We start from the raw sequence: 55,551 nt of genomic DNA, 5'->3' as shown, positions 1-55,551 counted from the left end.
CAGAGGGCGCCGGGGGCGGGCCGCACACGGCGGCCCGTTCGGCCCGGCGCCCTCTCCGAGGCTGCGGCTCGCCCGCGCCTCGCAAGAGGGATGACGTCATGGCGACCCAAGACAGCACCGCGCGCGGACAGGCCGAGACCCGCGCGGCGCGGGCCCAGATGCAGGCCGAGATGGCGGCGCAGGCCTGGTCCGACCTCGCCAGCGCGGAGCGCAGCCGTGACGACAACATGGCCCGCCTCAAGGCCCTGCGCCTCGCCCGCGAGGCCGAGGCGGCGGAGACGGCGGCGGCCGTGAAGGCTGCCAAGGCCGCCCCCAAGACGCGGGCGAAGAAGAAGGCTTGATTTCCGTCCGCGCCGACAGGCGCGGGCAGGGAAGAGTTGTCAGTCCGCGCCCGGGGCGCGGGACGGATGAGCTGAGCTCTCCGAGGCGGGGCCCGAGGTGCCCCGCCCGCCTTTGAGAGGCCATGCCCGGCAGGCGCGCTTCGACCGCGGCATGGGATGGCCGGGTGATCCGGGGACGTTCTCTGGCGCGATGAGGCGGCCGCTTCCCACTGTACTCGCTAGGCTGCGCGAACGATCCCAGCGCCGGTCCCACCCCGGCCGCCAGTTTTCGGCGGCACCGGCAGGCCTATGACGCCCGTCTCGTCTCGGCGCCGAACTCACGACACTTAGGAAAATTTTCTGAGACCTGCGACTGGGCCGTGGCGGATCAGCCTTCGTCCATGATCCATCATTCTGCGATGGTTTCAAATATTATATGCAATCTTATATTGTCTTACGCTGTATCAGCCCGCTTCTTGCGATACACAACGATACAAAACGTCAATATCTTTCGGATAACCGTTACCTGAACCAGAGGAACGGGATATGAAAAACCGCGTCGGAATGACGGCGAAGTTGGTCATGATCGTCGCCTGTGCGATCGTCATGACGACGGCGGCGATGTGGATGACGGCATCGCGGCAGGTCTGGCTCGACCTGCAGCGGCAGGACCACGAACGGGCGCAGCAGAACGGCCGCACGCTCGCCCTGATCTTCGCCGGCCGGGTGCCTGGGGCGAAGGCGACCGTCGAGGACGGACAGGTGAGGGCGGTGACCGCGCCGGCCCTGACCGACTTCGCCGACGCCTCGGTGGTCGACGAGGCCGTCGCCTATGTCGGCGGCAGCGCCACGGTGTTCGCCTACGATCCGGCCAAGGACGCCTTCATCCGCCGGGTGACGACGGTGCGCCGGGAGAACGGCGAGCGCGCGATCGGCACGGCGCTCGCCGCGGACAGCCCGGCGCAGGGCGCCTTGCGCCGCGGCGAGGCGTTTCGCGGCGAGGTGACGCTGTTCGGCCGCCCCTTCCAGACGATCTACCAGCCGATCCGCGACGCCGGGGGCCGCGTCAACGGCGTGCTCTATGTCGGGGTGCCGGTCGAGGATTCCTACGCGACCCATGCGGCGGCGATGCGCGCCGTCACCCTCGCGGCGGGGATGATCGCGCTGCTGGCCTGCCTGGTCGCGGCCCTGGTGGCCCGCCGCCTCGTGCGGCCCCTCGTCGACATCGCCGCGCGGGTCTCCGGCCTCGCCGCCGGCGACCTCGAGACCCCGATCCGCCATGCCGGGCGGGGCGACGAGATCGGCGCCGTCGCCAAGGCCATCGAGACCCTGCGGGAGACGAGCCGGCGCGCGCTCGCCCTCGAGGAGGAGGGCCGGCTCGGGAGCGAGGCCGCGGAACGCCGGCGCAATGCGCGCGACGCGGCGGTGGCGGCCTTCCGGGGCGAGGTGGCCTCCCTGGTCGCGGCCCTCGGCCAGCGCGTCGCGGGCTTGAGCGAGCGGGCCGGCGCGATGACGGCGCAGGCCGAGGCGTCCGAGGGCGCGATCGCGGCGGCCTCCGCCCGGTCGGAGGCGGCGGCCGGCAACGTCGCCACGGTGGCGGGCGCCGCCGAGGAACTGTCGGCCTCGGTCGGCGACATCACCGGCCAGGTCGCCCGGGCGCGGGAGAGCACCGCCTCGACCCTCGTCGAGGCGCAGGCCGCGGACAGCCGGGTCGGCGAGCTGGTGCGGGCCTCGGCCCAGATCGGCGACGTCGTGGCGCTGATCGACGCCATCGCCGCGCAGACCAACCTGCTCGCCCTCAACGCGACGATCGAGGCGGCCCGGGCAGGGACGGCGGGCCGCGGCTTCGCGGTGGTCGCCGCCGAGGTCAAGGCGCTCGCCGGGCAGACCGCCCAGGCGACGGAGGAGATCACCCGCCAGGTCGCCGGCCTGCGCGGCGCCACCGAAGAGACCGCCGCCACCCTGGCGCGGATCCGCACCCGGATGCACCACATCGACGAGACCACCGCCGGCATCGCCGCATCGGTGACCCAGCAGGGCGCGGCGACGCAGGAGATCTCCCGCAGCGCCGGCGGGGCGGCGGAAGCCTCCCGCGCCATGGCGCGGGACTTCGCCACGGTGATCGGCGCGGCCCGCGACACGGCCGGCGCCGCCGGCACGGTCGACGCCGCCGCCCGCGAGGTCGACGGGCTGACCGCCCGGCTCGACGCCGAGGTCGAGCGCTTCCTGCGGCAGGTCGCGGCGTGAGTGGTTTCCGCGTGGACTACTCTGAACAAATGGAGCGCGGGATCCCCTCTCCCGTGTGGGAGAGGGGTAGGGGTGAGGGTGGCTCGGCTGCCGTATAAATCACCAAGCGTCGAGCTGCGCAGCTCAACGGTTCAGGGTCATTGCGGCAGCCGAGCCACCCTCACCCCCGGCCCCCCTCCCACACGGGAGAGGGGAGACGCGCCCTATTCTGAAGAGTTTTCAGGCGTCACACCCCGATCGCCGCCTTCACCAGCTCCGGCCGCATCGGCAATTCGCGCAGGCGCACGCCCGCGGCGGTCCGGATCGCGTTGGCGAGCGCCGCGGCGGTCGGCCCCTGCGCGACCTCGCCAGCGCCGAGGAACGGCTGGCCAGGGCGGTCGATCAGGTGGACGTCGAGGCGCTCGGGAATGTCGGGGAAGCGGGCGATCGGGTAGGTGCTCCAGTCGCGGCTCGTCGGTCCCTCGGCATCGTGCGCCACCGCCTCGAACAGGCTCCAGCTCATCGCCTGGATGACCCCGCCCTCGATCTGGTCGCGGATGCCGTGCGGGTTGACGACTTGACCCGCATCGACCGCGGCCTGCGCCCGCACCAGCCGGACCCGGCCGCTCTCATGCGCCACCTCGACCTCGACGGCGAGCGCGCAGAAGGCCGCGAGGTTCTTGTAGCGGGCGAAGGCGAAGCCGGCGCCGCGGCCCTTCGGAAGGGTTTTCCCCCAGCCGAAGCGCGTGGCGGCCTCCTCGATCACGGCCCGCGCCCGCGCGTCGTCGAGATGCGCCAGACGGAAGGCGACCGGGTCGGCGCCGGCGGCCTCGGCCAGCTCGTCGACGAAGCTCTCGATCGAGAACACGTTCATGTAGGCGCCGAGGCTGCGCAGGGCCGAGACGCGCAGCGGCATGTCGGCGACGAAGTCGTGCGCCACCCGGGCCTTGGGAAAGCGGTAGAGCGGGATGGCGTTCCGGTCGCCGCCGCCCTCCGGCTGCGGCAGCGCCTTCGGAGGCGGGGCCGGGAAGGGCTTGTCCAGCATCCGGGCCGAGAGCAGCTGGCCGGCGCCGGGCGGGCGGGTGAGGTGGGTCGGGCTGCGCACCGCGTAGTCCCAGTCAATGACGCGCCCGTCGGGTCCCAGCACCGCCGAGGCCTCGGTCAGCATCGCGCCGCCATAGGGCTCCCACAGGTGCTCCTGCTCGCGGGTATACTGCACCCGCACCGGCCGGCCGGGGAGGGCGCGGGCGAGGAGCGCCGCGTCGCCCGCCGCGTCGTCGGCGCCGTTATGGCCGTAGCAGCCCGAGCCCTCGACATGGATGCAGCGCACCTGTTCCTCGGGCAGGGACAGCATCTCGGCGAGCGCCTTGCGCAGGGGGAACATGCCCTGCGCGTGCGACCACACGGTGAGCCGGTCGCCGTCGAACTCGGCCACCGCGCAGGACGGGCCGATCGAGCCGTGCATCTGGTAGCGTCGCCGGTACTGCGCGGTGATCCGGCGGCCCGCCGGCGCGAGCGCCTCGGCCCCAGCCTCGTGGATGATCGTCCGCGTCGCCGACCGGCCCGCGAGGTCGGAGAAGAGCGCGTCGGGCTCCGGCACGCTCGCGCCGCCCTGCCAGACCGCGACCCGCGCGAGCGCCCGCATCGCCGTCACGGCGGCGTATTCCCGCTCAGCGAGCACCGCCAGGAAGTCGCCGTCGCGATGCACCCGGATCACCCCGGGACGGGCGGCAACCTCCTCGGCGTCGAGGCCGACGAGGCGGGCGCCGGGGCGGGGCGGGCGCAGGATCCGGGCATGCACCAGACCGGGCGCGCGGATGTCCTGCACGTAGGCCGCGCCGCCCGCGACCTTGGCGGGAATGTCGACCCGCGGCAGCGGCCGGCCCACCACCGCGTAGGTCGCGGGATCGCGCAGCGCGACCGTCTCCGGCGTCCTTGCGTCGAGCGCGACGTCCCGGGCGATCTCGCCGAGCGCGAGGCGCCGCCCGTCCGGAGCCGCGACGCCGCCGCCCTCGATCCGCAGAGCGGCGGGCGGCAGGCCGAGCCGGCGCCCCGCGGCCTCGACGACCAGCGCCCGCGCCGCCGCGGCGGCGTGGCGGATCGCCGTGGCCGAATCCTGCATCGAGTGGCTGCCGGCGGTGTAGCCCTCGTTCGGGGTCAGCTCGGTATCGGCAGTGTGGAGGCGCAAGGCGGCGGGCTCCAGCCCCAGCTCCTCGGCCGCGACCTGGATCAGCGCCGTCTTGATCCCCTGGCCGAGCTCGGCCTTGCCGGTGAGAACCGTGACGGCGCCGTCCTCGCCGATCCGAATCCAGGCATCGATCCGCGGCGCCTGCCCCAGGCTGCCTGGCAGGGCGGCGGCCTCGACGCGTCGCGGCAGTCCGATCCCGACGAGGAGCGCGCCGCCGACGAGCAGGGTCCGGCGGGTGAGGGCGGTCACGGCGTCGCCCCCGTGGTGGCGGGCTCGCCGACCGCGCGCCGCACGGCGGCGAGGATCCGCATATGGGTGCCGCAGCGGCAGAGATTGAAGCGCAGGGCGTCGCGGATCTCGGCCTCGCTCGGATGCGGGACGGTACGCAGCAGGGCGTGGGCCCGCATCACCATGCCGGCGATGCAGTAGCCGCACTGGGCCGCGCTCTCGGCGATGAAGGCGGCCTGGAGCGGGCCCGGATTCTCCGGGCTCCCCAGCCCCTCGACGGTGGTGACGGACCGGCCCTCCAGCACGCCGATCGGGGTGAGGCAGGACAGGACCGCGCGGCCCTCGACCGCGACGGTGCAGGCGCCGCACTGGCCCAAGCCACAGCCGAACTTGGCGCCGTTGAGCCCGAGCTCGTCGCGCAGCACGTAGAGGAGCGGGGTCTCTGGCGCGGCCTCGATGGCCTGGATGCGGCCGTTCACCGTCAGGGTCGGCATCGGCGTCTCCTCCTTAATGCCCCGCCTCGGCCCGCGCGCCGGGGCGGGGGGCGTCGCGCATCAGGTCCCGCACCGTCGCGTCGAGGTTCGGCCACGGCCCGTCGGGGCTGAACCGGGCGCGCAGGTAGGCGGCGAGGTCTGTGACCTGAGCGGGGGTCAGCATCGCCCCGTAGGCCGGCATGATCGGCCCCGGCGCGTAGTCCCGCGGGGCGATGCCGTCGCGCAGGACGAGGATCAGGTTGCGCGGATCGGGCGCCCGCACGGTGGTGCGGTGGCCGAGGGAGGGCGTGGTGTAGGGCACGCCGCCGGAGGCCCCGCCGCCGCTCTCGTGGCACGTCGCGCAGGCGCCCGCATAAGTCGCCGCGCCGCGGGCCAGCGCCGGATCGTCGTTCGCGACCGCCCGGTCGACCGGGCCGGTGCGGCTGCCGGCGGGACCGGGGCCGTAGAGCGTCGCGACGTAGGAGGCGAGCGCCCGGATCTCGCCGTCCGGCACGGTCCTGTGGGCGTCGACCACCGGGCGCATCGGCCCGGCGGCCCCGCCATGCTGCGGATCCCACTCGGCGAGGTAGCGGGCGAGGCTGTCGCGGTCCCAGGCGAGCGGCGCGGGCGAGGAGCGGTCGAGGGGCGGGACCCACCAGCCGTCGGCCTCGCCCCCGGAATACGCCTTCGATCGTACCTCGGCGCCCAGGAGGTTGCGCGGACTGTGGCAGGCGCCGCAATGGCTCAGGGCTTCGGCGAGGTAGGCGCCGCGATGCCATTCCGCGTCGCGCTGCGGATTCGCCGGAATTGTGGGAGCCTGCGCGAAGAGCAGCTTCCAGCCGGCGAGGAGCGGGCGCCAGGAGAGCGGGAAGGGGAGGGCGTTGGCCGTCGCCACCTGCCGCACCGGCTCCCGGGTCATCGCGAAGGCGTAGAGGGCGGCGACGTCCGGATCGGTCAGGCCGGCATAGTGGGTGTAGGGGAAGGCCGGGTAGAGGTGGCGTCCCCCGGCATCGACGCCCTCGCGCATCGCCCGGGTGAAGGCCGCGAGGGAGTAGCGGCCGATGCCCGTATCCGGATCCGGCGTGATGTTGGTGGCGTAGATCGTGCCGAACGGCGTGCCGATGCCGCGGCCGCCCGCGTAGGGCCGGCCGCCTTCCGCGGTGTGGCAGGAGGCGCAGTAGCCGAGCGACGCGAGCATCGCGCCCTTGCGGACCAGCTCCGGCGCGGTCTCGGCCGGCGTCGCGCCGCCCGGCGCGAGGGCGGGGCGCCAGGCCATGGCCGCGAACCCTGCGGCGGCGAGGACAAACGCTCCTCCGAGCCAGGCGGCGATCCGGCGACGTCCCACCAACCGGCTCCTCCCGCCGCGCGTTTCCGACCGTGCGCAGGCTCGCACCCCCGGCGGCGAGACAACCGGTGCCCCCAGCCACGGTTCCGGTGGACCCGACCGTGCATGCGGACCGGTCTGCCGCACAGTCTTGCCGCAATCCCGCGAAACAGTGATATCGTCCGACCGGCGGAGCGACGCCGGTTTGGCTTAGCCGTACCGGTCGAGCGGCGGAGCTTCCGCATGGTTCGACCCCGAGCGGACGGTCGCCCGCCCGCTTCCGCCGTTTAGCCCGGTCCCGTTCTTGCTGATCCCGCGGGGCCGACGGGCGATCCGTCCCGGGATCGTTTCGGATGCGGCTCACCCGCACGAGACCGACGCCGCATGGCCCAGCAGAGTTTCCACGCCCGCCTCGGGCCCCCGTCGATGAGCGCCGACGACGCGGCCTGCCGGGCCTGCTGCGGCCAGATGCGCGCCCACTGGCAGGAGCGCCCCCATGCCCGCCTGATGGTGGTGGCCTCGACCCCGGTGGTCGAGGCGTTCGGCGGCGGCGTCGAGACCCGCTACCTCTGCCTCGAATGCGGGCACACCCTGATGCACTCGACCGGCCGGTTCGGCCAAGGATGGCATTGAGGCACGCTTGGCATTGACGGGTTCGACCCGGGCAGGCGAAGGACGGCCCGTCCCGGGGAGCCGTGTCCGATGCCTCACGCGATCGTCACCAACACCGAGCGGCCCGACCTCGTCCCCGTCACCGCGCGCTGGCGCTGGGAGGCCTTCCAGCAGGGCCAGGGCCGCAGCCTCGCCGAGGTGATCGCGGCCGAATCCGTCGGCGCTGCGGCCGCCTCGCTGCCCCGCACCTTCGTGCTCCTGGTCGACGACGAGCCGGTCGGCATGGCGAGCCTCGCCGCCCACGATCTCGACACGCGGCCCGACCTGACGCCCTGGCTCGCCGGCGTCTTCGTGGCGCCCCACGCCCGGGGCCGCGGGCACGCCGTCCGGCTGGTCGCTGCGGTGGAGGCGGAGGCGGCTGCCCGCGGGATCCCGACCCTGTGGCTCTACACGCGCAGCGCCGAGGGGCTCTACGCTGGAATCGGCTGGCGGACGGTCGAGACTCTCTCGTATCGGGAGAAGATGTACGCGCTGATGCGGCGGGATTTATCGGACTCCGTTTGATTTCCCGCGATCTTCTTGAAACCCTCAGGGTCATTCCGGGGCCGCACAGCGGAGTTCGGGATCCAGAACCGCAGGTCGTTCAAGAAGAAGCGAAGCGGGCACAGCCGTTTTCTGCACCATCCGAGTGTCTGGATTCCGGGCTCCGCTGCGCGGCCCCGGAATGACCCTGTGGATGTCAACTCCGCCGCGGGAAACAGCGCAGGACGACCGATGGCTGACCCGTCCCTCAGAGCCTGCTTGAGCGGTTGCGCCGATTGATCTGCACACAGGCCGACATCTCTCAACGTCATCCCGGGGCTCGACGAAGTCGAGAACCCGGGATCCATAACCGCTGACGACGCTGGGCAAGGCGGCCAGCGTTCCGCTTCATCCTGCGCCGTCAGCGGTTATGGATCCCGGGTTCCGCTCCGCAGCCCCGGGATGACATCGAGGGTTTCAAGGTGGTCGGTCAACTCAAACAAGCTCTCAGAACCGCCCCGCCAGCGTCAACCGCACGGCCGTCGGCTCGACCGGGTGGAAGTGCCGGTCGGCGACGCCCGCCGCCTCCCCGGGAAGGCGCGATTCATAATAGTAGGTGATCTGGTCGGCCCGGGCGTTCGTCAGGTTGAGCACGTCGAGGGCGAGGCTCACGCCGTTGTCGAAGGCGTAGCCGATCCGGCCGTTGAGCAGGGCGGTCGGCTTCGAGCGCACCGAATTGTCCTCGATCAGGGGGCGCGGCCCGAAATAGCGGAAGCGCAGGGTCCCGAACCAGCCCTGGCCCTCGCCGAAGGTGACGCCCGCCGAGGCGATGGTGGTCGGTGCCTCCGGCACCCGCCGCCCGACCGGGTCGCGGTCGGCGAAGCGGGCATTGGTGAGGGTCAGGTCGCCCTCCAGCCGCAGCCAGGGCGTGACGGCGTAGTGGTTGCTCCACTCGATGCCGAAGCGGCGGGTCGGCCGGCTCGGCTCGGTGGTGCCGGTGTCGCCCTGGAACAGGTTCTCGGAGGCGAAATCGAGCCGGAACAGGGCGAGGCTCGTCTCCAGCCCGGCGATGGAGCGGTTGCGGATCCCGACCTCGTAGCCCGTCGAGGGGACCAGGAAGGGCGAGCGGGCAATATTGAACAGAGGGCTCGCCGGATCGACCGTCGCGGTGACGCCGCGGGCGTCGTTCGAGTGAAAGCCGCCACCGTAATTCAGGTAGATCTCGGTGTCGGCGAACGGGCCGAACACCGCGCCGAGCTTCGGGTTGACGATGCCGTCGCGGGCTTTCCCCGAATTCGCGGCTGTGTCGGAGCGGACGTCGGCATAGTAGCCGTCGGCCCGGAAGCCGACGCTGGTGCGCAGCCAGTCGGTCCAGCGCACCCGGTTCTCGTAGTAGACAGCGGCGCTCGCCTCCAGCACCCGGTCGTCGAGCACCGTCGAGCGGTACTGCCGGGCGGTGGTGTTAAAAAGGCCGACCCGGATGTCGTCGGTGCGGGTCTGCACGCCGATCTCGTTCTCCATCGCCAGACCGAACAGGTCGCCCTGGAAGACGCGGCTGACCTCGCCGCCGCCGAGCACCCGGGCGTCGCGCTGGCGGAACTGGTCGCCGTTGACCGGATCGTTGAGAAAATAGGTGAAGTTGTTCCAGAGGTTCATCTGGTAGCGGATCACGTAGGCCGAGGCCCGCGTGATGCCGCCGGCATCCGACTGGCTCCAGCGCCCGGAGAGCGAGAAGCGTCCGGTGTCTCCGCCATCGGTCGGATCGAGGCTGCCGTAGCGGCCGATGATCCCCTCCGCCACCGCGCGCTCGGGGATCTGGTTGGTGGCGTTCCACTTCGCCCAGTAGGCCATGCCGGTGACGGCAAAGCCGTCCGTGGCGGTGCCCTGGCTGTAGCGGGCGACGCCGTTGAGCTTGCGCAGGGCATCGGGCACGACCCACGGCCCGTCATAGGCCTGCGCCTCTCCCGCGACGAGCAGGTTGCCGGCGCCGAGCGGCACCGAGGCCGCCGAGAGCCCGCGCCTGAAGCCGAAGCTGCCCAGCGTCGTCAGCGCGATGTTCCTGTCCAGTTTGTCGAGATAGTCGATCCGCACCGAGCCGGCGGAGGCGAAGTCGCCGTCGCGGACGAAGTAGGGCCCTTTGTGGAACTCCACCGCGCCGACGAGTTCGGGGATCAGGAAGTTGAGGTCGGCGTAGCCCTGGCCGTGGGCGTGAGTGCGCATGTTCACCGGCATGCCGTCGACGTGGAGGGCGATGTCGGTGCCGTGGTCGAGGTTGAAGCCGCGCAGGAAGAACTGGTTGGCTTTGCCCTCGCCGGAATGCTGGGTGACGATCAGGCCCGGCACCGCCTCCAGCACCTCGCCCGGGCGGGTAACAGGCAGGCTGTTGATGACGGCTCCGCCGATGATCCCGGCGCTCGCCGCCTCGACCGGGCGCAAGGACCCGCCGATGCCGGTGATTCCGCCGGGATAGCCGGCGCTGGCCGCCCCCGGCGCGGCGGTCACTGGTGCTTTCACCTCGATCTGGTCGAGGGGGATATCGTCCTGGGCGAGAGCGGGACCAGGCAGGCATGCGGCGGCGAGGGCCGCGAGGAACCGGGAACGGGAGACGGGCACGGGCGAGCCTTCACGGGCTGTGGCACGTCACCGTGGAGGCACCGGCACACCCCGGCCGGCGCGGCCCACATGTGACCACGGCTGACGGCAGGTCTTCTTCCCACCAAGTCTCCTGGCTCACGGGTCGTTGCCTCCCATCGTCTTCCCGGGCTCCGGCACCCAGTGACGTCGGTGATGGAGGGCTCGCCGCTCACAGTTGCGGGGGCAGCCGCGGCTTCTCGCACCGCGTTCCCTTTTGATCCCCGGGGGGAACCGTCCCGTCGAGGTGTAGGCGGGAACGGGGCGGGCGCCAACGAGGCGCGCGCCGATTTGTCGGGCGTGTTGCCGGTTGTCGACGGGACACCGCGCGGGGTTCCGTGTCGGCGCGGCGCCGTCGCCTCAATCCGCCAGCGGCCGCGCTTCCTCCGGCAGCATGATCGGGATGCCGTCGCGAATCGGGTAGGCGAGCTTGGCCGAGCGGCTGATCAGCTCCTGGCGCGCGGAATCGTAGTCCAGCCGCTCCTTGGTCAGGGGGCAGACCAGCAGCTCGAGCAGCTTCGGGTCGATGCGGGTGGCCTCGAAGGAGGCGGGGGAATCGCTCACGGGACGTCCTTCCGAATGGTCCGGTGGGACCTTGCGCCTGGGTCTCTAGCCCAAAGCGCCGCTTATTGCAGCGTCGGCTCGGCTCCGGAGGCGCGCACCAGCTCCATCTCGGTCACGGCGATCAGGACCTCGGCCCGGGTCTTGAGGTCGGGCGCTTCCAGCATCGCCTGCTTCTCGCGCGGGCCGAACGGGCTCATCATGCAGAGCGCATTCACCAGGGCCTCGTTCGGCGCCTCCTCGATCCCGGCCCAGTCGACCTTGAGGTCGTTGGCCTCGACGAAATCGCGAAGCGCCTTCAGCACCCCGGCGCGGTCCACCGCCTCCTCGCCGGCGCGGGCGTGGAAGTCGCTCTCGAACGGCGCGAAGGTCACCTTGCAGCGGCGGAAGCCCGTGGCGTTGGGCAGCTCTTCCTCGATCCGGAACCGGGCGATGCCGGTGAGCGAGATCAGGTAGCGGCCGTCGCCGGTCTCGGCGAACTGGGTGACGCGGCCGGCGCAGCCGACCCGGAAGAGTTTTGGCGAGAGCGGGGTCTCGCCGGACTCGGAATCCGGCTGGATCATGCCGATCACCCGGTCGGTGCGCAGGGCCTCGTCGATCATCGCGAGGTAGCGCGGCTCGAAGATGTTGAGCGGCATCTGGCCCCGCGGCAGCAGCAGAGCCCCGGGGAGGGGAAAGACCGGGATCTCGGTCGGGCAGTCGGCCGGCCCCTTGTAGGCGACGTTCATGCTCATCGGCGTCGCTCCCGCGCGGATCGGAGGGGTGTCCCCGGGCCGCGTCGTCTCGGGCCCGGGATCACAGCCTGCTACCTAGGGCGCGCTCCGCCGGCGTGGATACCTGTCCGGCGTAATGCCGCGCCCGAGATGCACTTGAGCCGGCCTTACGAGAACATCAGGGTCGACAGCTTGCGCCGGCCGCGGATGGTCATCGGATCCATCGGTCCCCAGGCCTCGAACAGCTGGAGCAGCTGCTTGCGGGCGCCGTCATCGTTCCAGGTCCGGTCGCGGCGGACGATCTCGATCAGCTGGTCGACCGCCTCCTGCTGCTGGCCCTTGGCGTTGAGGCCGAGCGCGAGGTCGAACCGGGCCTGGTAGTCGGCGGGGTCGGTCTCGATCCGGCGCTGGAAGCCGGCGAGGTCGCCGAGCGACGCCGCCTGCTCGGCGAGCTCGATCGCGGCCTTCACGGCGGCGATGGCCGGGTCCTTGGCGGCCTCGGGCGGCGCTTCGTCGATGAAGCGGCGGGCACCCTCGAGGTCGTCGGCGTCGAGGTGGAGGCGGGCGAGGGCCGCGATGGCGCCGGTGTGTCCCGGCTCCTGGCCGAGCACCGCGGCGTAGATCTCGGCGGCGGCCTGGGTGTCGCCGGCCTCGGCGGCGGCTTGCGCCTCCGCCATCGCGTCCTCGATCGCCGTCGGGCCGACGGGGCCGACCAGGCGCTCGATGAACGCCTTGATCTGCGCCTCGGGGAGCGCGCCCATGAAGCCGTCCACCGGCTGGCCGCGCTGGAACGCGATCACCGCCGGGATCGACTGGATGCCGAGCTGGCCGGCGATCTGGGGATGCTCGTCGATGTTCATCTTGACGAGCTTCACCTTGCCGCCGGCATCCTTGACGGCCTTCTCGATGATCGGCGTGAGCTGCTTGCACGGCCCGCACCACGGCGCCCAGAAGTCGACCAGCACCGGCTGCTGCAGGGATTCCTGCATCACGTCCTGGCGGAAGGTCGCGGTGGTGGTGTCCTTGATCAGGGCGCCCGCGGGGGGCTGGCCGGCCGCGGGAGTGTCGGTGAGCATCGATGACCTCGGGAGAACGGCCTTCACGTTGCGGGCCTGCACGGCCCGCCGATCAGATGGGGTAGACCGGCCGCCCCGGCCAGGGCAAGGCGCGCAAAGCCCGAAACAGCACGGGAAAACAGCAATGCCGGACGCGGCCGCAGCGGCGCGCCCGGCTCGATCGTCACGCCGCCGCCGGCGCCGCCCGGCCCATCCGGCCGATCATCAGCGACATCAGCGCGGCCATCAGGGCGGTCAGCCCGGCGGCCAGGAACGCCTCGAGGTAGCGGCCTTCCGAAGCACGCACCAGGCCGGCGCCGAAGGCGGCGGTGGCGGCCCCGAGCTGGTGGCCGGCGGCGATCCAGCCGAACACGATCGGGGCGTCGCGCTCGCCGAAGGCCTCGTTGGCGAGCCTGACCGTCGGCGGCACCGTGGCGATCCAGTCGAGGCCGTAGAACACCGCGAAGATCGACAGGCTGTAGAACGAGAAGTCGGTGAAGGGCAGGGCCATCAGCGACAGGCCGCGCAGGCCGTAATAGACGAACAGCAGCTTGCGCGGGTCGTAGCGGTCGGTGAGCCAGCCCGAGCCCGTGGTGCCGATGAGATCGAACACGCCCATCAGCGCGAGCAGCCCCGCGGCCCGCACCTCCGGGATGCCCTGGTCGGCGCAGAACGAGATCAGGTGGGTGCCGACCAGCCCGTTGGTGGTGAGCCCGCAGATGAAGAAGGTGCCGAACAGGAGCCAGAAATCGCCCTTGGCGCTCGCCCGCACCAGCCCGTCGATCGCCGCCTTGAACGGGTTGGCGCGCCGGGGCGGCTCGGAGACGGTGCCGGGCGCCGACCCGTAGGGGGTAAGGCCGATATCGGAGGGCCGCTCCGGCAGGAGCCAGGCGACGATCGGGATCAGCGCCGCGATGGCGCAGGCGACGGTGAGCACCACCGGTTGCCAGCCGCCGGCCTGCGCGATCGCCGCGAGGCCGGGCAGGAAGACCAGTGTGCCGGTGGCGGTGCTGGCGGTGAGAAGCCCCATGAACAGGCCGCGGCGCACGGCGAACCAGCGGTTCACCACGGTGGCGCCGAGCACGATGGCGACGCAGCCGCTGCCGAGGCCAGACAGCACGCCCCAGGTGGCGATGAGGTGCCAGGGCTCGCTCATCAGCGCGCTCAGCGCCGTCGAGGCCGCCATCAGGGCGAGCGCGCAGAGCAGGGTGCGGCGGATGCCGAAGCTCTGCATCAGGGCCGCCGCGAAGGGCCCGACGAGGCCGTAGAGGAAGATGCCGAGCCCGGCGGCGAAGGAGGTGGTGCCGCGGCTCCAGCCGAAGGCCTGTTCCAGCGGCAGGATCAGCACGCCGGGCGAGGCCCGCAGGCCCGCCGCCGCGAGCAGGCACAGGAAGATCACGCCCACCACCACGAAGGCGTAGTTCTGGCCGAAGGGCCGCGGTCTCGGAGCGGCGGGGGAGGCGAGGCCCCGCGGCGACACGGTCGAACTCATGCTGGGACATCCTCCCCGAATCGTGCTAGGACGTTACGTACCAGTCAGTAACATCGTCAAGGGTGAAAGCATGGCGGAGGCGCATGACGGCAGCGCACCCGTCCGGGCCGGCGACCGGATCCGGGCGGCCGCCCGCGAGCTGTTCTACGACCGCGGCTTTCGCGGCGTCGGCGTCGACGAGATCGTGGCCCGGGCCGGGGTGACGAAGCCGAGCCTCTACCGCGGCTTCGCCTCGAAGGACGCGCTCGTCGTCGCCTGCCTGGAGGATTACGACCTGCGCCTGCGCTCCCGCCTCGACGAGGCGCTGGCGGCCCATCCGGACGATCCGCAGGCCGGCCTCGTCGCCTTCGTCGACGGCATCGCGACGCGCAGCGCCAGGCCGGGCTTTCGCGGCTGCGGCCTCTCCAACGCGGTAGTCGAGTATCCGGAGGCGGATCATCCCGTCCGCGAGGCGGCGCGCGAGGGCCGGCGCGCGCTCCATGCCCGCCTCGCCGAGGTCGCCGGTACGATCGGCGCCGAGGCGCCCGAGCGTCTCGCCGACGCCATCCTGCTCCTCGTCGAGGGCGCCTTCGCCTGCGGGCAGATCTTCGGCCCCGACGGGCCCAACCGTTCGCTGTCCGGCGCCGCCGAGGTCCTGATCGCCGCGAGCCGGACCGGAGCGTCAGCATCGCGCGCCGCACCATAGAATTCCGTCAATAAATCGGGGGGCGGCGGCAGCATGGCCTTGATTCTGTCGCCATGATCGGTCGATACGCGAGAGTTGACGCCGATCGCGGCCCATCGCCTCTTAGGCAGTGTCCGGGCCGCGACCCCCGTGGAGTAGAGCGTATGACCCTCGTACGACGTTTCCAGGTCGCGCCGGCGCTGGTCCGCCTGATCCGCAAGGAGCGCGGCTCCTCCCGCATCACCGAGGGGTACTTCCCGCCCCAATCCGGCCGGACCTCGTTCGTGCGCGTCGATGGCGGCCAGTGCCACCTCGTTCTCGTCACCTCCGACGGCGGCGCCTCCAGCGAGGAGCGCACGGAGGTGCCGCGCGCCCATGGCGACGCGCTCCTCGACGTCTGCGCCGGCCGCGCCGCCTACGACCGCACCCAGGTGGCGCTCGGCAACGGCCGCGACGCCCTGATCGACCGCTACGTCGCCCCGGGCCAGGTCGACGTGGTGACGGTGGTGTTCGACAATCCCGACGAGGCGAACGGCTTCCCGGCGCCGCCGTGGTTCGGCCCCGAGGTGACGGCGGACGCGGCCTACGAGGGCCGCAGCATCGCGCTCCAGGGCGTGCCGCAGCCGGGCGAGATCGGCCTGTCCAACGCCGCCCTCGACGCCGTGCTCGACCTGATCGAGCCGCGCTACGGCTTCGGCCGCTACGCCGCGCCGAGCCGCAACGGCGAGGAGACCGGGGTGGTCAACGCGCTCCGCCGCATCGCCACGCCGCCGCAGCCCGAGCCGACGCCGCCGCCCCCACCGCCGGAGCCCGAGCCCGTCCACGAGGCGCCGCCCCCGCCGCCCCAGGCCGAGGCCGCCCCCGAGCCGACGCCGCCGCCGGAGCCGCACCCGGATACCCGCATCGACGACGTGATCGAGAGCCTGTCCCAGGCGCTCGGCGCCGCGGTGCCGGGCGGGGATGCCGCCCGCGACGACGGCACCCCGGCCTTCGAGCGCTGGACCGTGCGCCCGCGCCGGACCCAGCCGACGCCCTGAGGGCGGCCAACCGCCCCGACCGTGACGCGACGTCGATCGATCCCGGGTTCCGCCACGGCGGAGCCCGGGATTTTTCGTGTCCGGTGTGCGCGACAGGTCGTGCGGAAGCGCGGCCGTACGGTTGAGCGGCCTCCTTAATCCCTCGGCCGCTTGACGCCGGCGCGTCGGCGCGGCACGCCACGTCCGGCCCCGCCCGCGCCCGATCAATGACCGGCCGCGTGCGGGCGGCCGCGAGGGGCGGTGGCGACTGGACGGCGTCGGCTCCCGCTGTCGCAGAGGCAACGGGCCGGAGCAGGGACAACCGACGGGTTTTTTCTGATTTTTGACTTGGAACGGCGGGCACGGACTTTCTACACTGTCCGGGCCGCGGCCTGTTCCCCACGACAGACACGCGGCGGAGGCCGCACCGCGACGGCCGATCCCAAGGCGGCGGCCGGCACCTCGGGGAGAGAACGCACATGCAGCACGCCACGCCGTCCGCGACGGCCACGGGCTCGTCGCAGCCCTGGTACAAGGTCCTCTACATCCAGGTTCTGATCGCCATCGCGCTCGGCGTCCTGCTCGGCTACGTCGCGCCCGACACCGCCAAGGCGATGAAGTGGCTCGGCGACGCCTTCATCGCGCTCATCAAGATGATGATCGCCCCGATCATCTTCTGCACCATCGTGCACGGCATCGCGTCGATCGGCGACCTGAAGAAGGTCGGCCGCGTCGGCCTGAAGGCCCTGATCTACTTCGAGGTGGTGTCCTCGCTGGCCCTCCTCATCGGCGTCATCGTCGGCGAGATCGTGCAGCCGGGCGCCGGCTTCGGCGTCGATCCCTCGAAGCTCGATGCCAAGGCGGTCGCCGGCTACGCGGCCAAGGCGCAGGCCGATTCGACGGTCGCCCACATCATGGCGATCATCCCCAAGAGCTACTTCGACGCCTTCGCGGGCGGCGACCTCCTGCAGATCCTGCTGATCTCGGTGCTCACCGGCGTCGTCATCACGAGCCTGGGCGAGCGCGGCAAGCCGGCGATCCACGCCATCGAGGCGGCGGGCGAGATCTTCTTCCGCATCATCGGCATGATCGTGAAGCTCGCGCCGATCGGCGCCTTCGGCGCCATGGCCTACACGATCGGCGAGTACGGCATCGGCAAGCTCGGCAACCTGATCGGCCTGGTCGCCACCTTCTACCTGACGAGCCTGCTCTTCGTGCTCGTGGTGCTCGGCCTGATCGCCCGCTTCTCCGGCTTCTCGATCCTCAAGTTCCTGGCCTACATCAAGGACGAGCTCCTGATCGTGCTCGGCACCTCCTCCTCGGAGACGGTGCTGCCGCACATGATGCAGAAGATGAAGCGGCTCGGCGCCTCGGATTCGGTCGTCGGCCTCGTCATCCCGACCGGCTACTCGTTCAACCTCGACGGCACCAACATCTACATGACGCTGGCGACGTTGTTCCTGGCGCAGGCCGTCGGCGCCGATCTGAGCTTCGGGCAATACGCCACCATCATCGCGGTCGCGATGCTGACCTCGAAGGGGGCGTCCGGCGTCACCGGCGCCGGCTTCGTCACGCTCGCCGCGACGCTGGGGGCGATTCCCGGCAACCCGGTGCCCGTCGCCGCGATGGCGCTCATCCTCGGCATCGACAAGTTCATGTCGGAGTGCCGCGCGCTCACCAACCTCGTCGGCAACGGCGTCGCCTGCGTGGTGGTCAGCCGCTGGGAGGGCGAGCTCGATCCGGTCAAGCTGCGCGAGGTGATGGCCAACCCGCTGGCGATCGGCACCGAGATCGCCGACGACAAGCCGGTCCCGGTCGCCCCCTGACCGCACGATGACCGCCTTGCGCATCGGCATCGATCTCGGCGGCACCAAGATCGCCGGGATCGCCCTCGATCCCGACGGCCTCGTCCGGGCCGAGCGGCGGATCGCGACCCCGCGGGGCGATTACGACGCCTCCCTGCGGGCCATCGCGGCCCTCGTCGCGAGCCTGGAAGTGCAGGGCGGCGGCACCGGGAGCGTCGGGATCGGCATCCCCGGCGCGCTGGTGCCGGCGACCGGCCGGGTCAAGAACGCCAACTCGACCTGGCTCAACGGCCGGCCGCTGGCCGAGGACCTCGAAAGGGTCCTCGGCCGTCCTGTGCGGCTGGAGAACGACGCCAACTGCCTGGCGGTGTCCGAGGCCGTCGACGGGGCGGGGCAGGGCCGAGCCCTCGTCTGGGCGGTGATCCTTGGCACCGGCGTCGGCTCCGGCATCGCGCTCTCGGGCCGGGCCCTGTCCGGGCGCCAGCGCATCGCGGGGGAATGGGGCCACAACCCGCTCCCCGCCCCCCGCGACGACGAGCGCCCGGGCCCGGCCTGCTATTGCGGCCGTACCGGCTGCCTCGAGACCTGGCTCTCCGGCCCGGGTCTCGCCGCCGACCACGCCCGCCGCACCGACCGGGCGATGACCGGCGAGGCGATCGTCGCGGCGATGCGCCGGGGCGATGCTGCGGCACAGGCGACCTTCGCGGCTTGGCTCGACCGGCTCGGGCGCGGCATCGCCGCGACCGTCAACCTGCTCGACCCGGACGTGATCGTGCTCGGCGGCGGCCTCTCGACCATCCCGGAGATCTACGACGCCCTGCCGTCGCGCGTCGCCCCGCACGTCTTCGGCGGCGGCTTCGACACGCCGATCCTCCAGAGCCGGCACGGCGACGCCTCGGGCGTGCGCGGGGCGGCGTGGCTGTGGAACGATCCGGATAACTCTGCCGCCTAAGGCATGGTAGGCGACAGGTTCGACCGCCCTTCCGCCTCCGGGAGACAAAGCGTGCCGGCCAGACCCGTCGACCTCGACCCGGCCTCGATCCGCATCCTCGAGCACCTGCAGCAGGACAGCGAGATCGGCATCGGCGACCTCGCCGAGGCGGTCGGCCTCTCAACCTCGCCGTGCTGGCGCCGGGTCGCCGACCTCAAGGCGCGCGGCATCATCCGGCGCTGCGTGGCGGTGGCCGACCCGCAGGCGCTCGGCCTGCACGTCAACGTCTTCGTCCACGTCTCGCTGGAGAAGCAGAACCAGGCCGCCCTCCAGGCCTTCTCCGACGCCATCCGCCACCGGCCGGAGGTGATGGAGTGCTACCTGATGAGCGGCGAGGCCGACTACATGCTGCGCGTCGTGGTCGAGGACCTGGCCCAGTACCAGCGGCTGATCGTCGATCACCTGACCCGGATCCCGGGCGTGGCGAAGATCCGGTCGAGCTTCGCGCTCGATCAGGTGAAGTACACGACGGCGTTGCCGCTGGACCATCTGAAAGAGTGACGACGTTTTATCGGGTCGTCGAACGGGAAATCCCGAATCGAAAATTCTCGACGTCATCCCGGGTTCTCGCCTATCGCGAGCACCGGGATGACGGGGAAGGTCCTAAGACCGCGCCGCTCACGCGCTCCGTATCGCCTTCGCTCCGCGTGAAAAATACGCCTGCCGTTCCCCCTCCGCCCGGCTGAACGCCGCCCGCACCTGCAGCAGGTCCTTGCGGGTGAGGAGCCCGACGAGCCGGCCGCTCGCCGGATCGGTGACCGGCAGGCGGCCCTGGCCGGTCGCCAGCATCAGGTCGATGGCGTGCGCCGTGACGTCGTCGGGATGGACCAGGGCCAGGGCGGCATCCGAGACCCGCTCGTCGAGGCGCTCGCCCGCGTGCCCGCCCTCTGTCGTCCACAGCAGGACATCGGCCCGCGAGACGAGGCCGACCGGGCGCCCGGCCTCGTCCAGGACCGGGTAGATCCGGTGCCGGCCGGCCTCCAGGACCGCGACCGCCTCCGGCACCGGCAGGGCGCCCGGCAGGGTGTCGACGCTGCGCACCATCACGTCGGCGACGCGGGTGAATTCGTGCGGATCGATGCCGTATTCGCGGGTGACGTGCTGGCCGCGCCGGGCGATCTTCTCGGTGAGGATCGAGCGCTTGAGCAGCAGCACCGTCACCGCGTAGGCCGCCGCCGAGGCCGCGAGCAGGGCCGGCAGCGCGGGCAGGTTCCCGGTCAGTTCGACGGCGAACAGCGCGCCGGTGAGCGGCGCCCGCATCGTGCCCCCCAGCATCGCCGCCATGCCGAGCAGCGCCCAGAAGCCCGGCTGGCCCGGCAGCATCGTGCCGACGAGCCAGCCCATCGCCCCGCCGAGGATCAGCAGAGGCGCGAGCACGCCGCCCGAGGTGCCCGACGACAGGGCGACGAGCCAGATCGCCGCCTTGACGCCGAGGATCAGCAGCACGGCCTTGAGCGCGGGATGGCCGCCGAGCAGGTCGGCGATGACGTCGTAGCCGACACCGAGGGCCCGGGGCTCGATCAGCCCGCCGAGGCCGACCGCGAGGCCGCCCAGGACCGGCCACCACATCCAGTGGAGCGGCAGGCGCTCGAACGCGTCCTCGCAGGCGTAGAGCAGCCGCGTGAGCAATCCCGACAGGAGCCCCGCCGCGATCCCGAGGCCGGCGCAGGCGAGAAGGCCCCACCACGGCAGCGCCGGGTCGGCCGTGACGGGAAACAGCGGTCCCTCGCCGAACAGGGCCGGGCGCAGCATGGTCGCGGTCATGGCAGCGGCCGCGACCGGGATGAAGCTGCGCGGGCGCCACTCGAACAGCAGGAGTTCGACCGCGAGCAGCACGGCGGCGACCGGCGTGCCGAAGATCGCCGTCATGCCGGCGGCCGCGCCGGCGACGAGCAGCGTCTTCCGCTCGGCGGCGCTCAGCTGGAAGAACTGCGCGAACAGCGAGCCGAGGGCGCCGCCGGTCATGATGATCGGCCCCTCGGCGCCGAACGGCCCGCCGGTGCCGATCGAGATCGCCGAGGAGACGGGCTTCAGCACCGCGACCTTCGGCGACATCCGGCTGCCGCCGATCAGGATCGCCTCGATCGCCTCCGGGATGCCGTGGCCGCGGATCTTCTCCGAGCCGAACCGCGCCATCAGGCCGATGCCGAGGCCGCCGAGCGGCGGCAGGCAGATCATCCACAAGGAGGGCTTCGCCGTCGCCAGGGAGGCGGGGCCGGCATCGAACCGGCCGAACCAGGCGAGGTTGGTCACGAGCCCGATCAGGGCGAGAAGTCCCCAGGCCGCGACGGTGCCGGCGAGCCCGATCACCAGCGCCATGGCGATGAGGACGAGGAGGCGCCGGTCGGCGCGGAAATCGGCGAGGGCGCGGCGCTTGATGGGTGCGGGTGTGCGGAAATCGGACATGCGGCGAGAATCGAGAGAGGCTGCGATGCCGACCGATATATATCGTATTACGATATTTTCAAACGGGAAGGGGACGCGATGAGCGAGGAGTCGGACGAGAGGCTGTCGCGGGAGGAATACGCGGCGATCGCGGCGTTCCGGCTGGAACTGCGGCGGTTCCTCGCCTTCAGCGAGGCGGCCGCCGCGAAGGTCGGCCTGCCGGCCCAGCAGCATCAGGCGCTCCTGGCGATCGCCGGCCATGACGGCCCGCCGACGGTCGGGTTCGTGGCCGAGCAACTCCTGGTGGCACCGCAGACCGCGGCCGAGCTGGTCTCGCGCATGGTCGAGGCAGGGCTCCTGACGAAGGCCGCCTCGCCCCGGGACCGCCGGCGCGTGGCCCTGACCCCGACGCCGAAGGCAGAGGCGCTGCTGGCCCGGCTGACCGCGGCGCATCTGGAGGAGTTGCGCACGCTGGAGCCGGCGCTGACCCGGGCGCTCGGCCGCATGCGCCGTCGCAGCGTCGAGGAGTAGCGGTCACGGATGCAGCACCGCCCCCTTAGTGGCCTTGTCGACGTCCTTCTTCGGACCGTGCAGGGCGAGGCCGACGAGGTCCGGCGCGTCGGCGGGCTCGGCAGCGAAGACCGCGCGGTTGGCCGCGTCGTGCCCGGTCTCGAACATCGCCCGGACATAGGCGCTGCGGGTGAGGTCGCGCTGGATCGCCTGCTGCCAGGCCCGCTGCAGCACCTCCGCGGAGGCGGCGAAGACGAGAATCGGCTGCCCCAGCAACCGGGCGTGGGGGCGGCCCGCCGCGTCGCGATAGGGCTCGCCCATGGCGTCGGGCACGGCGCCGGCGATGCCGGTCGCCAGGAACGCGGTGACGTTCAGCTTCTGCCACATGGCGAGGTCGTCGCGGACCAGGATGGCCACCTTGGTGTCGAACATCGGGGATCTCCCTGCGGATGCCGGACCGCAGGGCTAGAGGGGCGCGAGGGCGGCGTCTGGAACGTTCGTGCGCCCGCGGCGATACACGGCCGGGGTGAGGCCGTAGGCGCGGCGGAACCGGCGGCCGAGATGGCTCTGGTCGGAGAAGCCGGCCGCCAGCGCGGCTTCCGCCGGCGGCATTCCGGCGCGCAGCAGGGCGCGGGCCCGGGCGAGGCGGATCTCGACCAGGCAGGCATGCGGCGAGGTGCCGAAGCGCTTGCGAAAGGCGCGGGCGAGCTGGAACCGGTCCGCGGCACCGGCCGCGTCGCTCAGCGCGTCGAGGCCGAAGGTCGTCGCGGCATGCGCCCGGATGAACGCCATCGCCCGCTCGGCGACCACCGGATCGCTCCCGGGCGAGGGGCTCGGGGTCCCGGCGTCGAGATGGCGGCGCAGATGCGTGGCGAGATCGTCGAGGGCGGCGTCGGTCTCCAGGAGCGAGGCGGCGCCGAACACGGCGCGGCAGGCCCGGTCGATCGCCCCGCCGAACGCAGAATCGTCGGCGAGGGTACGGCGAAAGCCGATCCGCGCGTCGCTGCCGCCCATCTGCCGGCGCAGCCAGGCCTGCGGCAGGTACAGCATGCTGTAGCGGAAGCCCGGCTCCCGGACCGCCTGCCCGTCATGGCGCTCGCCGGGCTCGATCAGGATCACCCGGCCCGGGATGCTCTGCCGGCGCGCGCCGCGGCAGTAGAAATCCTGGACGCCGTCCTGCGTCACGCCGACCAGCCACTCGTCGTGGTGGTGCATGTCGTAGGCGTGGCCGAGGAACCGTGCCGTCACCGCCTCGACGCCGCTCACGGGCTCTCGCCGGAGATGGACGAAGTCGCGGGGCGGGGAGGCGCGGGTCTCGGCTAGAGCCTGGGTCATGAGGCGACTTTAGGCTGATCGATCGCTCGACGCGATCGCCTCCGAGAGGTCGCTCGATTGGCTCTTACAAGCTTCGCTCTCTCCGGGTCATTCCGGGGCCGCGAGAGCGGAGCCCGGAATCCAGACACTCAGGTGAGGCAGAATGAAGCGGAACGCTGTCCGCCATTTTCCGAGCCATCCGCGGCTCTGGATCCCGAGCTCCGCTCTCGCGGCCCCGGAATGACACCGAGGGTATGATCGCGCTGGAGGGTTGACCGATTTTGGACTGGCCCCCGCCCGTCAGCGCCGGCGCACGAAGCCGACGATGTCCTTCACCGCGGCGATGTTGGGCGCCGCGATGGCCTCGGCCCGCGCCGCGCCGTCGGCGAGCACCGCGTCGATGTGGCCCGGATCGGCGACGAGACGCTTCATCTCGGACCCGATCGGCCCGAGCTTGGCCACCGCGAGATCGACCAGCGCGCCCTTGAAGGCCGAGAACTGGGCACCGCCGTAGTCGCGCAGCACGTCCTCGCGGCTGGCGTCGTTCAGCGCCGCGAAGATGCCCACGAGGTTGTCGGCCTCCGGCCGCTTCTCGAGGCCGGCGATCTCGGAGGGGAGGGGCTCGGCGTCGGTCTTGGCCTTGCGTACCTTCTGGGCGATCGCGTCGGACTCGTCGGTGAGGTTGATGCGCGAATAGTCGGATGGGTCCGATTTCGACATCTTCTTGGTGCCGTCGCGCAACGACATCACCCGGGCGGCGGGCCCGCCGATCAGCGGCTCGGTGATGGGGAAGAATCCCTCGCCGTGGCCCTGGGCGGCGATGGCGCCGGCGAAGTCGTTGTTGAACTTCTGGGCGATGTCGCGGGTCAGTTCGAGGTGCTGCTTCTGGTCCTCGCCCACCGGCACGTGGGTGGCGCGATAGGCCAGGATGTCGGCCGCCATCAGCACGGGATAATCGTAGAGGCCGACGCTGGCGTTCTCGCGGTCCTTGCCGGCCTTCTCCTTGAACTGCGTCATGCGGTTCAGCCAGCCGAGGCGGGCGACGCAGTTGAAGATCCAGGCGAGCTCGGCGTGCTGCGGCACCTGGCTCTGGTTGAACACCACCGAGCGTGAGGGGTCGATGCCCGCCGCCAGGAAGGCCGCGGTGACCTCGCGGATCTGCCGCGTCAGCTCGCCCGGGTCCTGCCAGACCGTGATCGCGTGCAGGTCGACGACGCAGTACAGGCAGTCGAACTGCGCCTGCATGGCGACGAAGCGCTTGATCGCGCCGAGATAATTGCCGAGGTGCAGGTTTCCGGTCGGCTGGACGCCGGAGAAGACCAGTTCCTTGAACGCGGGCATCGTGATCGTCGTCCCTTGGGTCGAGCCGTCCCTGGCCGAGGGCTGTCACAATCCCGCGGGCGCGGCGTTCTGGACCGTTCCGGGAGGGGGGTCAAGCGTGCCGGATCAGGGGTGAAGCGCGGCCGTGTCGCGCAGGGGCCGAGCCTCGGTCCGGGCCTGTCCGGTGGGGCAGAGATCGAGCAAAGCGCACCGCCCGCAGGCCGGGTTGCGGTGGAAGCAGCAGCGCTGGCCGTGCAGCATCAGGATCTCGTGGTTGTCGTAGAGCGTCTGCGCGTCCCAGTCGGCCGGCAGCTGGGCGCGCAGGATCGCGTGGGCGGGCCCGACATCGACCTTCGGACCGACGAGCCCGGTGCGCTGCGCCACGCGGTGGTGGTGGCTGTCGACCGGGAGCGCCGGCATCCGCAAGGTGCTGAAGGACAGGACCGCCGCGCTGGTCTTCGGTCCGATGCCCGGGATCGCCTCGAGCCAGGCGCGGGCCGCCTGCACCGGCATGTCGCGCAGGAAGCCGAGATCGAGCCCGCCGGCGCGCTCCTGCACGGCGCGCAGGACCGCCTGGATCCGCGGCGCCTTCAGCTCCGGCCAGGTCACCCCAGCGATGAGCGCCTGCACCTTCTCGGTCGGCGCAGCGACGAGGGACTCCCAATCGTTGAATCGCGCCCGCAGGGCCTTGAAGGCGCGGCCCGATTCCGCGTTGCGGGTGCGGTGCGACAGGAGCGAGGAGATCAGCTCGCTCACCGGGTCGAGATCGTGGAAGTAGGGGATCGGGCAGCCATAGACCCCGCACAGCCGGCGATGGATGGCGAGGGCCTTCTCGGCGAGATCGGCTCCAGCGAGATCCGGTCTCGGCAAGTCTTGTCTCGGCGGGTCTTTCGAAGCGGGGCTCATGACGGGGTGAATCGTCGGAGCCCCGTCCGCGTTCCGGCTGCGGCACCGCGTCCCGTGGATGCCCCTCGCGACACTCCCGCGGCGCCGACCGGGCGTGTCGCGCGAGACGCTCAGGCCTGGTCGGACCGGCTCTCGTCCTTCTTGCGCTCGTGGCGCAGCAGCAGCGGGGTCTGGGCCAGCGCGAAGGCGAGGGTGAGCGGCATGATCCCGAACACCTTGAAGCTGACCCAGAAATCCGTGGTCTGGGTGCGCCACACCACCTCGTTCACGGCCGCGAGAAAGAAGAAGAACAAACCCCAGCGGAAGGTGAGCTTGCGCCAGCCCTCCTGGGTGAGGTCGAACACGCTGTCGAGGACGAGGGCCAGCAGCGGCCGGCCGAAGGCGAGGCCGCCGAGCAGCACCGCGCCGAACAGGCTGTTGACGATGGTAGGCTTGAGCTTGATGAACAATTCGTCGCGCAGGAGCAGGGTGAGGCCGCCGAACACCACCACCACGACGCCGGAGACGAGCGGCATGATCGGCAGCCGCCGCACCCAGACGTAATGCACCGCGAGCGCCACCAGCGTGGCGACGATGAACAGCCCGGTCGCCACGAACAGGCGCTGGTCGGCGGCAAAGCCGAACCGGTCGGCATAGGCGTTGCCGAGGAAGAACACCCCGAGGGGGCCGAGCTCAAGGGCGAGCTTGGCGAGGGGCGGCAGGTGGGCCTGGGGCGGGACGGCTTCGATCTGCATGGGGCGGGGGCGACGCTCCTGTTTGAGGCGCACGGTGCGGGCGCCACCTCCCGGGCAGGTGGGCCCGCGCGGGCGCCGGCGCAACGGAAGCGACGCCATAGACTGGCGCAGCCGGTCCATCCAACCCCAAAACCGACCCTTGGCCGGACCACCCTGGCCGAAGCCCGGCCGCTCCGTTACCGGGCCTCGGTCTCCGCTCCGGGGCGGAGCGCGGCGGTGCGGCGGCGCTCGCAGGCCACCTTGAGGTAGGTCTCGCGCCCGCGCACGAGGCCGCTCTGCGCCGCAAGGGTCTCGCCCTGCATCAGGCAGGTGATCGGCGTTGGCGCCGGGGCGACCGCCACGTCGAGCGCGGTCTCGCGGGAACAATCCGGCGCCGCCAGGGCGCTGGCGCAGACCAGGGCGACGGTGAGAAAATCCGCCATGCCACCTCCATCGGCCGCTCGCGACGCGGTTCGGCGCAGGTCCGGGCCGGACGGATGGGCGCGCCGCGCAGAGCGCAGCGATTCGCGTGCCAGACTTGGACCAAGGTCCAGTACCGCGGCGCTATGTTGCAGTGCGGCACCGAGCGTGGCATCCATGGGCGGCGCCCCGCATCCGACCGGCCGGCGGAACGCCGCGGTGTTCATCCGGATCGATCCCGGTCCGAGGGCCTCACACCTCGGGCCCGTCGGCCTCCGCATCCGCGCCCTGCGCCGCGAGCGTCAGGATCAGGCGCGCCACGCGCTGCCGGACCTCCGGAGGGCTGATCTGCCGGAATGCCGCCAGGACGGCCTGGTCGTCGAGACAAGCCGGCTCGCATCCCGGCGGCTCGCTTCCGATCGGACCGGTTTCCGGCAGGATGAAGAACGAATCGACCGGACACCGCAGCACAGAGCAGATTTTCCACAATATGCTCGCGCTCACATTGTCTTGTCCCAATTCGTATTTCATGATCTGATGATCGGAGACGCCGATCAGGATGCCCAATTTCAGCCGCGAGACTCCCCGGCTCAGGCGAAATTCTCGAATCTTTTGGCCGACGGCGCGCTTCGTCGCGAGCTCGTCAAAATATATATTTTCTTCGATCAACTGTCCCGCCTCGTATGAACATTCTCAGATCGAGCGATCGATAAAGTATGGCGCAACGCGCGCCCATACCATATTTTCCTAACCGACCATGATCAAGGCACCCGGAGCCATGACGAATTTTACGCAGATCAGCTTCGATCTGATATCAGAGATCAAGCAAAGCAACTGCGCCGAACAGATATATTCTATACTTGATAAATCCGCCAATATTTTTGGATACAATACGTTCGTCATAGCCGAGGCGCCGTTGAAGTCGCGCGACATGTTGCAGGATCGGCTCATGCTGGCGCGGTGGCCTGAGCAATGGTCGGAGCGTTACGGCGAGCAGGGCTATATCCATCACGATCCCGTCGTCGCCCATACCCGGCGGATGACCGGCCCGTTCCGCTGGTCGGAGGCCCCGATCGGCCGCGACGAGCGCCTCGCCCGGATCATCATGGGCGAGGCCTCCGAGATCGGATTGCGCGACGGCTACTGCATCCCGATCCAGGATCTCACCTGCACGCGCATCGTCTCCTTCGGCGGCTCGCATCTCGATCTGCCGGACCAGGCCGCCTCCGGCCTGCACATGCTGGGAATCTACGCCGACCTGACCTTTCGCGCCCTCACCTCGGCCGCCGCCAAGCGGCGCGAGGCCGGGCCGGGCGCGCCGCGCTGCTCGCCGCGCGAGATCGAGTGCATCAAGTGGGCGGCGGCCGGCAAGACCGGGTGGGAGACGTCCGAGATCCTCTCGCTGTCGCATCGCACGGTCGAGAGCTACCTGAACACGGCGGCCCAGAAGCTCGGGGCGGCCAACCGCGTCCACCTCGTCGCCCAGGCGCTGCGCCAGGGTATCATAGACTAACGCCGCAACCGTAAAATCACGGGATACCACAACAGCTAACAAATGCCGTATCCGCTCTCTCCAGGAGGAGCGGACATGATCACTGTCGTCGACTCAGCAAATTATCATCAAAGTGCCCATCTTCTCGATGCCATGTATCAATTTCGGCATCGCGTCTTCGTCGAGATCATGAAGTGGGAAGCGTGTCGCAAGCCGGACGGGCGCGACATCGATCAGTTCGACGGGCCGGACTGCATCCACGTCGCGGCGCTCGACGGCGAGGCGGTCATCTCGTACTCGCGCCTGCTTCCGACGACGCAGCCGCACCTGCAGAGCCACGTCTATCCGGAGCTGCTGCAGGGCCGGACGGCGCCGACCGGGCCGCACATCCTCGAATGGACGCGCTGCGCCGCCGCGCCCTGGCGCCGGCCGAACAGCCTCGCGGCCGATCCGAATGCCGGGCGCCAGTTCCTCGCCGTCACCGAGATGACGCCGGCCCTCGGCCTGACCGGCTATCTGGCGCAGGTCCATCCGACCATGATCACGAAGCTCACCACGATGGGCTGGGACGTCGAGCCCCTGGCGCTCCCGACCCGCTACGACGGCCACCTGGTGGTGCCGATCCACATGATCTGGACGCCCGAGACCGCCGACGCGACCCGGCGCGCCTTCGGGCTCGCCGGCACCGCCTACGACGTGCTGCCGCACACGCTGCCGGCGCCGCGCAGCCATCCCCCGCACTACGCCTCGTAGCCGCGCGATCCGTCGACCTGCGACCAGCCGAAACCGGGCCATGAACCAGCAGCACCCCCCACCGACCATCGACGACATCGCCGTGATCCTGCCCGGGCTCGTCCGGGCCCTCGGGCTCATCATCGAGCAGATGGAGCCCCTGCTGGATCTGTCGTGCCACGCGACCAACCTGCCCGAGGAGACCGCGGACCGGATGGCCGATATCGGCCAGGCCCTGACCGAGCACGCCCACACCCTGATGCGCGAGGCCGCCCGCCGGCGGCAGGCCGGCCCGGGCCGGATCGCGCTCGCGCCGGCCGAACCGCAGGCCGGCTAGAGCATTCTTCGACGGCGCGAAAGCCGGTTCGTCGAAGAAAATGCAGACCAATCAAGGACCTCGTGCATCGACCGGCTGCAGCGCGACCGGACGGTGCGCGAGGACGGCCATGCCCGCGTTTGTGCCTTGACGAGACGTGCTCAAACGCTGTTTATGTCGCCGAAGGCCAGCGGTGACATGCCAGGACGGCAATCGTTCGAGCCACTTAGCCGGTGTAGCACAGCGGTAGTGCAGCGGTTTTGTAAACCGAAGGTCGGGAGTTCGATCCTCTCCACCGGCACCAACAATCCCAATGACTAAGAGCGCAACGACCCGCCCGCACCCCCCTCGATCTCGGAAGAGGGGGCCGTTTCGTCGTCGAGCGCACCACGATCTGATCCACGGCGTCGAGGGTGAGCCCGGCCAGGCGTCGGAGTTGCTGGCGCGGAATGCGCCTGGCCGATGATCCGGCCGCCGTCCGAGAACGGGTGACGGGCGAAGGGTAGATCGAGGCAGTTGGTCGAGAAGCCCGGATGCGGGGTGGTGCACGGATGAGAGTCGCGTCCTCGAACCCGGAGGGCAACGGTGCATCGCGCCTCGGATCCCGCTGCAACGCCGCAATCAGCGTAGGGTCGAGACAGCAGGAGCGGCACGTCTCTCCGGGGCAGACATGGCTTGCCGGATGAGGGTGGGCCCGTGTCCTGGGTCCGCGGATTACGGAGTTTCTAACCGCTCAGCCTTGGGAAGCCGGGAAGGCGTGGGCGAGGAGGAGCGTCGGGGGTGTGCGGCCTGACTTTGCGTTCTAGCCAAATTCCTCTGCATTAGATAAGAACGCATTTCTATGAGTGCTCGGAATTTCGAGGTCCAGCATGCCGGCCCAACACGAACTGATTGAAGGCGACAAGCTTAAAAAATTCTTTGCGCACTTCAGGGTCGATTGTGTCTTCGATGTCGGCGCGAATCGCGGCCAATATCGAGATGTGCTGCGCGACGTTGTCGGTTTCAGCGGCCCCGTCATCTCATTCGAGCCGATACCGGAGGCGTTCGAGACCATAAGGAGCAGGTCCGAGCAAGATCCAGATTGGCACGTTCGCCAAGTGGCGCTCGATCGGTTCGCCGGAAGGGCAACATTCAATGTGATGGCGAACGATAAATTCTCGTCCATCAAAGCTCCAAGTGCGTCTGATTACTCGAAACTTTCGGAAGCGAACACCATTGTCAGGTCGATCGACGTCGAGGCAACAACACTGGCGGACGAGTTGCGCTCGTTCTCAGAACGGCTCGGTTTCAGGAGGCCGTTCCTGAAAATGGACACGCAGGGACATGACGCCGCGGTCGTCGAAGGGGCAGGTGTGGACATACTGCGCTTCGTCGGCCTGCAGAGCGAGTTATCGATCAAAAAGCTTTACGCCGACACACTTTATTTCCATGAGGTGATCAGCTATTATTCTGCCAAGGGCTTCGCGCTCAGTTCGATGCATGAAAATAATGCCGGCCACTTCCCGGATCTAGTGGAAATGGACTGCATCATGTATCGCAAGATCGACTACGGCGTCTGAACAGACAGGTCTGCCGGGACGCAGGTGGAGGCGGCGCGCCGCATCCCGTCGGCAGGCTGACCGGAGCGCCGGCGTTCCTTCCGGATCGAGGCAGTGGGAGCCTGATCAAGGGGACGGCCCATGCTCGGCTTGGCCTCACACCCGAGCGCGTCGGCGATGGAGGAGCGCTTCACGGTCTGCCGTCAGGCGCGCACCGCCCGTCGGACCCAGGCGATCTGTCTGCTGGCCAGGAGCCATAGCTGCGCGGAGGCAGCCGTCTGCAGGAACTGGAGCGCCGGACCATTTCGAGCTGCTGATCCGAGCCGCGCTCTGACGGACCGTCGCCAGAACGAACTCGTCACCGATGTTCCTGACGGCCGACGAGAGGACCAGAGCCAGGGGACCGCCTGCACGAAAGACGGCACAGGGGCATCGGCCTTCAGGCTTGACCGGATCCTAAGGCATTGCTACGGCTTAAGAATAAATGACGGTCGCGAGCGTGATAGGGTGGTTTCGCAGACCGAAGGCCGGGGCGCCGATTCTCCCGCCGGCGCCACTCGGTCCGGCCCGCGCCTTGGACGGCCCGACCTCCGCCGAGATGCGATGGCGTCCCGGCCCCCGCGCTCTCGCTCCTGACCGACGCGCGGGGCCGCGGCGACGCTGGCCCGATCCCTGCAAGCGCGGGTGCGAGCACGAGGTAAGTAGAGCAGCATGACGATTCGTCCCAAGGTCGCGTTCATCGGCACCGGCGGCACACTCTCGTCGGTGGGCCGCGATTCCCTCGACATCCTCGACTACACCGCCACCGGCGAGCGCCTGGAGGCGGAGGAGATCCTGGCCCGTGTGCCGGAGGCCGCGGCCGTCGCCGAGGTGGTGCCGGTGCGCTACCGGGCGGTGACGAGCCCCGGCATCGGCTTCTCCGACTGGAAGACCCTGGTGCTGCTCTGCGAGCGGCTGGTGGCCGAGCATCCGGACCTCGCCGGCATCGTCATCGGCCACGGCACCGCCACCCTGGAGGAGACCGCCTACGCGCTCAGCCTCACCCTGACGGTCGCGGTGCCGGTGGTGCTGGTGGGCTCGCAGCGGCCGATCAGCGCCCTGTCGAGCGACGCCCCGCTCAACCTCGTCGCTGCCCTGCGCACGGCGGCCGCGCCGGAATCCCGCGGCCGCGGCGTGCTCGTGGTGCTCAACGACGAGATCCAGGCCGCCCGCGAGGTGACCAAGACCTCGGTCGCCCGGCTCCAGACCTTCCGGACGCCGGATTTCGGCGTGCTCGGCCAGGTCGACGGGCCGCATGTCCGCTACTACCGCCGGTCCGAGCGGCGCCACGCCCCCGGCACCCCGTTCGATATCCGCGGCCTCGACGCCCTGCCGCGGGTCGACATCTCCTACGCCTACGCCGATGCCGACGGCACGGCGGTGCGGGCCTTCGCGGCGGCGGGCGCGCGCGGCATCGTCTCGGCGGGGCTCGCCCCCGGCATGACGCCGCCGGCGGAGGCCGAGGCGCTCGGCGCGGCGACCGCCGCCGGCATCGCCGTGGTGCAATCGACCCGCGCCGGCAGCGGCGTGGTGCCGGACACGAAGCGCCTCGCCGAGCTCGGCATCCTCAGCGCCGACAACCTGACGCCGCAGAAGGCCCGCATCCTGCTGGCCCTCGCCCTCACGGTGACCCGCGATCCGGCGAGGCTGCGCGAGATCTTCGCGACCTATTGAGGCGTAAGCGCGCGGGGCCAACGGCTTGACCCGCCGGGCGATTGCCAGGCGCGCCGGCCCTGCTCTAGGGTCTCACTGCCACGCCCGACGACTGCCCCCGCGGGTCGGGCCGGCGGCAGGTCGGGCCGGCGCAGTCTGAACACCTTCGTCAGCGCCCGACCTGCACGACGGGGCAAGAATCCGGGGGGCACATCCCCCGGGGGAGACGACGCCCGATGGTGCGCCTCAATGAGATCCGGGCCGGCGAGGTCGCGGTCGCGCCGCCCGCCGCGGACGATGCCGGCCTCGTCTTCATCGGCCGCATCCGCACCCCCTGGACCGACCGGCTCGGCTGCCCGCGCCAGGGCCGGGCCGACGGGCCGGCCTGCCGGATCGAGGTGTTTCCGCCCTGGCGCGAGGCCCTCGACGGCGTCGCGCTCTACGAGCGCCTGGAGGTGCTGTACTGGCTCGACCGCTCGCGCCGCGACCTGGTGCGCCAGAGCCCGGCCGATGACGGCACCACCCGCGGCACCTTCTCGCTGCGCTCCCCGGTGCGCCCGAACCCGATCGGCACCAGCATCGTCCGGCTGATCGGAGTCGAGGACGGGATCGTCCACGTGCGCGGCCTCGATTGCCTCGACGGCACGCCGCTCCTCGACATCAAGCCCGACCGCACCCTGTTCACGCCCCTGGCGCCGCCCCAGGCCGGCGATGCGGAGACCGGTGGGGCGTGAGACGGATCACCCTCGCCCTTCTGCTGCTGATCCCGGTAATCCTGAGGACGCCCGTCCGGGCCGAGACGGCGCCGACGGTGACGCCGCTGCCGATGCAGGAGGTCGCCCCCGGAGCCTTCGTCTACGCCGCGCCCTACGCGCTGGCCGGGCGGGACAACGACGGCGCGATCGCCAATGTCGGCTTCGTCATCGGGCGCGACGCGGTGGCGGTGATCGATACCGGCGGCAGCCTGCGGGCGGGGCAGCGCCTGCGCGCGGCGCTCCGGCAGCGCACCGCCCTGCCGGTGCGCTACGTCATCAACACCCACGTCCATCCCGACCACGTGCTGGGCAACGCCGCCTTCGCGGAGGAGGGGGCGACGTTCGTCGGCCACCATGCCCTGCCGGAGGCGCTGGCGGCGCGGGCGGAAAGCTACCTGCGGGCCAATGCCGGCCTCGTCGGGCCCGGCTTCGCCGGCACCCGGATCGTGCCGTCGACCCTGCTGGTCTCGACCCGCCTCGACCTCGACCTCGGCGGACGGGTGCTGCGCCTCGAGGCCTGGCCGACCTCTCACACCAACAGCGACCTGACGGTGCGCGACGAGGGCACCGACACCTGGTTCCTCGGCGACCTCCTGTTCGTCGGCCACGTGCCGGCCCTCGACGGGCGGCTCGCCGGCTGGATCGCGACCCTGCGCGCCCTGAAGGCGCGCCCCGCCGCCCGGGTGGTGCCGGGCCACGGCCCCGCCTCCGTCCCGTGGCCGGCCGCCGCCGGACCGATCGACCGCTACCTCGCGGATCTCGAGCGACAGGTGCGGGCGATGGTGCGGGACGGCACCCCGATCGGCGAGGCGGGCCGGGCCGCTCGGGACGAGGCCGGGGAGTGGGCCCTGTTCGACGATTTCAACGCCCGCAACGCCACCACCGCCTACCAGGAATTGGAGTGGGACTAATCGACGACTTACGGTTACGTCCGCCCGTTCAGGCAAACCCGTTCGTCGACCAATGAATCCGACCACGATCGGTTGATGTTGCGTAGCACAATCGCGATGCTGCCCTGCAGCATACAAGGCGATGTATACCTTAGTTATCGATTTCGAAGCCTGTCAGGGGCGCCCTGCCGCAGGCAGGTGTGTTGACGGCGTCCCAATTTCTCTTAGAGTTCCTTCAAGCTTCGGTTTCAACGGTGCCGCCAGGGGAAGGCGGTGTTCGGTTCGCAGACACGGCAAGGCCCGCCCGGGCACCTTCCACGCCAGTCCCGCTGGCGGCCGGTTGTGACACGCTGCCGAGGCCAACGACATCCCCAAACGCAAACAACAGGAACGGTTCGATGCGTCCCCTGCGGGGCGCGCGGCGGAATGCACCTGTCGGAGGAATCCATGAGAGCGGTCCATCTCCTTGCGGTGAGCGCGGGCATCCTCGGTGCCGTCCCGGCACTGGCCAACGAAGACGTGCTGAAGCGGTCGGCCAATCCGGCCGAGCAGGTCCTTCAGACCGTCGACTACGCCAACACGCGCTATTCCAAGCTCGACCAGATCAACACCGGCAACGTCAACAAGCTGCAGGTGGCCTGGACCTTCTCGACCGGCGTGCTGCGCGGCCACGAGGGCTCGCCGCTGGTCGTCGGCGACGTGATGTACGTCCACACGCCGTTCCCGAACATCGTCTACGCGCTCGATCTGAACAACGAGGGCAAGATCCTCTGGAAGTACGAGCCGAAGCAGGATCCCAACGTCATCCCGGTGATGTGCTGCGACACGGTCAACCGTGGCCTGGCCTATGCCGACGGCGCGATCTTCCTGCACCAGGCCGACACCACCCTCGTCTCGCTCGACGCCAAGAGTGGCAAGGTGAACTGGTCGGTGCAGAACGGCGACCCGAAGGTCGGCGAGACCAACACCGCCACCGTGATGCCGGTGAAGGACAAGCTGATCGTCGGCATTTCGGGCGCCGAGTACGGCATCCGCGGCCACATCACCGCCTACGACCTTAAGACCGGCAAGCAGGCCTGGCGCGCCTACAATGTCGGCCCCGACGCCGAGATGAAGATCGACCCCGAGAAGACCACCGAGCTCGGCAAGCCGGTCGGCAAGGACTCGTCGATCAAGACCTGGGAAGGCGACCAGTGGAAGACCGGCGGCGCCTCGACCTGGGGCTGGTACTCCTACGATCCGAAGCTGAACCTCGTCTATTACGGCACCGGCAATCCCTCGACCTGGAACCCGAAGCAGCGCCCGGGCGACAACAAGTGGTCGATGACGATCTTCGCCCGTGACGCCGATACCGGCATGGCGAAGTGGGTCTACCAGATGACCCCCCACGACGAGTGGGACTATGACGGCATCAACGAGATGATCCTCACGGATCAGAAGATCGGCGACAAGGAGCGGCCGCTCCTGACCCACTTCGACCGCAACGGCTACGGCTACACCCTCGACCGCGCGACCGGCGAGCTGCTCGTCGCCGAGAAGTACGATCCGGCGGTGAACTGGGCCACCAAGGTCGACATGGACAAGTCGTCCAAGACCTACGGCCGCCCGCTCGTCGTCGCCAAGTACTCGACCGACCAGAACGGCGAGGACACCAACTCGAAGGGCATCTGCCCGGCGGCGCTCGGCTCCAAGGACCAGCAGCCGGCGGCCTACTCGCCCAAGACCAACCTGTTCTACGTGCCGACCAACCACGTCTGCATGGATTACGAGCCGTTCCGGGTGAGCTACACCCCGGGCCAGCCCTATGTCGGTGCGACCCTGTCGATGTACCCGGCGCCCAACAGCCACGGCGGCATGGGCAACTTCATCGCCTGGGACAACGTGGCCGGCAAGATCAAGTGGTCGGTGCCCGAGCAGTTCTCGGTGTGGTCCGGCGCTCTCGCCACTGCCGGCGACGTGGTGTTCTACGGCACCCTGGAGGGTTACCTGAAGGCGGTGGATTCCAAGACCGGCAAGGAGCTCTACAAGTTCAAGACCCCGTCGGGCATCATCGGCAACGTGATGACCTACCAGCACAAGGGCAAGCAGCAGGTCGCCGTCCTGTCGGGCGTCGGCGGCTGGGCGGGCATCGGCCTCGCGGCCGGTCTCACCGACCCGAATGCCGGCCTCGGCGCGGTCGGCGGCTACGCCGCCCTGTCGAGCTACACCAACCTCGGCGGCCAGCTGACCGTCTTCACCCTGCCGAACTGACGTTTGGTCAGCCGGCTGCGACCATAGCATCTCAGACCTAAGTCCGGGCCGGCGCGGGTTTCCGCGCCGGCTCTCTCATGATTAGATGCCAAAGACGACGGTGCCGCCGCGGCATGTGTGGCAGACACCCAAAGTTGTCAGGGAGAAACGTCCGTTGCGTGACCTCAGCAAAGCTGTTCTGCGGCCGTTCGCGGCCGGCCTCGCCCTCGCAGCCCTCTCGCTGGTTGCAGTCCATGCTGAGGATGCCAAGAAACCGGATCCGGCGCTGGCCAACCAGCTCAACCCCAACGACAAGACCGCCGAGCCCGACGAGAAGCTGCTCGCCAAGGACGCCGCCGTGAAGGTGGAGGACGGCAAGTACTTCGACGCCGCCGGCGCCCCGACCTTCCACGTGACCGACAACGGCAAGAAGGTCGACTGGTACAGCTATTCCGGTTATCGCCGCTACCACGCCGAGTGCCACGTCTGCCACGGCCCGGACGGCATGGGCTCGACCTACGCCCCGGCCCTGAAGGATTCGCTGAAGTATCTATCCTACGAGGAATTCGTCGGCATCGTCGTCGGCGGGAAGCAGGACGTCAACGCCTCGACCCAGAAGGTCATGCCGGCCTTCGGCGACAACAAGAACGTCACCTGCTACATGGACGACCTCTACGTCTACCTGAAGGCGCGGGCCGCCGGCGCGATGGGCCGGGTGCGGCCGGGCGACAAGGAGGAGAAGCCGGAGGCCGCGCGCAAGGGCGAGAAGGAGTGCCTGGGCGGCTGATGGCACGCGCACATCTCCTTCGGGCCTTCGTCCTGGCGGCCGGCCTCGCGCCGGCCCTCGCGGGCGCGCAGGGGCTGCCGGACCTCGTCACGCCCGACGCGCTGCGGGTCTGCGCCGATCCCGGCAGCATGCCGTCCTCCGAGCGCCAGGGGGACGGGTTCGAGAACCGCATCGCGGCGATCGTCGCCGACGAGCTGAAGGTGAAGCTGCGCACTTACTGGCTCACCCAGGGGCCGGGCTTCGTGCGCAACACCCTCGGCACCGGCTTGTGCGACGTCATCATCGGCTCGGCCTTCGGCAGCGAGCTGGTGCAGCACACCAATCCCTATTACCGCTCGGCCTACGTGCTGGTGGCGCGGCGCGGCAGCCTCGACGGCCTGACCGGGCTCGACGATGCCCGCCTCAAGGGGAAGGCGATCGGGGTGATCGTCGGCACGCCGCCGGTCGACCGGATGGGGGCGCTCGGCCTCGTGCCGACGATGAAGCCCTATCCGCCCTACCAGTTCGACCCGGCGCGCAAGCACCAGACCGTCTCGGCCGAGATCGTCGCCGACGTCGCCTCGGGCAAGCTCGACGCGGCCGTCTTGTGGGGGCCCGCCGCCGGCTGGCTCGCGCGCCAGGCCGGCGGCCTCGACGTGGTGCCGCTCCTGCGCGAGCCCGACCGGCCGCCGCTCGCCTACCGCATCGCCATGGGGGTGCGGCACGGCGAGAACGAGTGGAAGCGGGTCCTCAACACGGCGCTCCGCAAGCGCCGGGCCGAGATCGAGGCGGTCTTGCGCGACTACGCCGTGCCGCTCCTCGACGAGGAGGAAAACCGCCTCCTGCCGGCGGAAGGCAAGCCGTGAGGCGGGGTCTCGCGGCAGCGATCCTGATCCTGGCCGCCACCATGGCCCGGGCCGCGCCGCCCGAGCCCGACGGCTTCCGCCAGGAGGGTTACCGCAGCCCGACGCCCGCCGCCTTGCAGGGTGCCACGACCCTCACCACGCCGGAGGCCGAGCGGCTGTGGCGGGCGGGCGCCGCCTTCGTCGACGTGCTGCCGCGCCCGCCCCGGCCCACCACCCTGCCGCCCGGCACGATCTGGCGCGACGCGCCCCACGACAGCATCCCGCACGCCCACTGGCTGCCCAATACCGGCTTCGGCGAACTGGCGCCGCAGACCGAGGCGTATCTTCGCAGCGGCCTCGCAGCCGCGACGGAGGGCCGATTCGAAAAACCCGTGGTGCTGTTCTGCCAGCGCGACTGCTGGATGTCGTGGAACGCCGCGAAGCGCGCCCTGGCGCTGGGCTACCGACGCGTCCACTGGTACCCGGACGGGACCGACGGCTGGGGCGAGGCCGGACTGCCGCTGGAGCGGGCGAGCCCGGCGGCGCCGTGACGCTCGGGCCCCGGCATGGCATGCAGGACGCTTCCGAATCGGGAGATACAGCAATGAGCCGAGAGACGAGCGGGGAGCGCGTCGCCATCGTCACCGCCGGCGGCAGCGGCATGGGGGCCGCGGCCGCCCGCAAGCTGGCGGCGGACGGCTTCCGGATCGCGGTCCTGTCCTCGTCGGGCAAGGGCGAGGCCCTGGCGGAAGCCCTCGGCGGGCTCGGGGTGACGGGCTCGAACCGGTCTCCGGACGATCTCGCCCGCCTCGTCGAGCGGACGATGGAGCGCTGGGGGCGGGTGGACGTGCTGGTCAACAGCGCCGGCCACGGTCCCAAGGGCCCGCTCCTCGACCTCACCGACGAGGACTGGACCCGCGGCATGGAGGTCTACTTCCTCAACGTGGTGCGGCCGACCCGCCTCGTCGCGCCGATCATGCAGCGCCAGGGCGGCGGCACGATCATCAACATCTCGACCTTCGCGGCCTTCGAGCCCGAGCAGGCCTTCCCGACCTCCGGCGTCTTCCGCTCGGGACTCGCCGCCTTCACCAAGCTCTTCTCCGACCGCTACGCCGCCGACAACGTCCGGATGAACAACATCCTGCCGGGCTTCGTCGACAGCCTGCCGGAGAAGCCGGGCATCCGCGACCGCATCCCGATGGGCCGCTACGGCCGCGAGGACGAGATCGCCGCCGTCGTTTCGTTCCTGGCCTCGGAAGGGGCGGGGTACATCACCGGGCAGAATCTACGGGTGGATGGGGGGATCACGCGGTCGGTATAAGCAATAAATAATTTCCTAAACCCTGCGAGACTGGCCGCTTAATTCGACCGACCTCGCAGGATATATGGCCTCGCAAGGTTAGGAATTTTTTGACATTTGAGAATTTATCCAATACGTACAAGCATCTTTCTCGTCTTTAAAGCTTTCATAACCAACTTTTGACCACCCACCGTCAGGATTGACTATAAACTGCTGATCCGAGAGAGATACCCCATCAGCAACTACCGGAACTACGTCGGCGTGACTAATTTCTTCTGCATGTGATCGGTCAGCTTCGCCTGAAACTGCAGGCGTGATAATCCAAGCGATGATAGGCTCAAAATGAGGCTTGAATTGTTCCGGTCTGGATTTTTCGGATATTTTATTATCGCCGATAGGCTCAAATATCGCCACTTTAAAACCAAGATGTGCAGGTATGACTGTTGGCGATAAGTTCTTCATTGCACTCTTCCAATGAGCGAAGCGTCTAATCTCATTGAATGTACAATTTGATCCAATTTTTGCAAGTGTCTTATTGTTAATTTAATTGAAAATACGGTAAAAAATAGATAAATAATAATAATTTTTCCAATCATAAGCCGTTCAACAATAGATATCTGTTGTTAGATATCAACAACATCTATTCCGCCCCGGTCGAGCTTGCTCAACGCCTGCACCACCGTCTCCCCGCCGATCACCAGGTCCGGCGCGATCTCGGCGAGCGGCACCAGCACGAAGGCGCGCTCGCGCAGGAATCGGTGGGGCAGCACCAGGCACTCATCGCTGACCGTGGCGCCGGCATAGTGCAGCACGTCAATGTCGATCACCCGCGGGCCCCAGCGGCGCTCGCGCACCCGGCCGAGGCGGGTCTCCGCGGAAAGGCAGGCTTCCAGGAGTGCGTGGGGCAAGAGCGTCGTTTCGATGCCGATCGCCGCGTTGAGGAACCAGTCCTGGTCGGTGTCGCCCCAGGGCGGGGTGCGGTAATTGCGGGAGCGGGCCGTCACGGCGAGGCCGGGCGTGGCCGCGAGGGCGGCGATCGCGGCGTCGAGCATCGCGGCCTTGTCGCCGAGGTTGCTGCCGAGCCCGAGATAGGCCTCAGCCACGGCGCATCCTCGTGATCTCGACCGCGACGCCGTCGAGCACCAGCGGCACCGGCGCGCCCGGCTTGTCGATCCGCACGGTCAGGCTCTGGATCGCCGGGAAGGCGGCGAGCGCGTCCTGCGCGATCGTCTCGGCCAGGGCCTCGATCAGCCGGAAGCGGCGCTCGGTGGCGATGCGGTGGGCGAGGCCGGCGAGGTCGGCGTAGCTCACCGTGGCGCCGATGTCGTCGCTTGTACCGGCGTCGCGAAGGTCGAGGCGGGCCTCCAGCGAGAGGTAGAAGCGCTGGCCCAGCACCGCCTCCTCCGGCAGCACGCCGTGGCGGGCGAACACCGCGAGGCGGTGGATCAGGATGCGGTCCACCGGGCTCAATCTCCGGCGCGGGAGGCGGGGCGCGTGATCGCGTCGACCACCTGGCACGCCTCGACATGGGGGCGCACGTCGTGCACCCGCACGATGTCGGCCCCGAGCGACGCGGCGGCGACGTGGGCGGCGATCGAGCCGAACAGCCGCTCGGCCGGCGCGGTCGCGGCATTGTGGATCCGCCCGAGCACCGATTTTCGCGAGACGCCGACGAGGAGCGGGAAACCGAGCGCCTTCAACTCGGGCAGGCGCCGCAGCGCCTCGAGATGCTGCTCCCAGCTCTTGCCGAAGCCGATCCCGGGATCGAGCACGATGTCGTGGTCGGGAATGCCGGCCCGGCGGGCGATGCCGAGCGAGCGCTCGAAGAAGGCCCGCATCTCGTCCACGATGTCGAGGCTCGGATCGATGGTCTCGCGGTTGTGCATCACCACCACCGGCGCGCCGTGATGGGCCGCGACCTGGGCGATCTCCGGCTCCCGCTGCAGGCCCCAGACGTCGTTGACGATGCAGGCGCCTGCCTTCAACGCCGCCTCGGCGGTCGAGGCCTTGTAGGTGTCGATCGAGATCGGGACGGGGAGGGCGGGGCTCAGCATCCGGATCGCCGGCAGCACCCGGGCCTGCTCCTCCTCGGCCGGCACCGGCACGTGGCCGGGACGGGTCGATTCCCCGCCGATGTCGAGGAGCGCCGCGCCTTCCTCGACCAAGCGGGTCGCCTGGTCCCGCGCCGCCTCCAGATCCTGGAAGCGGCCGCCATCCGAGAACGAGTCGGGCGTGACGTTCAGGATGCCCATCACCAGGGTGCGGCGGCCGAGATCCGGCAGCAGGGCGGCGAGTGCAGACACGGGCGGAGGATCCTCGAAGCGACTGCCCCGGGATAGGCCGGCGGGCGCCGGCGCGCAACGGCACCCTGCCGATCACGGTCCGGCGAGACGAGGCGCGAAACCGCGCCCGTTCAGGGACTTACCCTGGTGCCGGGCGCGCCCGTCCTCTACATTGGTCGAACCACGAGAGGTCCGTCGGGGCCCCGCATCGGAGAGAACGTCATGAGAGTGCTGGCGGCCTTGAGCGTCGCGGCGATGCTGGCCGGGCCGGCCGCGGCGCAGGACGAGCGGCCCGAGACCACCTGGACCGAGCTGCGCCCCTCGATCCTCGGCGAGCGCCCGATCCGGGACGCGGCCGGGCTCGTGAGCCTGGAGGCGCCCAGGCGCGCCGAGGACGCTGCCCTCGTGCCGGTGACCCTGCGGATCGCGCTGCCCGAGGGCGATGCCCGCCGGGTGAAGAGCCTGACTCTGGTGGTGGACGAGAACCCCTCGCCGGTTGTCGGCACGATCCGGTTCGCGCAAGGACAGCGCCGCTTCGACCTCTCCACCCGCATCCGGGTGAATTCCTACTCCTACGTTCGCGCCATCGCCGAGACCGAGGAGGGCGGACTCTACATGACCAAGGCCTACGTCAAGGCGGCGGGCGGCTGCTCGGCGCCGGCGGTCAAGGACCCGGCCGAGGCCAAGGCCCATCTCGGCGAGATGCGCTTCCGCGCCTTCGCCGAGCGCGGCGAGGCCCAGGTGCAGGTCCGCCACCCGAACTATTCCGGCCTGCAGATGGATCAGGTGACCCGGCTCTACACCCCGGCCTGGTTCGTCGAATCCCTGACCGTGCGCCAGGGCGAGACGGCGCTCTTCTCGATGACCGGCGGCATCTCGATCAGCGAGGACCCGACCTTCCGCTTCTCCTTCGCCGGCCATTCCGAGCCGGTGACGGTGGCGGCCAAGGACACCGAGGGGCGGGTGTTCACCCGGACCTTCCCGGCGGGGGGCGGGACGTGACGGCCCGCTCTGGCGAGAGGACGATCCGGCGATGCGGCTCGGCTACCTGATTCTGTACGTCCCGGACGTGGCGGCGAGTGTCGCGTTCTATGAGCGCGCCTTCGGGCTGGCGCCGCGCTTCGTCCACGAGAGCGGGCAATATGCCGAGCTGGAGACCGGCGCGACGGCCCTGGCCTTCGCCGAAGAGACGTTCGTCGCGCAGACGTGCCCGGGCTTCCGCCCGAACCGCCGCGCCGAAGCGCCGGCGGGCTTCGAGGTCGGGCTCGTCGCGGAGGACGTGCCGGCCGCCTTCGCCCGGGCGGTGGCGGCGGGCGCGGTGCCGGTGACGGAGCCGATGACCAAGCCCTGGGGCCAGATCGTCGCCTATGTGCGCGACGGGGACGGCGTGCTGGTGGAGCTGTGCAGCGCCATGGGCGGGTGATCCGTCCCGCGCCGGCGGCGCACCGCGACCGTCACCGAACCGTCGAGGCGGGCGTGATGGCCTCGGCGCGGATCGGCGCGCGGCCGCGACCTCACCCGCGGCGAGGCAACCGAGGATGCGGGCGGCGTCGACCGAGCGCATCGGGACCTCACGACGGGACGAGCAGGCGGCGCCGCACCAGCGCAACGTGGTAGGCGACGCCGTGGGGCAGGGCGGCGTCGTCGAAATCGTAGGTCGGGTTGTGGAGCGGCGCCGAGCCCTCGCCGTTGCCGAGGAAGACGAAGCAGCCCGGCACGTGGGCGAGGAAGCGGGCGAAATCCTCCGATCCGGTCATCGGCGCCCGCGCGACGGCGACCGCGTCCGCCCCGAGCGCAGCCGCGGCCGCGGCGAGCGCCTCCTCGGTGAGGACGGGGTCGTTCAGGAGCGGCACGAACTCGCGGGTGTAGGCGACCTCGGCCGTCACGCCGTAGGCGCGGGCGGTCCCCTCCGTGATCGCCCGCATCTGCCGCTCGATCTCGGCGCTGATCTCCGGCCGGAAGCTGCGCGCGTCGCCGAGGATGCGCGCCCGGCCCGGCAGGGCGTTGCGGGTGCCGTCGGTGATCAACTCCGTCACCGAGACCACCCCGACCTCGGTCGGATCGAGGCGGCGCGACACGATCGTCTGCAGGCTCATCACGGTGGCGCAGGCGGCGACCAGGACCTCGCTGCCCGTATGCGGCCGGGCAGCGTGGCCGCCGATGCCGGTGAGGACGATCTCGAAATTGTCCTCCGCCGACATGATCGGGCCGGGGCGGGTCTCGAGTCGGCCCAGACCCAGACCCGGCAGGTTGTGGAGGCCGTGGATCTCGTCGAAGGGGAAGCGCTCCATCAGGCGATCGTCGAGCATCGCGAGGGCGCCGCGGCCCCATTCTTCGGCGGGCTGGAACAGGAAGCGCACCGTGCCGTCGAAGCCGCCCTCCGCGGCGAGTTGCCGGGCGGCGCCGAGCAGCATCGCCGTGTGGCCGTCATGGCCGCAGGCATGCATGGTGCCGGCGTGGCGCGAGCGGTGGAGGTGAGTGCCCTGCTCGGAGATGCGCAAGGCGTCCATGTCGGCGCGCAGCGCGATCGATCGTTCGCTGCGGCCGCGCCGGAGCGTGCCGACGATTCCGGTGCCGCCGACGCCCTCGGCGACCTCGTCGAGGCCGAATTCCCGCAGCTTGTCCGCCACGAAGGCGGCGGTGCGCCGCTCCTCGAAGCCGAATTCGGGATGGGCGTGGAGGTCGCGCCGCCAGGAAATCATGTCCCGCAAGGCGACCATGTCCGCCAGGAGCGTGGACTTGCTCGTCATCGCGCGTCCCCCGACTCGTCCTCGGTCAGGGCGCCCTCGGTGACGAGGATGAGCAGGCGGCTGTCGCGGTCGAGCCGCAGCTCCGCCGCCCGGGCCGGATCGGCGAGGGCCGCCAGGGCGCCGGCGAGGCCGGCCGCGCCGGAGGGCGTCGTCGCGGGGCCGCCGGCCTCGGCGAGGATGCCGGGCGCCCGCCTCAGCTCGACCTCGGTGACGGTCGCGACCCGGGCGCCGTGGCGGCGCAGCACCGCGAGGGCCGGGGCGCTCGCCTCGCCGCAGGACAGCATCTCCGCTTCGGTATGGAGGTCCCCCGGCACCCGGACGGGGCGGCCGGCGGCGAGGGCGGGCGCGAGGCAGGCCGCCCGCTCCGGCTCCACCGCCACCACGAGGCCGGGGGAGTTGAGCCAGCCGGCCAAGCCCTCGGCCATCGCGGCGGCGAGGCCGCCGACGCCGGCCTGGACGAAGAGGTGGGTCGGACGGAGGCCGTTCCCGGCCTGGTCGCGGATCTCCGCCGCCATCACGCCGTAGCCGGCCATGACGTCGCGCACGATCGGGTCCTCGGGGTCGTCGGTGGTGTCGGCGACGAGGAGCCCCGCGCCGGCCCGGGCGGCGCCCGCCGCCGCCTCGACCGCGTCGTCGTAGGTGCCGGAAACCCGGACGATCTCGGCGCCCTCCTCGGCGATGCGCCGCGCCCGCGCCGGCGGCACGCCCGCATGCAGGAAGACCCGCGCCGGCGCCCCGGCGAACCGCGCCGCCGCGGCGACGGCGAGGCCGTGATTGCCGTCGCTGGCGCAGATCAGGGCCGGCTGCCCGGCGGGTCGGGCAGCGAGGAGCGCCCTCAGGTCCATCGCGGCGGCGCGGGAAAGCGCCGTCAGGCCCGCATAGGTGCCCCCCAGCGACTTGAAGCTGCCGAGCATTCGGCGCCCCTCGTCCTTGGCCAGGACCTGCGCGACGCCGAGCCGCCGCGCCAGGTCCGGCAGCGAGAGGAGCGGCGTCGGCGCGTAGGCCGGGTCGAGGCCGCGCAGGGCGGCGGCGATCGTGGAGATGGTTGGGGAGGGGGCTGGGTTCGGCATGACCGGCAGAGTGCCGGATTCGCGCGACGGTTGGCGCCGAAATGGTGCTAGAGTGCGGCGGTTCTCGCCGTTCTCGAGCGATCCATGCCGGAAAGCGTCACCCTCGATCGGTTCGACCGCGCCCTGCTCGACGCGGTCCAGGCCGATAATTTGACGCCGGCGCGGATCCTGGCCGAGCGGGTCGGGCTGTCCGAGAGCGCGGTGCTGCGGCGCCTGCGCCGGCTGCGGCAGGAGGGCGTCATCGTCGCCGACGTCGCGGTGGTGCATCCGGCGGTGCTCGGCACGCCGCTCTGCCTGCACGTGCTCGTCTCGCTGGAGCGCGAGACCTCGGACCGCCTCGACGCCTTCGTGCGCACCTTGCGCGAGCGGACGGAGGTGCGGGCGGCGTGGTACGTGACCGGCGAGGCCGATTTCGTATTGGAACTGCGCCTGAAGGACATGGCGGAGTACGAGGCCTTCACCCGCGCGGTGTTCCACGACAACCCGAACGTGCGGGCGTTCCGGACGCTGGTGGCGATGCGGCAGGTGATCGGGAACTGATCAGATCGGATTTCCCCCTTCGTGCGGCCGGTCAGCGCGGCGAGGTCTCCGCGAGGCGGTCGAGGAAGCGCCCGACGGGCTCCTGCCACAGCTCCCGATACCAGCCGACTGCATGACCGACCCCGCCCGGCACGTCGAAGGCCAGGAACTCGCCGGTGCCGCCGGCGGCGCGAAACGCCTCGAAGTTCCGGCGGCTATGCGCGACGGAATAGTAGGGATCGCGATGGCCGTAGAGCCAGAGGGTCGGGCCCGGGAAGGCGCCGCCGATGCGGAACAGGGTCGCGTTGACCTCGGCGGCGCTGCCGCAGGCCTCGCCGAGCCAGCCGCCGACGACATTCACCACGCCGCGGACGAGATCCGGGTGCCGCCCCGCGAACGCGATCGAAAGGACGCCGCCGCGCGACTGGCCGCCGATCAGGATCGGTCCCGCGGCGACGTCGTCCCGCCGCCGCAACGCCGTCACGGCGGCCGCGACATCGGCGAGCGCCCGCTCCGCCCCCGCGAGCGCGATCGGCGCGTCGCAGGTGTAGCCCCGGCTCCGGTCGGGATCGAACCCCTCGTCATAGAGGCCGTCCGACCGGCCGCGCCCGCGCCGCTGCGGAAACGCCACCATCCATCCCCGGCGGACGAGCTCGTCGGCCAGCGGAAACGACCAATAGGTCTGAGTGAAGCGGGCCGGGTCGCGCCCGAGGCCGGTCGAGCCGTGGTTGAAGACCAGGAGGGGAAACGGGCCTGGGCCGGACGGGCGGAACAACGCCACTTCGAGCCGCGTCGTCGCGCCGTTCTCGACCGGGCCGTCGACGAAGACCTTCCGCGGCTCCGACCAGTCGAGGCCGGTCGCCGCCTCCGTCAGGTCGGACAGGGCGGCCCGGCGCATGCGGGCGTAATCCCGCACGGGTTGGTAGGTCGCCCGCAGGGTGTCGCCATCGAGGGTGTAGGTCGCGGGGACCGCGCCTTCGAGCGTCAGCGTCGTGCCGGAGATGATCGCCCGCCGGCGCGACCACTGGCTCTCGATGCCGTAGTCTGGGGAAGCGGCGAGGGCGTAGACGACCTGCGCGCCCTTGCCGTCCGGGTCGACCCGCTCGACGATCAGCACGTGGGGAATGCTGCCGCTCCAGGTGCCGATCCAGGCGCCCAGGAACGACCCGGCCGGTTGCGGAGCGGAATCGGGTGCCGCCGCGACCGAGACGTTGTCCGGAAGCGGCACGCCGCGGACCCGGCCCGCCTGCGCGACCTGTCCCGTCATGCACAAACCCGCCACGGCGACGATGACGGCCAGACGCCAGACCATGGAATCACGGCTCCGGATCGGACCTGCCGTGTCCCGCCCCGGACGGACGGCGGCATCGGCTCATAGACTTGCAGACGTCCAGTCATGACGCAAGAATCGTCTGGTAAATCATACGTTGCGATCGTGTCTCCGGCTGGTATCTGTCGTGGCGGCGGCGACTTGCATCGCGCCGTTCACGGAAAGGGATCGGCATGCGGCTGCTGGTGCTCGGCGGCACGCAGTTCCTCGGGCGGGCCATCGCCGCGCACGCGCTCGGGCTCGGCCACGCGGTGACCTGCGCCGCGCGCGGCCTCTCAGGCGCCGCCCCGCCGGGTGCCCGCTTCATCGCCGTCGACCGTGACCGGGCGGACGGGCTGGCGGGGCTCGCCCGGGAGCGGTTCGACGCGGCCGTGGACGTGGCCCGCAATCCCGATCAGGTCCGGCGGGCGCTGGCGGCACTCGACGGCCGCGTCGGGCACTGGACCTTCGTGTCGACGACGAGCGTCTACGCCGACACCGTGACCAGGGGACAGCGGGCCGATACGGCGCCGCTTCTCGCACCCGCGGAGGATAGTCCCTACGGCGCCGCCAAGGTCGCCTGCGAGCGGGCTCTCAGTGGCGGCGCCCTGATCTGCCGCGCCGGGCTGATCGTCGGCCCGGGTGATCCGACCGGGCGGTTCCCCTACTGGGTCGCCCGGCTCGCCCGGGGCGGCGAGGTGCTGGCGCCGGCCGAACCGGAGGATCCGGTCCAACTGGTCGACGCGCGCGACCTCGCGGGCTGGATCCTCCGCGCGGCGCAAGGCGGCCTCTTGGGCACATACGACGCGGTGGCACCGGCCTGCACCCGCCGGGCCTTCCTCGATCGCTGCGCTGTCGCCCTCGGCGGGTCGTACAAAATCACCTGGGTCGATCCGGCCTTCCTCGACCGCCACGGCGTGGGGCGCGAATCCGGCCCGTTCTCCCTGCCGCTCCCACTGCCGGACACGATCGGCGACGCCTCCCGCGACGTTGCGCCGGTGCTCGCGGCGGGGCTGGCGCCGCGGCCGCTGGAGGAGACCGCCCGTGACACCCTGCGCTGGCTGGAGGCCGGGGGTGGTTCGGTGACGGGCCTGACGGCGGGCGAGGAGGCGGCGCTTCTCGCCGCCTGGCATGCCGAGAGGGGCCAGGCCCCGGACCCCGCCCCTTCGACGACGGCCATTCCGTCTTCCAGACTTGCGCCGACCCGCTCTTGCGACGCACCGCCTTCGCTCCTCGCGGAGGGCGAGGTTGTGCCGCCGAACCCTGCCGGATGATCACGGTCGAGCGATGTGCTGGATTATGGGTACTCGCACCCGGCGGGGAGCGTCGGGGTCGCGCTTCGTGTGATGGGCGGGATGTCCGGCACGACTGTGCGGTCGCCCGTACGGCGATCACCGGGCTGATGAACGGGCAGGAGTGACACCGTCGATCGCCGCCGGTCAGGCGGCTTCGCCTCGGTTTCGTCCATCCGGGGGCGCTCGGCTTGCGTTTTCGCCCATCAGCGTGACGTTGCGAAATGACATCCGCTCGGGATCAATGATCTTAGAAGCTTCAGATTATTGGATTAAAATCCTCTATACATTCCTCGAACGCTGGGTAACCTGAATTTTTATCTCCTCATGATAGGATGAAATTTAAATTGCAATTAAGGAAATTGTGATGAATTTCACGATCGCCACCCGGCTGAATATGATCGTCGTTCTGACGGCGCTCAGTCTCGTCGCCCTGGGTACGGTATCGCTCTACGCACAGTATCAAGTGATGTTCGATCTGCGCAAAGCTCAGATCGAGGCGCTGACGCAATCCGCCGGGGCCATCATCGCCGACTTCCGCGACCGGGCATCACGCAACGAGATCAGCGATGACGCCGCGCGGAGGATGGCCCTGGAGGCCGTGGGCGCGATGCGGTTCGGCAAGGGCGATTACATCTTCGTGTTCGACACCGCGGGCGTGGCGCTGGCGCATCCCGATCCCAAGCTGCGAGGCCGGAACCTCTCGGGCTTGAAGGATCGCGACGGCTTCCCGTTCATCGCCGACGTCTTGCCGCGCGCGATCCGGGACGGGACGGCCACGGTCACCTACTCCTGGAACCGCGCCGGCGGCGGCGCGCCGGCGCCCAAGCTCAGCGTCTTCCGGTCCTACGCGCCCTGGGGAATGGTGTTCGGCACCGGGCTGTACATCGACGACCTCATGGATATCGTCTGGTCGCAGGCCGCGAAGCTCCTGCTGGGAGCCGGCGCCCTGACCGCAATCGTCGCCCTGGTGATCTGGCTGATCGTGCGCTCCGTCATCCGGCCGCTCGCGAGCCTCCGCGTCGCCATGAACGGCCTCGCCGAAGGGCGGACGGACCTCTCCGTGCCGGAGGCGGCCTTGACGGACGAGGTCGGCGCGATGGCCCGCGCGGTCCTGGTGTTTCGCGACAACGCCATCGAGCGCCGGCACCTCCAGGGCGAGCACGAGGCGGACCAGGCGCGCCGGCTGAACAGGGCCGGGCAGCTCGAAGCCCTGATCGCAGGATTCCAGTCGATCGCCGGAGACGCGGTCGCGACGATCACCGGAGCCGCGCAGAGGCTTCAGGCGACGGCGACCGACATGACCTCGACGGCGAGCGAGACCGCCGGCCAGTCCATGCTCGTGAGCAACGCCGCCGACCAGGCCGCCTCCAATGTCAGGGCCGTCGCGGCGGCGGCCGAGGAACTCGGCTCCTCCGTGCAGGAGATCGGCCGGCAGGTCGCCGGCTCGTCCGACCTGGCGCGCAACGCGGTGGACGAGGCGAGCCGAACGGCGGATCTCGTGCATGCGTTGAGCACCGCGGTCGCGCGGATCGGCGACGTGGTCGCGATGATCTCGACCATCGCCTCGAAGACCAACCTCCTGGCCTTGAACGCCACGATCGAGGCGGCGCGGGCCGGTGAGGCAGGCCGGGGCTTCGTCGTCGTCGCCACCGAGGTGAAGGAGCTCGCGACCCAGACCGCGAAGGCGACCGACGAGATCGCGAGCCAGATCGCCCAGATCAAGAGTTCGACGGACCAGGCCGTGAGGGCGATCGGCGGCGTCGGCGCGCGCATCCAGCAGATCAGCACGGTCGCGACCTCGATCGCGGCGGCCGTCGAGCAGCAGGGCGTGGCCACGCTGGAGATCGTTCGCAACGTGACTCAGGCGGCGGCCGGGACCAGCGACGTGACCGGAGGGATCGCCGGCGTCGCCCTCGCGGCCGAAGCGACCGGATCGGCCGCCGGCCAGGTGCTCGGAGCCGCGTCCGAACTCTCGCACCAGTCCGGGCATCTCAATCAGGAGGTCGCCCGCTTCCTCTCCGCCGTGCGGGCCGCCTGACGATCGGCGACGCTCGCGGCGGGGCTGACGAAGCGGCCGCGGGAGGAAATCACGCGCGATACCCCGCGCGGACTGGAGGCCGGAGGCGGTCCGGTGACGGGCTTGGCACGCGGAGAGGGGAGGAGGGCTCGCTCGAGGCGCGGACAGGTCGAGCAGGACCGTCGATCCATGACCCTCCGGGTCATCCCGGGGCTCGCCGAGAGGCGAGAACCCGGGATCCATAACCGCTGACGATCCAGAGGAGGTCGGAACGCACCCCGCCTCGTCCGGTACCGCTAGCGGTTATGGATCCCGGGTTCCGCTGCGCGGCCCCGGGATGACGTGGAGCATGGACATTTCCTCAAGGCTCAGCAGGAGGGGGACCGACCTACCGCCCCACCGGCCCATAGGCCGCGAGGAACACCCGCACGGCTTCCGCGATCCAGTAGGTCGTCTCGGCCTCGGTCGGCGGGTCGCCGACGGAGAAGAGCAGCCGGCGCATCGTGGTGGCGGCGCAGAGGTCGAAGAAGTGGCGGGCGGCGAGGTCGGAATCCATCGCGCGCAGGCGGCCGGCGGCGACCTGGGCGTCGAGATAGGCGCGCAACCGCGCCCGGCCGAGCAGCGGTCCCGCTTCGTAGAAGGCCCGGCCGAAGCGCGGGAACTTTTCCGCCGCGCCGATCACCATCCGGACCGAGGCGATGTGGTCGGGCCGCACCATCGCCTCCATCAGGCTGGTGCCGAGGCGGCGCAGCACCGCGGCGACGTCGGGGTCGTCGTGGTCGAGGCGGCAGATGTTCTCCGCCAGCGTCCGCTTCTCCTCGATCGTCAGCGCCTCGAACAGCGCCTCCTTGCTCTCGAAGTAGACGTAGAGCGTGCCCTTCGAGACGCCGGCCGCCTTGGCGATCGCCCCCATGCTGGCCCCGTCGAAGCCGCTGGCGAGAAACACCTCGCGGGCCCCGTCCAGGATCTGGCGGCGCTTGTCGGTGTCGGTGGAGACGAGGGGAGCGTCGCTCATGATCGGGGCCGTGGGAGGGGGCTTTCGCCATTGTGGGTGTGCGACCGGCCCGGTTCAACCGGTGTGCCGCAGCGCACACAGCATCGATTGACCGAACGGTTCGGTCAACGTAGTATCGTGGCCGTTCGAGAGCCGTCAACCGATTCGCACGGATGATGGCGGCGACGGGTGGACGACGATGGCGTTTCGAGACGATTACGCGCAGGGCCGGCCCGCCGGCGAGGCGGCTCCCAAGGGCGCGCCCCCGGCGGCGGCTGCCGTGCCGGCGGCACCGGCTACCGCACCGCCGGCGAAGCGCAAGCGCCCCCTGCGCCGGCTGATCCTCGCCGCGCTCGTCCTCGGTGGTGGGGCCTACGGCGCCTATGCGGGCCACGAATGGTGGACGACCGGCCGCTTCTTCGTCTCGACCGACGACGCCTACGTCCAGGCCGACATCTCGACGCTCGCCGCCAAGGTCTCGGGCTACCTCGAGGCGGTGCCGGTGGTGAACGGGCAGGCGGTCAAGGCCGGCGACGTCATCGCGCGGATCGAGGATGGCGATTACCGCCTGGCGCTGAAGGCCGCCGAGGACAAGCTGGCGACGCAAGGCAGCACCATCGCCCGCATCGCCCGCCAGGCCGAGGCGGCCCGCGCCCAGGTGCTCCAGGGCCGGGCCCAGATCGACGCCGCCAAGGCCGATCAGGTCCGGGCCGCGGCCGATTACCAGCGCCAGCAGCTCCTCGCGCAATCGGAATTCGCCGCCAAGGCGCGGCTGGAGCAGTCGCGCGCCGACCGCGACCGCCAGGACGCCACCGTGAAGGGCGCCGAGGCCAACCTGATCGCCCTCCAGGCCAACGTCGCGGTGCTGGAGGCGCAGACCAAGGAGGCCGAGAACCTGGCCGCCGAGCTGCGCACCGCGGTCGACCGGGCCAAGCGCGACCTGTCCTTCACGGTCCTGCGTGCCCCCTTCGACGGGGTGATCGGCAACAAGGCGACGGAGGCCGGGGCCTACGTGGCGCCGGGCTCGCGCATCGCCGCCCTGGTGCCGCTCCAGAGCGCCCGGGTCGACGCCAACTTCAAGGAGACCCAGCTCGGCCGGGTCCGGGTCGGCCAGCCGGTCCATATCCGGGTGGATGCCTGGCCCGACCGCGACATCGTCGGCACGGTCGAGAGCCTGTCGCCGGCCTCCGGCTCGGTGTTCAGCCTACTGCCGCCGGACAACGCCACCGGCAACTTCACCAAGATCGTCCAGCGTCTGCCGGTGCGGGTGCGGGTGCCGGAGGCGGTCGCCCGCGAAGGCCTCCTGCGGCCGGGTCTCTCGGTGGTGGTGCGGGTCGACACAAGAGGCCTCGACGAGACCAAGCCGCCGGCGCCGATCGAGCCGCATCAGGCGGTGTCGGAGCAGGCCGGCCCGGCATCGGTGCGGACGGCCGGCCGCTGAGGCAGGGCGACATCACAGGTCCTCTGCCGCGCATACAGTTTACGCTGATCTATCCTGGTAAAAGTAGAGCGCGGGATCCCCTCTCCCGTGTGGGAGAGGGGAGATGTGCCTTACCGTCTCCAGGACGAGCAAGCAGACACGTCTCTTTAATCGAACAGGCACTCCCACCATGGCCGCGACCCCCGCGCCCGCCGACGCACCGATCGACCGCCGCCGCATGGTGGCGTTCGTCTGCATGGTGTTCGGGATGTTCATGGCGATCCTGGACATCCAGATCGTCTCGGCCTCGCTCGCCGAGATCCAGGCCGGCCTCTCGGCCTCCGCCGACGAGATCCCGTGGGTGCAGACGAGCTACCTCATCGCCGAGGTGATCTCGATCCCGCTCTCCGGCACCCTGTCGCGGGTGCTCTCGACCCGCTGGATGTTCGTGATCTCGGCCGGCGGCTTCACCCTGATGAGCCTGATGTGCGCCACCTCGTCGACGATCGGCGAGATGATCGTCTGGCGCGCCGCCCAAGGCTTCATCGGCGGCGGCATGATCCCGACGGTGTTCGCCTCAGCCTTCACCATCTTCCCGGCCTCGAAGCGCAGCATCGTCTCGCCGATGATCGGCCTCGTCGCGACCCTCGCCCCCACCATCGGCCCGACGGTCGGCGGCTACCTCACCGACCTGTTCAACTGGCACTGGCTCTTCCTCGTCAACATCGTGCCGGGCATCTTCGTCACGGTCTCGACCTACTTCCTGGTCGATTTCGACAAGCCGAACCTCGACCTGCTCAAGCGCTTCGACTGGACCGGCCTCGCCCTGATGGCGGCGTTCCTCGGCTGCCTCGAATACGTGCTGGAGGAGGGCCCGACCCACGACTGGTTCCAGGAGGAGGCAATCTTTCTGGCCGCGATCGTGTGCGGGGTGACCTGCATCGGCTTCTTCTGGCGCGCGCTCACCGCCGAGCAGCCGATCGTGGATCTCCGCGCCTTCTCCGACCGCAACTTCGCCGCTGGCTGCCTGTTCAGCTTCGTCATGGGCATCGGGCTCTACGGCCTGACCTACCTCTATCCGGTCTATCTCGGCCGGGTGCGCGGCTACTCGGCGCTCCAGATCGGCGAGACGATGTTCGTCTCAGGCCTGTGCATGTTCGCCACCGCTCCGATCGCCGGGCGCCTCTCGGGCAAGGTCGACCCGCGGATCATGATGGCGATCGGGTTCACCGGGTTCGCCGCCGGCACCTGGATCGTCACCGGCATCACCAAGGACTGGGACTTCTACGAGTTGCTGGTGCCGCAGGTCCTGCGCGGCTGCTCGCTGATGCTGTGCATGATCCCGATCAACAACATCGCGCTCGGCACCCTGCCGCCGGCCCGGATGAAGAACGCGTCGGGCCTCTACAACCTCACCCGCAACCTCGGCGGGGCGGTGGGTCTCGCGCTGATCAACACCGCGCTCAACGACCGCTGGGACCTGCACCTCGCCCGCCTGCACGAGCGCTTCACCTGGACCAACCCGATGGTGCTGGAGCGCCTCGACAGCATGGCCAAGGGCTTTGCCGGGCTCGCCGGCAACCCGGACGCCATGGCGCTGAAGGCGATGATGAACACCGTGCGGATGCAGGGGCTCCTGATGAGTTTCTCCGACGTATTCCTGATGCTGACGGTGCTGTTCGTCCTGATGACCTGCGCCACGCCGATGATCCGCCGGCCGCGCCCGGGCGGGGCGGGGGCGGACGCGCACTGAGGCGGCGAACCTCGTGGGCGGGCTGACGCCACCAGTCGCAAGGTGTGAGCCCGTCCGACTCGCCCGCCGGTTTCGACATCCTCCGCGTCATTCCGGGGCCGCGCAGCGGAGCCCGGAATCCAGACACTTAGGTGCCACAGGATAAAACGGCACGGTGTCCGCCCTCTCCTGAACCATCCGCGGGTCTGGATTCCGGGCTCCGCTGCGCGGCCCCGGAATGACCCGGAGGGTGTAGCATCGCTCGCGGGCCCATCGAGCAGGCCTTTGCTCCCGGCAGCGCCGCTGCCACCGCAAACAAAGGCGCCCCTCCCCAGCACGGAGAGAGACGCCAAGTCTGCGACACGTCTCGGGAGGAGATGCGGACGCCGTTCAGGCCAGTGGACGCAGTGAACGGCATCGACGCGTGTCGTCCTCATCAATGCACGCCCTTTGCTATGTTGCAAGCTGCTACGGCACCCGACCTTGGTCTGAAGGGGCGAGGGCACCAAATTGACCGTTATCACGGTCAAGCTGTTTTCCGTCGGTGGAATAAGGCTGATCGCTCGCGCGGGACGCGCCCGCGCGTCGGCCCTTCCCGGACCCGGCCCTCCCGCGCTAGATGTCGGGCTCCCGCCCGCCCGCGCCGCCCGGACGACGTGACGACGCCTTCCCTCCCCACCACCTCGCCCGCCACCGGCCGCCTCCGCTTCGAGGCGGTCTCGAAGCGCTTCGGCGACCACCTCGCCGTTGCCGATGTCGGCCTCGACCTCGAACCCGGGGCGGTGTTCTGCCTGCTCGGGCCGTCCGGCTGCGGCAAGTCCACGCTGCTGCGGATGATTGCCGGCTTCGAGAGCCTAAGCGCCGGGCGCATCCTGCTCGACGGGCAGGACCTCGCCGGGGTGCCGCCGCACCGCCGGCCGGTCAACATGATGTTCCAGTCCTACGCCCTGTTCCCGCACCGGGACGTGGCGGGGAACATCGCCTACGGGCTGGAGCGGGAGGGCCTGCCGAAGTCCGAGATCGCCGCCCGGGTCGCCGAGATGCTGCGGCTCGTCCAGCTCGACCACCTGGCCGCCCGCCGGCCCGACCAGCTCTCCGGCGGCCAGCGCCAGCGGGTGGCGCTCGCCCGGGCGCTCGCCAAGCGCCCCCGGGTGCTGCTCCTCGACGAGCCCCTCGGCGCCCTCGACCGCGCGTTGCGGGAGGAGACGCAAGCCGAGCT

The 55,551-nt window shown here is 70.4% G+C and carries 54 protein-coding genes, 1 tRNA gene and 1 riboswitch (1 of these 56 only partly in view); of the genes, 31 read left to right on the top strand and 24 right to left on the bottom strand.

Features of this window, described 5'->3' with window-relative positions:
- Positions 1 to 98 precede the first annotated feature (98 nt).
- On the top strand, positions 99 to 341 hold the full coding sequence (locus tag BM430_RS08535) for a hypothetical protein (RefSeq protein ID WP_093566815.1): 243 nt from the start codon (positions 99 to 101) through the stop codon (positions 339 to 341).
- A gap of 561 nt (positions 342 to 902) precedes the next feature.
- Positions 903 to 2,567, top strand: a complete 1,665-nt coding sequence (locus tag BM430_RS08530; RefSeq protein WP_244539385.1) for a methyl-accepting chemotaxis protein — start codon at positions 903 to 905, stop codon at positions 2,565 to 2,567.
- A gap of 226 nt (positions 2,568 to 2,793) precedes the next feature.
- Here the strand turns inward: BM430_RS08530 and BM430_RS08525 are convergent, their stop codons facing one another.
- The 3 genes from BM430_RS08525 to BM430_RS08515 are packed head-to-tail and all read right to left on the bottom strand — an operon-like array spanning position 2,794 to position 6,780.
- Positions 2,794 to 4,983, bottom strand: coding sequence for a xanthine dehydrogenase family protein molybdopterin-binding subunit (locus BM430_RS08525; protein WP_093566813.1), 2,190 nt, complete (start codon positions 4,981 to 4,983; stop codon positions 2,794 to 2,796).
- The gene (locus tag BM430_RS08520) at positions 4,980 to 5,456 is read right to left on the bottom strand and encodes a (2Fe-2S)-binding protein (protein ID WP_093566812.1); all 477 of its coding nucleotides are present in this window, start codon (positions 5,454 to 5,456) and stop codon (positions 4,980 to 4,982) included. The genes BM430_RS08525 and BM430_RS08520 overlap by 4 nt, the downstream gene beginning before the upstream one ends.
- A 13-nt stretch (positions 5,457 to 5,469) precedes the next feature.
- Positions 5,470 to 6,780 carry a cytochrome c gene (locus BM430_RS08515; protein ID WP_244539384.1) on the bottom strand — a complete coding sequence of 437 codons (1,311 nt, stop codon included), beginning with the start codon at positions 6,778 to 6,780 and terminating at the stop codon, positions 5,470 to 5,472.
- A 363-nt stretch (positions 6,781 to 7,143) separates the two neighbouring features.
- Here BM430_RS08515 and BM430_RS08510 point away from each other — a divergent pair, with 363 nt between their 5' ends.
- Positions 7,144 to 7,392, top strand: a complete 249-nt coding sequence (locus BM430_RS08510; RefSeq protein WP_244539383.1) for a hypothetical protein — start codon at positions 7,144 to 7,146, stop codon at positions 7,390 to 7,392.
- 69 nt (positions 7,393 to 7,461) lie between these two features.
- Positions 7,462 to 7,935 carry a GNAT family N-acetyltransferase gene (locus tag BM430_RS08505; RefSeq protein WP_093566810.1) on the top strand — a complete coding sequence of 158 codons (474 nt, stop codon included), beginning with the start codon at positions 7,462 to 7,464 and terminating at the stop codon, positions 7,933 to 7,935.
- Positions 7,936 to 8,400: 465 nt separating this feature from the next.
- On the opposite strand, the gene BM430_RS08500 is transcribed toward BM430_RS08505, so the two are convergent.
- The 5 genes from BM430_RS08500 to BM430_RS08480 form a co-directional block, all read right to left on the bottom strand.
- Positions 8,401 to 10,407 (bottom strand): TonB-dependent receptor, encoded by a 2,007-nt coding sequence (locus tag BM430_RS08500; RefSeq protein WP_244539391.1) that lies wholly within the window; start codon positions 10,405 to 10,407, stop codon positions 8,401 to 8,403.
- 203 nt (positions 10,408 to 10,610) lie between these two features.
- A riboswitch (cobalamin riboswitch) is annotated at positions 10,611 to 10,758 on the bottom strand.
- A gap of 126 nt (positions 10,759 to 10,884) precedes the next feature.
- The gene (locus BM430_RS08495) at positions 10,885 to 11,088 is read right to left on the bottom strand and encodes a Trm112 family protein (RefSeq protein ID WP_093566809.1); all 204 of its coding nucleotides are present in this window, start codon (positions 11,086 to 11,088) and stop codon (positions 10,885 to 10,887) included.
- A 62-nt stretch (positions 11,089 to 11,150) separates the two neighbouring features.
- A complete protein-coding gene (locus BM430_RS08490) occupies positions 11,151 to 11,819 on the bottom strand; it encodes an LON peptidase substrate-binding domain-containing protein (protein WP_093566808.1) in 669 nt (222 codons plus the stop codon).
- A gap of 146 nt (positions 11,820 to 11,965) precedes the next feature.
- Positions 11,966 to 12,874: a thioredoxin gene (trxA, locus tag BM430_RS08485; RefSeq protein ID WP_093566807.1), complete on the bottom strand. Its 909-nt coding sequence runs from the start codon at positions 12,872 to 12,874 to the stop codon at positions 11,966 to 11,968.
- 163 nt (positions 12,875 to 13,037) lie between these two features.
- Complete coding sequence (locus BM430_RS08480) at positions 13,038 to 14,345, bottom strand: MFS transporter (protein ID WP_093566806.1); 1,308 nt, start codon at positions 14,343 to 14,345, stop codon at positions 13,038 to 13,040.
- Between the two features lie 70 nt (positions 14,346 to 14,415).
- Here BM430_RS08480 and BM430_RS08475 point away from each other — a divergent pair, with 70 nt between their 5' ends.
- The 5 genes from BM430_RS08475 to BM430_RS08455 all read left to right on the top strand — a co-directional run bounded on the left by BM430_RS08475 (position 14,416) and on the right by BM430_RS08455 (position 19,322).
- Positions 14,416 to 15,030 carry a TetR/AcrR family transcriptional regulator gene (locus BM430_RS08475; protein WP_093566805.1) on the top strand — a complete coding sequence of 205 codons (615 nt, stop codon included), beginning with the start codon at positions 14,416 to 14,418 and terminating at the stop codon, positions 15,028 to 15,030.
- 143 nt (positions 15,031 to 15,173) lie between these two features.
- Complete coding sequence (locus BM430_RS08470; RefSeq protein ID WP_093566804.1) at positions 15,174 to 16,046, top strand: CYTH domain-containing protein; 873 nt, start codon at positions 15,174 to 15,176, stop codon at positions 16,044 to 16,046.
- Positions 16,047 to 16,504: 458 nt separating this feature from the next.
- Positions 16,505 to 17,851 carry a dicarboxylate/amino acid:cation symporter gene (locus BM430_RS08465; protein ID WP_093566803.1) on the top strand — a complete coding sequence of 449 codons (1,347 nt, stop codon included), beginning with the start codon at positions 16,505 to 16,507 and terminating at the stop codon, positions 17,849 to 17,851.
- A gap of 7 nt (positions 17,852 to 17,858) precedes the next feature.
- Positions 17,859 to 18,782, top strand: coding sequence for an ROK family protein (locus BM430_RS08460; RefSeq protein ID WP_093566802.1), 924 nt, complete (start codon positions 17,859 to 17,861; stop codon positions 18,780 to 18,782).
- A 51-nt stretch (positions 18,783 to 18,833) separates the two neighbouring features.
- Positions 18,834 to 19,322: an Lrp/AsnC family transcriptional regulator gene (locus BM430_RS08455; protein ID WP_093566801.1), complete on the top strand. Its 489-nt coding sequence runs from the start codon at positions 18,834 to 18,836 to the stop codon at positions 19,320 to 19,322.
- A gap of 117 nt (positions 19,323 to 19,439) precedes the next feature.
- On the opposite strand, the gene BM430_RS08450 is transcribed toward BM430_RS08455, so the two are convergent.
- Positions 19,440 to 21,227, bottom strand: a complete 1,788-nt coding sequence (locus BM430_RS08450) for a chloride channel protein (RefSeq protein ID WP_093566800.1) — start codon at positions 21,225 to 21,227, stop codon at positions 19,440 to 19,442.
- A gap of 78 nt (positions 21,228 to 21,305) precedes the next feature.
- Between BM430_RS08450 and BM430_RS08445 the strand changes: the two genes are divergently transcribed.
- Complete coding sequence (locus BM430_RS08445) at positions 21,306 to 21,737, top strand: MarR family winged helix-turn-helix transcriptional regulator (RefSeq protein ID WP_093566799.1); 432 nt, start codon at positions 21,306 to 21,308, stop codon at positions 21,735 to 21,737.
- Between the two features lie 3 nt (positions 21,738 to 21,740).
- On the opposite strand, the gene BM430_RS08440 is transcribed toward BM430_RS08445, so the two are convergent.
- The 7 genes from BM430_RS08440 to BM430_RS08410 form a co-directional block, all read right to left on the bottom strand.
- On the bottom strand, positions 21,741 to 22,148 hold the full coding sequence (locus BM430_RS08440; protein WP_093566798.1) for a DUF2000 domain-containing protein: 408 nt from the start codon (positions 22,146 to 22,148) through the stop codon (positions 21,741 to 21,743).
- Positions 22,149 to 22,181: 33 nt separating this feature from the next.
- Positions 22,182 to 23,051 (bottom strand): AraC family transcriptional regulator, encoded by an 870-nt coding sequence (locus BM430_RS08435; protein ID WP_093566797.1) that lies wholly within the window; start codon positions 23,049 to 23,051, stop codon positions 22,182 to 22,184.
- Between the two features lie 279 nt (positions 23,052 to 23,330).
- On the bottom strand, positions 23,331 to 24,371 hold the full coding sequence (gene trpS / locus BM430_RS08430; protein WP_093566796.1) for a tryptophan--tRNA ligase: 1,041 nt from the start codon (positions 24,369 to 24,371) through the stop codon (positions 23,331 to 23,333).
- 105 nt (positions 24,372 to 24,476) lie between these two features.
- Positions 24,477 to 25,220, bottom strand: a complete 744-nt coding sequence (locus tag BM430_RS08425; RefSeq protein WP_244539382.1) for an endonuclease III domain-containing protein — start codon at positions 25,218 to 25,220, stop codon at positions 24,477 to 24,479.
- Positions 25,221 to 25,366: 146 nt separating this feature from the next.
- Positions 25,367 to 25,990: a septation protein A gene (locus BM430_RS08420; RefSeq protein WP_093566794.1), complete on the bottom strand. Its 624-nt coding sequence runs from the start codon at positions 25,988 to 25,990 to the stop codon at positions 25,367 to 25,369.
- A 176-nt stretch (positions 25,991 to 26,166) separates the two neighbouring features.
- Positions 26,167 to 26,412: a hypothetical protein gene (locus tag BM430_RS08415; protein WP_093566793.1), complete on the bottom strand. Its 246-nt coding sequence runs from the start codon at positions 26,410 to 26,412 to the stop codon at positions 26,167 to 26,169.
- 229 nt (positions 26,413 to 26,641) lie between these two features.
- On the bottom strand, positions 26,642 to 27,058 hold the full coding sequence (locus BM430_RS08410) for a helix-turn-helix domain-containing protein (protein WP_093566792.1): 417 nt from the start codon (positions 27,056 to 27,058) through the stop codon (positions 26,642 to 26,644).
- A gap of 88 nt (positions 27,059 to 27,146) precedes the next feature.
- On the opposite strand from BM430_RS08410, the gene BM430_RS08405 reads away from it, so the two are divergent.
- The 13 genes from BM430_RS08405 (at position 27,147) to BM430_RS08345 (ending at position 38,965) form a co-directional block, all read left to right on the top strand.
- Positions 27,147 to 27,902 carry a LuxR family transcriptional regulator gene (locus tag BM430_RS08405; protein WP_093566791.1) on the top strand — a complete coding sequence of 252 codons (756 nt, stop codon included), beginning with the start codon at positions 27,147 to 27,149 and terminating at the stop codon, positions 27,900 to 27,902.
- A 42-nt stretch (positions 27,903 to 27,944) separates the two neighbouring features.
- On the top strand, positions 27,945 to 28,634 hold the full coding sequence (locus BM430_RS08400; protein ID WP_093566790.1) for an acyl-homoserine-lactone synthase: 690 nt from the start codon (positions 27,945 to 27,947) through the stop codon (positions 28,632 to 28,634).
- Positions 28,635 to 28,674: 40 nt separating this feature from the next.
- On the top strand, positions 28,675 to 28,950 hold the full coding sequence (locus BM430_RS08395; RefSeq protein ID WP_093566789.1) for a hypothetical protein: 276 nt from the start codon (positions 28,675 to 28,677) through the stop codon (positions 28,948 to 28,950).
- 208 nt (positions 28,951 to 29,158) lie between these two features.
- Positions 29,159 to 29,233, top strand: a tRNA-Thr gene (locus BM430_RS08390).
- A 565-nt stretch (positions 29,234 to 29,798) separates the two neighbouring features.
- Positions 29,799 to 30,488, top strand: coding sequence for an FkbM family methyltransferase (locus BM430_RS08385; RefSeq protein WP_093566788.1), 690 nt, complete (start codon positions 29,799 to 29,801; stop codon positions 30,486 to 30,488).
- A gap of 690 nt (positions 30,489 to 31,178) precedes the next feature.
- Positions 31,179 to 32,180 carry an asparaginase gene (locus tag BM430_RS08380; RefSeq protein ID WP_093566787.1) on the top strand — a complete coding sequence of 334 codons (1,002 nt, stop codon included), beginning with the start codon at positions 31,179 to 31,181 and terminating at the stop codon, positions 32,178 to 32,180.
- Between the two features lie 215 nt (positions 32,181 to 32,395).
- Positions 32,396 to 32,893, top strand: coding sequence for a tRNA (N6-threonylcarbamoyladenosine(37)-N6)-methyltransferase TrmO (gene tsaA / locus BM430_RS08375; RefSeq protein WP_093566786.1), 498 nt, complete (start codon positions 32,396 to 32,398; stop codon positions 32,891 to 32,893).
- Entirely contained in the window at positions 32,890 to 33,825 is a 936-nt protein-coding gene (locus tag BM430_RS08370; RefSeq protein WP_244539381.1) for a quinoprotein relay system zinc metallohydrolase 2, read from the top strand. The genes tsaA and BM430_RS08370 overlap by 4 nt, the downstream gene beginning before the upstream one ends.
- 426 nt (positions 33,826 to 34,251) lie before the next feature.
- Positions 34,252 to 36,054, top strand: a complete 1,803-nt coding sequence (gene xoxF5, locus BM430_RS08365; protein ID WP_093566894.1) for a lanthanide-dependent methanol dehydrogenase XoxF5 — start codon at positions 34,252 to 34,254, stop codon at positions 36,052 to 36,054.
- 154 nt (positions 36,055 to 36,208) lie between these two features.
- Positions 36,209 to 36,820: a c-type cytochrome, methanol metabolism-related gene (locus BM430_RS08360; protein ID WP_093566785.1), complete on the top strand. Its 612-nt coding sequence runs from the start codon at positions 36,209 to 36,211 to the stop codon at positions 36,818 to 36,820.
- Entirely contained in the window at positions 36,820 to 37,665 is an 846-nt protein-coding gene (gene xoxJ, locus BM430_RS08355; RefSeq protein ID WP_093566784.1) for a rare earth element methanol dehydrogenase accessory protein XoxJ, read from the top strand. Before BM430_RS08360 ends, xoxJ begins: the two co-directional genes overlap by 1 nt.
- Positions 37,662 to 38,195, top strand: coding sequence for a PQQ-dependent catabolism-associated CXXCW motif protein (locus BM430_RS08350; protein ID WP_093566783.1), 534 nt, complete (start codon positions 37,662 to 37,664; stop codon positions 38,193 to 38,195). Before xoxJ ends, BM430_RS08350 begins: the two co-directional genes overlap by 4 nt.
- 53 nt (positions 38,196 to 38,248) lie before the next feature.
- On the top strand, positions 38,249 to 38,965 hold the full coding sequence (locus BM430_RS08345; protein ID WP_093566782.1) for an SDR family oxidoreductase: 717 nt from the start codon (positions 38,249 to 38,251) through the stop codon (positions 38,963 to 38,965).
- 78 nt (positions 38,966 to 39,043) lie between these two features.
- On the opposite strand, the gene BM430_RS33850 is transcribed toward BM430_RS08345, so the two are convergent.
- The 4 genes from BM430_RS33850 to folP all read right to left on the bottom strand — a co-directional run bounded on the left by BM430_RS33850 (position 39,044) and on the right by folP (position 41,196).
- Entirely contained in the window at positions 39,044 to 39,406 is a 363-nt protein-coding gene (locus BM430_RS33850) for a hypothetical protein (RefSeq protein WP_143131978.1), read from the bottom strand.
- Positions 39,407 to 39,567: 161 nt separating this feature from the next.
- A complete protein-coding gene (gene folK, locus BM430_RS08340; protein ID WP_093566781.1) occupies positions 39,568 to 40,047 on the bottom strand; it encodes a 2-amino-4-hydroxy-6-hydroxymethyldihydropteridine diphosphokinase in 480 nt (159 codons plus the stop codon).
- Positions 40,040 to 40,405, bottom strand: a complete 366-nt coding sequence (folB, locus tag BM430_RS08335; RefSeq protein ID WP_093566780.1) for a dihydroneopterin aldolase — start codon at positions 40,403 to 40,405, stop codon at positions 40,040 to 40,042. The genes folK and folB overlap by 8 nt, the downstream gene beginning before the upstream one ends.
- A 5-nt stretch (positions 40,406 to 40,410) precedes the next feature.
- On the bottom strand, positions 40,411 to 41,196 hold the full coding sequence (folP, locus tag BM430_RS08330) for a dihydropteroate synthase (RefSeq protein WP_093566893.1): 786 nt from the start codon (positions 41,194 to 41,196) through the stop codon (positions 40,411 to 40,413).
- Between the two features lie 252 nt (positions 41,197 to 41,448).
- Here folP and BM430_RS08325 point away from each other — a divergent pair, with 252 nt between their 5' ends.
- Both BM430_RS08325 and BM430_RS08320 read left to right on the top strand, forming a co-directional pair.
- A complete protein-coding gene (locus BM430_RS08325; RefSeq protein WP_093566779.1) occupies positions 41,449 to 42,228 on the top strand; it encodes a quinoprotein dehydrogenase-associated SoxYZ-like carrier in 780 nt (259 codons plus the stop codon).
- A 31-nt stretch (positions 42,229 to 42,259) separates the two neighbouring features.
- The gene (locus tag BM430_RS08320; RefSeq protein WP_093566778.1) at positions 42,260 to 42,649 is read left to right on the top strand and encodes a VOC family protein; all 390 of its coding nucleotides are present in this window, start codon (positions 42,260 to 42,262) and stop codon (positions 42,647 to 42,649) included.
- A gap of 148 nt (positions 42,650 to 42,797) precedes the next feature.
- On the opposite strand, the gene BM430_RS08315 is transcribed toward BM430_RS08320, so the two are convergent.
- Together BM430_RS08315 and BM430_RS08310 are read right to left on the bottom strand one after the other, a co-directional pair.
- Positions 42,798 to 43,976: an amidohydrolase gene (locus BM430_RS08315; RefSeq protein WP_177302981.1), complete on the bottom strand. Its 1,179-nt coding sequence runs from the start codon at positions 43,974 to 43,976 to the stop codon at positions 42,798 to 42,800.
- A complete protein-coding gene (locus BM430_RS08310) occupies positions 43,973 to 45,046 on the bottom strand; it encodes a pyridoxal-phosphate dependent enzyme (RefSeq protein WP_093566777.1) in 1,074 nt (357 codons plus the stop codon). Before BM430_RS08310 ends, BM430_RS08315 begins: the two co-directional genes overlap by 4 nt.
- Before the next feature lie 84 nt (positions 45,047 to 45,130).
- Here BM430_RS08310 and BM430_RS08305 point away from each other — a divergent pair, with 84 nt between their 5' ends.
- A complete protein-coding gene (locus tag BM430_RS08305) occupies positions 45,131 to 45,586 on the top strand; it encodes an Lrp/AsnC family transcriptional regulator (RefSeq protein WP_093566776.1) in 456 nt (151 codons plus the stop codon).
- Positions 45,587 to 45,617: 31 nt separating this feature from the next.
- On the opposite strand, the gene BM430_RS08300 is transcribed toward BM430_RS08305, so the two are convergent.
- Positions 45,618 to 46,877, bottom strand: a complete 1,260-nt coding sequence (locus BM430_RS08300; protein WP_244539380.1) for an alpha/beta hydrolase family protein — start codon at positions 46,875 to 46,877, stop codon at positions 45,618 to 45,620.
- 191 nt (positions 46,878 to 47,068) lie between these two features.
- Here BM430_RS08300 and BM430_RS08295 point away from each other — a divergent pair, with 191 nt between their 5' ends.
- Positions 47,069 to 48,148 (top strand): NAD-dependent epimerase/dehydratase family protein, encoded by a 1,080-nt coding sequence (locus tag BM430_RS08295; RefSeq protein WP_143131977.1) that lies wholly within the window; start codon positions 47,069 to 47,071, stop codon positions 48,146 to 48,148.
- 385 nt (positions 48,149 to 48,533) lie between these two features.
- Positions 48,534 to 50,207 carry a methyl-accepting chemotaxis protein gene (locus tag BM430_RS08290; protein ID WP_244539379.1) on the top strand — a complete coding sequence of 558 codons (1,674 nt, stop codon included), beginning with the start codon at positions 48,534 to 48,536 and terminating at the stop codon, positions 50,205 to 50,207.
- A gap of 367 nt (positions 50,208 to 50,574) precedes the next feature.
- On the opposite strand, the gene BM430_RS08285 is transcribed toward BM430_RS08290, so the two are convergent.
- Positions 50,575 to 51,201 (bottom strand): TetR/AcrR family transcriptional regulator, encoded by a 627-nt coding sequence (locus BM430_RS08285; protein ID WP_093566774.1) that lies wholly within the window; start codon positions 51,199 to 51,201, stop codon positions 50,575 to 50,577.
- 178 nt (positions 51,202 to 51,379) lie between these two features.
- On the opposite strand from BM430_RS08285, the gene BM430_RS08280 reads away from it, so the two are divergent.
- From BM430_RS08280 to BM430_RS08270, 3 genes are all read left to right on the top strand, one after another.
- Positions 51,380 to 52,621: an HlyD family secretion protein gene (locus BM430_RS08280; protein WP_093566773.1), complete on the top strand. Its 1,242-nt coding sequence runs from the start codon at positions 51,380 to 51,382 to the stop codon at positions 52,619 to 52,621.
- 169 nt (positions 52,622 to 52,790) lie between these two features.
- Positions 52,791 to 54,353, top strand: coding sequence for a DHA2 family efflux MFS transporter permease subunit (locus BM430_RS08275; protein WP_093566772.1), 1,563 nt, complete (start codon positions 52,791 to 52,793; stop codon positions 54,351 to 54,353).
- Positions 54,354 to 54,988: 635 nt separating this feature from the next.
- Positions 54,989 to 55,551, top strand: partial view of an ABC transporter ATP-binding protein gene (locus tag BM430_RS08270; RefSeq protein ID WP_244539378.1) — the 5' portion only. Its footprint extends 532 nt past the window's final position; only the first 563 of its 1,095 coding nucleotides appear in the window; its start codon is at positions 54,989 to 54,991; its stop codon lies beyond the right edge, outside the window.

The sequence above is a fragment of the Methylobacterium sp. 174MFSha1.1 genome (assembly GCF_900116815.1).
Classification (GTDB): Bacteria; Pseudomonadota; Alphaproteobacteria; order Rhizobiales; family Beijerinckiaceae; genus Methylobacterium.
Note: the sequence above shows the minus strand (reverse complement) of the source record. Positions and strands in the feature narration are given on the sequence as shown.

Bases quoted from the DNA above. Each gene is read 5' to 3' on its own strand.
- BM430_RS08345 (WP_093566782.1), top strand. From the start codon at position 38,249: ATGAGCCGAGAGACGAGCGGGGAGCGCGTCGCCATCGTCACCGCCGGC.
- BM430_RS08380 (WP_093566787.1), top strand. From the start codon at position 31,179: ATGACGATTCGTCCCAAGGTCGCGTTCATCGGCACCGGCGGCACACTC.
- BM430_RS08275 (WP_093566772.1), top strand. From the start codon at position 52,791: ATGGCCGCGACCCCCGCGCCCGCCGACGCACCGATCGACCGCCGCCGC.
- BM430_RS08395 (WP_093566789.1), top strand. From the start codon at position 28,675: ATGAACCAGCAGCACCCCCCACCGACCATCGACGACATCGCCGTGATC.
- BM430_RS08520 (WP_093566812.1), bottom strand. From the start codon at position 5,456: ATGCCGACCCTGACGGTGAACGGCCGCATCCAGGCCATCGAGGCCGCG.
- BM430_RS08435 (WP_093566797.1), bottom strand. From the start codon at position 23,051: ATGACCCAGGCTCTAGCCGAGACCCGCGCCTCCCCGCCCCGCGACTTC.
- BM430_RS08295 (WP_143131977.1), top strand. From the start codon at position 47,069: ATGCGGCTGCTGGTGCTCGGCGGCACGCAGTTCCTCGGGCGGGCCATC.
- BM430_RS08305 (WP_093566776.1), top strand. From the start codon at position 45,131: ATGCCGGAAAGCGTCACCCTCGATCGGTTCGACCGCGCCCTGCTCGAC.
- BM430_RS08535 (WP_093566815.1), top strand. From the start codon at position 99: ATGGCGACCCAAGACAGCACCGCGCGCGGACAGGCCGAGACCCGCGCG.
- trxA (WP_093566807.1), bottom strand. From the start codon at position 12,874: ATGCTCACCGACACTCCCGCGGCCGGCCAGCCCCCCGCGGGCGCCCTG.
- BM430_RS08510 (WP_244539383.1), top strand. From the start codon at position 7,144: ATGGCCCAGCAGAGTTTCCACGCCCGCCTCGGGCCCCCGTCGATGAGC.
- BM430_RS08285 (WP_093566774.1), bottom strand. From the start codon at position 51,201: ATGAGCGACGCTCCCCTCGTCTCCACCGACACCGACAAGCGCCGCCAG.
- BM430_RS08315 (WP_177302981.1), bottom strand. From the start codon at position 43,976: ATGACGAGCAAGTCCACGCTCCTGGCGGACATGGTCGCCTTGCGGGAC.
- BM430_RS08450 (WP_093566800.1), bottom strand. From the start codon at position 21,227: ATGTCCGATTTCCGCACACCCGCACCCATCAAGCGCCGCGCCCTCGCC.
- BM430_RS08530 (WP_244539385.1), top strand. From the start codon at position 903: ATGATCGTCGCCTGTGCGATCGTCATGACGACGGCGGCGATGTGGATG.
- tsaA (WP_093566786.1), top strand. From the start codon at position 32,396: ATGGTGCGCCTCAATGAGATCCGGGCCGGCGAGGTCGCGGTCGCGCCG.
- BM430_RS08385 (WP_093566788.1), top strand. From the start codon at position 29,799: ATGCCGGCCCAACACGAACTGATTGAAGGCGACAAGCTTAAAAAATTC.
- BM430_RS08310 (WP_093566777.1), bottom strand. From the start codon at position 45,046: ATGCCGAACCCAGCCCCCTCCCCAACCATCTCCACGATCGCCGCCGCC.
- trpS (WP_093566796.1), bottom strand. From the start codon at position 24,371: ATGCCCGCGTTCAAGGAACTGGTCTTCTCCGGCGTCCAGCCGACCGGA.
- BM430_RS33850 (WP_143131978.1), bottom strand. From the start codon at position 39,406: ATGAAGAACTTATCGCCAACAGTCATACCTGCACATCTTGGTTTTAAA.
- folP (WP_093566893.1), bottom strand. From the start codon at position 41,196: ATGGGCATCCTGAACGTCACGCCCGACTCGTTCTCGGATGGCGGCCGC.
- BM430_RS08415 (WP_093566793.1), bottom strand. From the start codon at position 26,412: ATGGCGGATTTTCTCACCGTCGCCCTGGTCTGCGCCAGCGCCCTGGCG.
- BM430_RS08320 (WP_093566778.1), top strand. From the start codon at position 42,260: ATGCGGCTCGGCTACCTGATTCTGTACGTCCCGGACGTGGCGGCGAGT.
- BM430_RS08480 (WP_093566806.1), bottom strand. From the start codon at position 14,345: ATGAGTTCGACCGTGTCGCCGCGGGGCCTCGCCTCCCCCGCCGCTCCG.
- BM430_RS08460 (WP_093566802.1), top strand. From the start codon at position 17,859: ATGACCGCCTTGCGCATCGGCATCGATCTCGGCGGCACCAAGATCGCC.
- BM430_RS08465 (WP_093566803.1), top strand. From the start codon at position 16,505: ATGCAGCACGCCACGCCGTCCGCGACGGCCACGGGCTCGTCGCAGCCC.
- BM430_RS08505 (WP_093566810.1), top strand. From the start codon at position 7,462: ATGCCTCACGCGATCGTCACCAACACCGAGCGGCCCGACCTCGTCCCC.
- BM430_RS08475 (WP_093566805.1), top strand. From the start codon at position 14,416: ATGGCGGAGGCGCATGACGGCAGCGCACCCGTCCGGGCCGGCGACCGG.
- BM430_RS08420 (WP_093566794.1), bottom strand. From the start codon at position 25,990: ATGCAGATCGAAGCCGTCCCGCCCCAGGCCCACCTGCCGCCCCTCGCC.
- BM430_RS08300 (WP_244539380.1), bottom strand. From the start codon at position 46,877: ATGGTCTGGCGTCTGGCCGTCATCGTCGCCGTGGCGGGTTTGTGCATG.
- BM430_RS08400 (WP_093566790.1), top strand. From the start codon at position 27,945: ATGCCGTATCCGCTCTCTCCAGGAGGAGCGGACATGATCACTGTCGTC.
- BM430_RS08440 (WP_093566798.1), bottom strand. From the start codon at position 22,148: ATGTTCGACACCAAGGTGGCCATCCTGGTCCGCGACGACCTCGCCATG.
- BM430_RS08445 (WP_093566799.1), top strand. From the start codon at position 21,306: ATGAGCGAGGAGTCGGACGAGAGGCTGTCGCGGGAGGAATACGCGGCG.
- BM430_RS08325 (WP_093566779.1), top strand. From the start codon at position 41,449: ATGAGAGTGCTGGCGGCCTTGAGCGTCGCGGCGATGCTGGCCGGGCCG.
- xoxJ (WP_093566784.1), top strand. From the start codon at position 36,820: ATGGCACGCGCACATCTCCTTCGGGCCTTCGTCCTGGCGGCCGGCCTC.
- BM430_RS08405 (WP_093566791.1), top strand. From the start codon at position 27,147: ATGATCAAGGCACCCGGAGCCATGACGAATTTTACGCAGATCAGCTTC.
- xoxF5 (WP_093566894.1), top strand. From the start codon at position 34,252: ATGAGAGCGGTCCATCTCCTTGCGGTGAGCGCGGGCATCCTCGGTGCC.
- BM430_RS08290 (WP_244539379.1), top strand. From the start codon at position 48,534: ATGAATTTCACGATCGCCACCCGGCTGAATATGATCGTCGTTCTGACG.
- BM430_RS08470 (WP_093566804.1), top strand. From the start codon at position 15,174: ATGACCCTCGTACGACGTTTCCAGGTCGCGCCGGCGCTGGTCCGCCTG.
- BM430_RS08490 (WP_093566808.1), bottom strand. From the start codon at position 11,819: ATGAGCATGAACGTCGCCTACAAGGGGCCGGCCGACTGCCCGACCGAG.
- BM430_RS08280 (WP_093566773.1), top strand. From the start codon at position 51,380: ATGGCGTTTCGAGACGATTACGCGCAGGGCCGGCCCGCCGGCGAGGCG.